The organism is Ruegeria sp. CK1 (genome assembly GCF_056536545.1).
Genome location: NZ_JBQFPX010000010.1, coordinates 54,399 through 108,000 on the forward strand (window position 1 = coordinate 54,399; position 53,602 = coordinate 108,000).

Consider the following 53,602-nt stretch of genomic DNA (forward strand, 5'->3'; position numbering starts at 1 on the left):
CGACAAACACCCAGACTGCGATTTCTTTTCAGGCGCAGACTGGGCGCTATAAAGGATTGTCTTTAGAAAGTATTAGGCTGCCAGCTTGGTGACAGCTTCGTGCGCGTTGCTGAGGGCCGCTTCTGCGTCCAATGCCATTTTATCGGCGGCTACGATTTCGACATCCGTGATGCCGATAAAGCCTAAGACATGGCGCACGTAGTCTGTTGCAAAATCGATCTCGGACCCTACTGCGGTGCCGCCAGACGCAATGGCCAGAACCACACGCTTGCCTTCCAGAAGCCCTTTGGGGCCGTTTTCGGTATACGAGAACGTCAAACCCGCGCGCGCGACCAGATCAATCCAAGCCTTGAATGCAGCCGGTACCGAGAAGTTGTAGATCGGCAAACCGATGACGATAGTGTCTGCGTCCTGCAATTCGCCAACCAGAGTATCCGACAGCGCCAGATGCTCGCGCTGCGCGTCGGTGCGTTGATCAACAGGAGTGAAGTTGGCATTGATCCAGTGTTCCGTCAGAAGGGGCAGGGGGGTCGCCAGATCGCGTCGTACAATGCGATCCGCACCCAAGTGCTGGACGATGCGGTTAGACAGGTCGCGGGTTGCCGATCCCTCGCGGCGGGCCGAGGCGTCGATATGCAGGATAGTTTTAGTCATTTCACTTGGTCCTTCTGATAGGATTTTGCGTCTGAAACGAATATGTACATTGCGCCTGCGAACAAAACTCGGATATATCAACAGTAACTGTTAAAAATTGCACAAAAGATGGTTGTTATGGACAATTGGGATGAAGTTAGAACCGCTTATCAGGTCGCCAGAATGGGTACAGTCAGTGGTGCGGCCGAAGTTCTGGGCGTGCATCACGCGACAGTGATCCGTCATATCGACGCGATCGAGGCGCGGTTGGGCGTCAAGTTGTTCCAACGCCACGCGCGCGGGTACACACCGACTGAGGCTGGCGATGACCTTTTGCGCGTAGCGCAGGCGACCGAGGATCAGTTCAACCAATTAGTCGGCCGTATGAAGGGCCGGGGCGATGACGTCGCTGGCGAATTGGTCGTCACATCGCTGGCCTCGCTGGCTCCGCTTGTCGTGCCTGTTCTTAGCGAATTTCAACAACTCCACCCCGGTGTGATTGTCCGCTATTTGACCGGGGACCGGCTTTTCCGCCTGGAATATGGCGAGGCGCATGTGGCCATTCGTGCCGGGTCGGTGCCGGATCAACCTGACAATGTGGTGCAACCATTCTGGACGCAGGAAATGGGTCTGTACGCAAGCCAGGACTACATCGCGCGGCGGGGTGAGCCAGCAGGGATCGAAGATTTTGCCAACCATTCCTTTGTAGGCAACGATGACGAAAACAACCGCGCCCCATTTTCTCGGTGGCTGCGGGAACATGCACCAGACGAGGCGATCACTTTCCGCTGTTCGAATAATTTCACTATGCGCCAAGCCGTTTTGGCCGGAGCTGGCATAGGTTTCATGTCGCGCTGGGAAGCCTCGCGAAACCCCGAATTGCAAGAGGTCATGTCACATTTGCCGGAATGGTCCGGCAAGCTGTGGCTGGTGACACATGTTGATCTGCACCGTACCACCAAAGTTCAGGCTTTCTTGACTTTCCTGAAGGGCCAAGCGAAAGAATGGATGGCGTGACACAGCAAGCTCAGGGCCATTTGGCCATGCTTGTTTTTTCGGCGCTTGTGGCGGGCAGCTTTTCGCTGGGTTCAATGATTGCAAACCAGATTGCGCCCGAAGCGATCACGGCGGCACGCTTTCTGATTGCCTCTGTGTTGATTGGGATCGTGGTCCTGCTGACTACCGAGTTACCGCGCAGCGCAACGCGGGCACCGTGGCGCTACCTTGTTCTAGGGGCGCTGTTTGCTGCCTATTTCGTCTTGATGTTCCACGGGTTGAAGACGGCGCCTCCGGTCAGCGCCGCGGCGGTGTTTACGTTGACTCCGGTGATGTCGGCATTGGCAGGATGGGTGTTACTGCGTCAGATCACGACACCAAGGATGGCTTTGGCGCTGTCAGTCGGGGCTGTTGGTGCCTTGTGGGTCATCTTCCGCGCGGATTGGCAGGCATTTAAAGCTTTTGAGATCGGCCGCGGCGAAATCATCTATTTCTTTGGCTGCGCGGCGCATGCGATCTATACGCCCATGGTGCGAAAGCTGAACAGGGGCGAACCGGCGGTGGTTTTTTCCTTTGGTACTTTGGTCGCGGGCTGCCTGTTGCTTACGCTCTATGGCTGGTCGGAAATTCGCGCGACTGATTGGGTTAACCTGCCGCTAATTGTTTGGATCGGACTGTTGTATGTGTCGATCTTTGCAACGGCGACCAGTTTTGTTCTGGTGCAGTTTTCTACCCTGCGACTGCCCTCAGCCAAGGTTATGGCCTACACCTATCTTATCCCCAGTTGGGTGATTTTATGGGAAGTTGCGCTGGGTCGGCAGCCGCCCACGTTATTTGTGTTCGTTGGGGCAATACTCACGGTCGCCGCACTCGTGCTTCTGTTGAAGTCCGAAGAGCAGATGGCCCCTTCTACGAACCCCGCGCGCAGATGAGGCTTGTTTTCGGACCGGATTATGCGAGCGTATGATGAATAGAACGCACGGATAGCAGATCATGAAACCAGCATTTTACCTGATAGTAGCGTCGGTCTTATCCGCATGCACGCAACCAGCAACTGGGGTCTCGGTATCTGAGCCTGACCTGCAAGGCAGTTGCGAGGCTTTAGTGTCAGCCGAAACCGGAGTGCGACCAGATGACGTAAGTGCCATTTCGACAAAGACCGAACCGACCGGATCTGTAACGACATTGACCGTGGTTGGCGCTCAAGCGCCGTGGCTCTGTCGCGCGGATCCGTTTGGGGTCATCTCAGGCGTCGAATACAGTCAGGAAGGGTAGGTTTTGCTGTCAAACCGATCGTTGAGGCAGATCAAAGTTAAGATATGCGGGTTTCGCTATGTTTTGGGTTGAGGAGGAATTGCCATGTATACTCACATCATGTTCCCGGTTGATCTGCACTTGCCACCCGAGGTCCGCAAGGCCGCCGATGTCGCGGCTGAGGTTGCCAAGTGGCAGGGCGCGAAGATTACGGTTGTCACTGTGACCGGTACCCAGCCCGGCGACCCGGTTCAGTCGGACGCCAAAGTAAACGAAGAACTGCGCTCTTTCGCCAATCAGATGGCGAGGAATAGCGAGACGGAAGTTGACTTTCGCAATATCCACTCCAACGATGTCGCAGTAGAGGTTGATAGCGATCTAAAAGGTGTCGCAGAAGATATTGAAGCTGATCTGATTATTGTCGGGACCCATGCGCCGCGGATAACCGATTACATCTTTTCCAGCCATGCGGGGTATCTGGCCAATCACGCCAAGGTGTCCGTTTTTGTGGTGCGGTAGCCGGGCTTAGGGGTCCTCGTTCGCCGGTAGCTCGACCTCGAGAAACCGCTCGAAAGCATCCAGGTTTACTGGTTCGAACTGACCGAACCCTTGCATCCAGACCGAGGCCGCGCGTAAGGCATCCGGCTCCAGCTTGCACCACTTTACTCGACCGCGTTTTTCCTGACTTATCAGCCCAGCCTTGGTCAGGATCACCAGATGTTTCGAGATTGCGGCCAGCGACATCTCGAACGGTTCCGCCACATCCGTGACGGCCATGTCGTCCTCCAGCAGCATCGCAAGGATGGTGCGCCGGGTCGGATCAGCAAGGGCGGCAAAAACTGTATCAAGGTCGTTCATCGCCAAGTCATAACCGCTTGGGGTGTGCGGGAAAAGGGCGTTAAATCATGGGATGACGGGTGCTGTCGGAAGGAAAGCGCAGGCGCATCCGTTCTAGCTCGGCTGCCGACAGGCCGATGTCGCGGGTCATTCGTTCGTTTGCCGGTAAGGACGTCTCCTTAGGTTGCCGCCTCAAATTTGATAAAGTTAAGCTTAGATAGCGCTTTAAAATCAGACGTAAGTTTAGTGCAAGACTTCGCTGAGAACTTTCCATAAAACCCTCAATTACTTATTTTTCATAATGTATTGTGGGCTCCCTTCCAGAATTATACAAAATCAATTACTTGACTATATATGTGCAAAAAAAGCACATATAGGAATGACGAGATCGCTTCCCCCACTGAATGCGCTGAAAGCGTTCGAAGCCGCCGGAAGGCACCAAAGTTTCAGTCGTGCAGCGGAAGAACTGAACGTGAGCCACTCTGCTGTAAGCCGTCATGTGCGTGGGCTAGAAGATCGACTTGGTGTTTCTTTGTTCAGTGACTTACCGCGTGGCGTGCAACTGACTGGGGAAGGTCGCGGTCTGCTGGCGCGGCTTACTGTGGCACTGGACGAGATTGCAGAGGCGTCCGAAATGGTGCGCCGTCAACCCAAGGGTACTATCACCGTTAGTTGCGAACCGCTTTTCGCTCAAAAATTCTTGATTCCCAGACTGTCTGATTTCTATGACGAATTCCCGGATCTCGAACTGAGGCTCGAATCCTCTCGTGCGCTGGCTGATATTGATCGCCATGACGCTGACTTGGCGATCCGCTTTGCGCATCGCGGTTGGCTGGATGTATCGTCTGATCTTATCAGTGACGCTCCGATCTATCCTTTTGCCGCGCCGAGCTTGCGGCCCGACGGATGGAGCGACCCAGGGCAGGTATTAGAACACCGCTTGTACCGTGATCGATCGGGAGAGATATGGCCGCGCTGGGCGGAACTGGCTGGGGTCGATATGCCTGAAAATCGTATCGGTGGATGGCGGCCCGAAACCGGCCTTGCGCTTGAAGCGACCCTACACGGACAAGGCGTCTTCCTTGGATCGGAAGATTGCGTGCTAACCGATCTTCAGGCGGGTCGCCTGATACGTTGTTTTCCTATTGGGTTTCGTCAGGGCTGTTTCCGTCTGGTTTTAGGCACCGGATCAGTGCGCCGGAAATCCGTGCAAGCGTTCCGTGGTTGGTTGTTGGATCAAACGGCCAACCTACGCGGCCAGCCGCTGAAATCGGACAATCAACCAAAAGGTTGAATATGTGTTTCCCAGTGAAATTCGCGACCCGAGGGTATTCGGGTCAATTCGGTGAAATCGTTGGGGTGGAATATATTGTTTAAAAACAAAGTTATAAGGTGCGTCAGTTTGGGCCTTCAATGCCGTTGACTCTGCGCCCTCAGCCCCTTAGCACCCTACTCAAGACTGTGCGAGGGAAATGCCCGTGACCGATGATGACCAAAAGCAGCGTATGGCGCAGCTTGAGGCCAAGATCGACGCGGCGAAAAAGGCGAAAGCGCCGAAGCCTCGTGCTGACGCTGACGTGTCCGGGGGCGAGCTTGCCTGGAGGATGGTCATCGAAATGGTATCCGGTCTGGGGATCGGATTTGGCATCGGATACGGGCTGGACAGCCTGCTCGGGACGATCCCGATCTTTCTGGTGCTGTTTACATTGCTGGGCCTTGTCGCGGGCGTGAAGGTTATGCTCCGCAGCGCGAAAGAGGTTCAAGAGAAACAAGCGGCGGCGACGGCTGCCGAGAAGGACGAGAGGGACTGAACGTGGCAACTGAGACCACCGCAGCAGAAGGCAGCAGCCTGGTTTTCCACCCAATGGACCAGTTCATCGTCAAGCCGTTGTTCGGCGACGGTGCGATTGCTTGGTACACACCTACCAACGTGACCCTGTGGCTGTTCCTTGCGATTGCGGCGATCTTTGGACTGTTGGTTCTCAGCACCTCGAAGCGCGCGATTGTTCCGACCCGGATGCAGTCGGTCGCTGAACTAGCCTATGGCTTTATCTACAAGATGCTGGAAGACATCTGCGGCAAGGAAGGCGTCAAGTACTTCCCCTATGTCATGACCCTGTTCATGTTCATTGTCTGCGCGAACTTCCTGGGCATGATCCCCATGTCCTTCACCACCACATCACATTTCGCCGTAACCATCCCATTGGCGCTGGCCGTGTTCCTGACCGTAACTGTTTTGGGTTTCGTCAAGAACGGCGCCGCGTTCCTGGGCCTGTTCTGGGTGTCCAGCGCGCCTTTGGCGTTGCGCCCGGTTTTGGCGATCATCGAGCTGATCTCGTACTTCGTACGCCCGGTCAGCCACTCTATTCGTCTTGCTGGTAACGTCATGGCCGGCCACGCCGTGATCAAAGTTTTCGCAGGCTTTGCTGCGATTGCAGTGATCTCGCCCGTGTCCGTTCTGGCAATCACCGCAATGTATGGCCTTGAGGTCCTCGTGTCCTTCATCCAGGCCTACGTATTCACCATTCTGACCTGTGTTTACCTGAAAGATGCGCTGCATCCTTCGCACTAAGGTCTGATACCCCAACATCGAAACTTCCAATTCGTAAGGAGATACATCATGGAAGGCGATCTCGCACACATCGGCGCAGGCCTGGCAGCAATCGGTTCCGGCGCAGCCGCAATCGGGGTGGGCAACGTTGCAGGCAACTTCCTGGCCGGCGCCCTGCGCAACCCTTCGGCGGCTGCTTCGCAGACCGCAACCCTGTTCATCGGTATCGCGTTCGCAGAAGCCCTGGGGATCTTCGCATTCCTGGTCTCGCTGCTGCTGATGTTCGCCGTATAATCTGCGGAACCTGATCCTTACGCGCAGGTGGGTCCAAGCCATAGCGGCCCACCTGTTGTAAAGACAAGTTTCCGACGGAGGATATCATGGCGACTGAACCCCTAACAGAAGAGGTAGCTGGCTCGTGCGTCGACTCCTATGGCTCTGCCATCGGGATGCCACAGCTCTGCTTCGATTGGTTCCCCAACCAGATTTTCTGGCTGGTCATTACGCTGGTCGTCATCTTTCTGGTCCTGTCCCGCGTGGCTCTGCCCCGCATCGCGGCAATCCTGGCTGAACGTCAGGGGACCATTACAAATGACCTGGCTGCGGCCGAAGATCTGAAGGCCAAAGCGGTCGAGGCTGAAGAGGCCTATAATAAGGCGCTGGCCGATGCCCGTTCTGAGGCACAGCGTATCGCAGCGGAAGCCCGCGCCGAAATCCAGTCTGGTCTGGATGACGCGATTGCCAAGGCGGATGCGGAAATCGCTGCAAAGGCGGCTGAATCGGAAAAGGCGATTGCCGAAATCCGTGCCGGTGCGCTGGAAAGCATTCAATTGGTTGCCAAGGATACGGCGGCTGAACTGGTCACAGCGCTGGGCGGCGAGGCAGATGCCAAAGCCATCAACAGTGCCGTAGACGCGCAGACGAAAGGATAAGTGACATGCGGAATACTCTTGCCCTTATCCTGACCGTTGGTGTCGCCAGCCCTGCGCTGGCTGCAAGCGGCCCGTTCTTCTCACTTGGCAACACAGACTTTGTCGTCCTTCTGGGCTTCATAGTCTTCATCGCAGTCCTGTTCTACTTCAAGGTCCCCGGCATGATCGGTGGCGCGCTGGACAACCGTGCCGAAGGCATCAAGGCTGAGCTGGACGAAGCTCGTGCTCTGCACGAAGAAGCCCGCAGCCTGCTGGCCTCGTACGAGCGTAAGCAGCGCGAAGTACAGACTCAGGCAGATGCCATCGTGGCCGCTGCAAAGGATGATGCCGCTCTGGCCGCCGAGCAAGCCAAAGCCGATCTGGAGAAATCCATCGCGCGCCGTCTGGCCGCTGCGCAGGATCAGATCGCGTCGGCTGAAGCTTCGGCTGTGAAAGAAGTCCGCGATCAGGCCATCACCGTCGCCGTTTCAGCGGCAAACGCGGTTCTGGCCAAGCAGATGACGGCCACTCAGGCGAACAAGCTGATCGACGCTGCAATTGCGGATGTCGATGAAAAGTTGCACTGACATACCGAGCATATGGTTTGAAAAAACCCGAGAGCCTCAGGTTCTCGGGTTTTTTCGTTATATCAGCTGGCTTTCGTGGATTTACGCCAGCTGATCAACCAAACGATAATGGCGACCAGCACGATCACAATCTCAACCTTGAAGGTCCAATGGTTGAGAAAGGATAGTATCCAGTGCGAATGCGTCGCCTGTACGATGACCAAAGGATAGGTTGCGTCAGAGAATGGCCACAGCCACGCCACTTGACCGGTAATCGAATCCAGCACCATGTGAACCAGTCCACCCGCCCCGAAGAAAGTCAGTGCTGTGCCGACACGTGGTCGCCAGAACCTTAGTAACGCACCGCAAAGTAAAAAACTGGCCCAAATGATCGGACGGTGGGTCAGATAGGTGTGATGGTGGTGCCCGCGATCATCAACGAGGTAGAACCACAGAATATCCACGTCTGGCGCTACCGCCCCCACCATAGCAGCGGTAAAGGCCAGCTTGCCGAGTTTCGGAGTTGCCGCCCGAAAGATCAGATAGGCACCGGGCAAATGACCGATGAACATCAGGCTGACCTGGTCTCATGCTGTAACCGCTGCTGCGCGATTTTCTCGTTGCGGGTGGCTTTCTCTTGATCGGCCATGCAGCGTTCGACAAAGTTCAGGTGCTGTTCAACGGCCAGTCGTGCGCCTTTCGGATCGCGGTCTTGCAAGGCGGTGTTGATGGCGCGGTGTTGGTCCAAAATGGCGCCGCGCGTTGTACGTTGTTGGAACATCATCTGGCGATTGTAAAACACACCTTGTTGCAGCAGATCGTACATGGACCGCATCATGTGCAGCATTATGACGTTATGGCTGGCTTCAATTATGGCCATATGGAATTGCGCGTCCAGATTGGCCTCGTCTTCCGAGGCATTTCGGGTATGAGCGGCTTCCATCTTTTCAAAGATTGCCTGCACGACCTTCAGATCACTCTCTGATCCCAGCCGGGCTGCGCGTTCCGCGGCCAATCCTTCCATGTCCCTGCGAAAGGACAGCAAGTCGAACACCGCCTCTTCGTGGCTGCTGAAAAGCTGTACCAATGCCGGAGAAAAAGCCGAACCCAGCACCTCAGCTACGTAGATGCCCGACCCGGCCTTAGCGGTTAGCAAACCCTGGTTCTGAAGCTCTGAGATCGCCTCGCGAAGAGAGGGACGGGACACACCCAGACGTTCGGAAAGTTCACGCTCTGCCGGAAGCCGTTCGCCCGGACGCAGGATGCCGCGCAGGATGAGTAATTCGATTTGCCTTACAACTGCGATGGATAGCTTTTCAGTTTGAATTTTTTGAAAGGGCATAAGGGATTTCCAAAATTGGTCAAATCATATGACCACGTATTTCTTGGGGGTTCAAGAATACGACACTCTCAGTTTTGCAACATTAGGTCATAACTATTGACATTAAAAGGGCTGTGCCTAGGCTTCCGAGCACGAGTGTGGAGGAGACTCATGTCGACAAAAGACCTGTTTGCTACGCGAGCGTCGCGGATGAAAGCGTCTGAGATACGCGAGCTGCTAAAGCTGCTGGATCAGCCGGGCATAATTTCCTTTGCAGGCGGCATTCCGGATCCAGCCCTTTTTCCAGCGGAAGGTTTTGCCACCGCGTTCCAATCTGCTTTGGCGTCGGACAGTGGGGCGCAGGCGCTGCAGTATTCAGTGAGCGAAGGTTATGTGCCCCTGCGTGAGTGGTTGGTTAATCACATGCGCCAGATCGGTATTGATTGTGCTTTGGATAACATCCTGATCACATCGGGTTCGCAACAGGCACTGGACTATCTGGGCAAGCTCTACCTATCGCCGGGTGACACCGCGTTGGTGGGTTGGCCGACCTACCTGGGGGCATTGGCGGCGTTCAACGCTTACGAACCACGTTTCGACCGTCTTAGTGTCCACGGCAATCGCAGGGCTGCAGAGTATGCTGATGCAGCAAGAGAAGGGGCCGTGAAATTCGCCTACCTCTCACCAGATTTCGCCAATCCGACCGGAGAAACCGTGGACCTACAAGGGCGGGAAGCATTGCTGGATCTGGCCGATGAATTGAACATCGCGGTGATCGAAGACGGGGCCTGTCAGGCGCTGCGTTATGATGGAGAGCCGATCCCGCCGGTTCTGGCGCTGGAACTTGCCCGAAAGGGATCGATCGAGCAGTGCCGGACGATCTATTGCGGAAGCTTCTCAAAGACCCTGTCTCCGGGGCTCCGAGTGGGTTGGGTCGTGGCCGCCAAGCCGGTGATCTCGCAGTTGGTGCTTATGAAGCAAGCGGCCGATCTGCACTCTGCGACGATTAATCAGATGGCCATCAACGAGGTGGCGCGGGCTTGCTTCGACACCCATATCCCCATGCTGCGTCGGGTCTATGGTGCCCGCCGCGATGCCATGCTGGAGGCGTTGCAGGAAAATATGCCAACTGGTGTGGATTGGACAAAGCCCGAGGGCGGCATGTTTGTCTGGGTGACTTTGCCAAAAGGCATGGATGGGGCGGACCTGTTGGCCCGCGCGCTGGAGACTGTCGAAGTCGCCTTTGTGCCCGGAGGCGCATTTTTCCCAGATGAAACCGGGACCAACACCATCAGGTTGAGTTTTTCCAATTCGGATGAGGCAACGATCCGCGAGGGTATTCGTAGATTAGGTGAGGTTCTACGCGCCTGAATTGAGGAAAGGTTCTGTTAACTATGTTACGACAAAACTGGCAGAATGATCCGGTATCTGGTTCTCTTCTTGGCGCTAGCTGCCTGTTCGGCTGGTACAACCTATTTTCGCGACTTGCCCGCGACCCGAGTGGCGGTTAACGGCAGCGTATTTGACGTGCGCGTGCGCGGAGAACTGGCTGAGGCTGTTCGCGTTAATATGCAATACGCGCCTCGACTTGGCCCAATCCGTGATCGCGCGGGTTTGGCCATGGCACAGGTTTCGGGCTGCCCCATTCTGGACGTGCTTGGGGATGCTGCGGTGACTGTCGGGGTGTTAGGCTGTGACCGCGACGCAGGGGAACGTTTGTTGCTGACTGCAATTTCAATCCCGAATTATGAATGCGTGGATTATGGAATCTACGAGGATGTAGGCGGTAGCTACGGTTATCAGGTGTTTGAATGTACGCCTTACTGATATACGCGTTTTCCTGCGCATTTCGGCAAGATATTGTGGATAAGTCGGGTTGATGTCCCATATCCTGCGCAACTCCGTTGACTCGACCCCAATCCGTTGCGCAGACTTCAACTAAGTAGGAATCATGGGACCCGTCGCTTTTGCGCTTCAGCAAACTCAAACTCACTGGCTTTAAAAGCTTTGTTGATCCAACCGATCTGATCATCGCGGATGGGTTGACCGGTGTGGTGGGGCCGAATGGCTGCGGTAAATCCAACCTTTTGGAAGCTTTGCGCTGGGTGATGGGGGAAAACCGCCCCAAATCCATGCGCGGCGGCGCGATGGAGGACGTGATTTTTGCAGGCGCAGCCACGCGCCCGGCGCGAAACTTTGCCGAAGTTGTTCTGACGATGGACAATTCGGAACGGCTGGCTCCTTCGAGTTTTAACGACAGCGATCAATTAGAGATCGTACGCCGCATCACCCGCGATGTCGGCAGCGCATACAAGACCAATGGTAAGGATGTGCGGGCGCGCGACGTGCAGATGTTGTTTGCGGATGCCTCTACGGGTGCGCACTCGCCTGCTCTGGTGGGGCAGAACCGAATTGCTGAGTTGATTAACGCCAAACCGCGTGCCCGTCGTCGTATTTTGGAAGAGGCCGCCGGAATCTCGGGTCTGTACCAACGTCGACATGAGGCTGAGCTGAAACTCAAAGGCACCGAAGCAAACCTGACGCGTGTAGATGACGTTTTGGAGCAATTGGGCACGCAATTGGCGCAACTCGCCCGTCAGGCCCGTCAGGCCGCACGCTATCGCGAGATTGGCGAACTGCTGCGGCAGGCCGAAGGAATGTTGCTGTATCGCCGTTGGAAAGAAGCCGACATGGCGCGCCAACTGGCGGAAGAAAAGCTACGTGATAGGATCACCGAAGCATCCCGTGCCGAGGCTGAGGCCCGCGCGGCGGCCGCCAAGCGCGCTGAGATTGAAGAGACACTGCCTCCGTTGCGCGAGGAGGAGGCTATTGCTGCCGCCGTGCTGCAGCGCCAGCAGGTGCAACGCGACCAGCTTTCGGATCAGGAAACCCGCGCCCGTCAAACCATAGAAACCCTGACCAATCGTATTCAGCAGTTGGGTAACGACATTGAACGCGAGGCCGGCCTGAACCGAGACGCAGGCCAGATGATCGAGCGGTTAGAATGGGAAGCGCGCGAGCTGACCAAAGCAGCTGAGGGGCATGACGATAAGGTGGCTGAAGCCGCTGAAGTTGCGCGTGAGGCGGCTTCGGTGCTGCAGGATCGTGAAGACCATCTATCGCAGGAAACTGAAGATATGGCGCGGTTGGTTGCCCGGCACCAGTCGGCGCAGCGATTGGTTGAGGACAGCCGCAAGACGCTGGCCCGGTCCGAAGGCGAAGAGGAAAAGGCGCGCGCGGCGGTTGAGGAAGCCAAGTCTGCCCTTTCCAGAGCCAGCGAGGCGTTTGAAACCGCGCAAGAAGGTGAGGAGGAAGCCCGCGAAGCAGCCGAAGCAGCCGAAGAAGCCTTGGCTGCCGCCGATGAGCTGCGCAATGAAACGCAAGCGCGCGAGGCCGAGGCCCGGGCACAACGGTCTGAGGCCGAGGGCGAGCTTGGGGCAATCCGGGCTGAAACCTCTGCACTGGCTAAGTTGGTTGAACGCGATACTGCCGAGGGTGGTCAGGTTCTTGATCTGCTCCGTGTTGCGCCGGGTTATGAAAAGGCATTGGGTGCCGCACTGGCAGATGATCTGCGCGCGCCTTTGGTCGAAGGCGATGGCCCTTCAGGCTGGGTGCAGGTTGTGGGCTACGATAGTGATCAGCCTTTGCCAGAAGAGGCAGAACCTTTGGCGCTGCATGTCTCCGGTCCGGACCGTCTGAGCCGCCGGATTGCGCAAATTGGATTGGTGGATGCCGATCAGGGAGCCCGGTTGCAGGCCTCGCTGAAACCGGGTCAACGGCTCGTGTCGCGTTCTGGTGATTTGTGGCGTTGGGACGGGTTCCGTGCTTGGGCCGAGGATGCGCCAAGTGCTGCGGCCCTGCGTCTGGAGCAGTTGAACAAACTGGAAGCCCTGAAACAGGAACTCACTCGGGCCGAGGCGCAGGCCGATGGCGCTCGTGCCGCGCATGAGGCGTTGTCGCAACAACTGGCTGACGTGACAGAAGCGGACCGCCGTGCGCGTGAAGCACGCCGGGCAGCAGACCAGCGTATGGCCGAAACAGCACGTCAACTTAGCCGGGCCGAGGCTGATCGTAATCTGGCACAGGGCAAGTTGGAAACCCTTACTCTGGCCGTAGATCGCCATAAAGAGGATGCCATGTCCGCCCGCGCGCAACTGCGTGAGGCCGAAGGTGCGCTAGCAAGTCTGGGTAACCTCGACAGCGCCCGAGCGCAGGTCGAGGACATTAAGCAAACCGTCGAGGCCGCACGGATCACCATGCTGACCCACCGCTCGACCCATGACGAGTTGCGGCGTGAAGGCGAGGCTCGGACACGTCGCTCGCAGGAAGTGACGAAAGACCTGAGCGGGTGGCGCCACCGTTTGGACAGCGCGGAAAAGCGGATTTCGGAACTGGCTGAGCGCAAGGAAAGCTCGGAAGAAGAGTTGTCGGAAGCCATGGCGGCCCCCGGTGAAATCGCCGAGGCACGTGAGGAACTGAACGAGCTGATCGAAGCTGCTGAGGCCCGCCGAGTCGAGGCGGCTGACAAGTTGGCTACGGCGGAAACGCAACAGCGCGAAGTGGTTCTGGCCGAACGTGATGCGGAACGCTTGGCCTCGGAAGCACGCGAAGGCCGCGCTGCGGCTGAGGCGCGATGTGACGCGGCAAAGGAAAGCGTGTCTGCTGCGGCGGAACGTATTGCAGAGGATCAGCAACTGACGCCGAACCAATTGCTGAACCAATTGGATGTGAACCCCGATCAAATGCCCGCCGCTGATACGTTGGAGGCCGAAGTCAACCGGCACAAGCGCCAGCGTGACGCGATGGGCGCGGTGAACCTTCGCGCCGAAGAGGACGCGAAGGAGGTTCAGGAAGAGTTCGATACGCTCAACAGTGAAAAGGCGGACTTGGAAGAGGCGATCAAAGCATTGCGCAGCGGCATCGCCAGCCTCAACCGTGAAGGTCGCGAGCGACTGTTGACTGCGTTCGAGCAAGTGAACTCGAACTTCGCCATGCTGTTCAAGCATCTGTTTGGCGGCGGTGAGGCCAATCTGGTCATGGTCGAAAGCGACGACCCGCTGGATGCAGGGTTGGAAATCATGTGCCAGCCACCGGGCAAGAAGCTCTCGACCCTCAGCCTGCTGTCCGGTGGAGAGCAGACCCTGACAGCCACAGCGCTGATTTTTGGCGTTTTCCTAGCCAACCCCGCGCCGATTTGTGTGCTGGACGAAGTCGACGCGCCCCTGGACGACGCCAACGTCACTCGGTTTTGCGACCTGCTGGACGAGATGTGTCGGCAGACAGACACACGCTTTCTAATCATCACTCACCATGCGGTGACCATGGCACGAATGGACCGTTTGTTTGGGGTCACGATGCAAGAACAGGGCGTCAGCCAGTTGGTTTCGGTCGATCTGAAAAAGGCCGAACAGATGGTCGCCTGACCCATCACCGTATCGTTATGAGCTATATGTAACACGGCGGCCTATGATAGCCGCATGAACCGGTTTCTGATCCTGACCTTGTTTGCAACCTGCCCGGCTTGGGCCGCAGAATGGCCCACGAAACCAGGCGACGTGCCCCTGACACCCACAGAATTAGAGGCGCTTGCTGGTCGGACGCTGACTTTCTATGACGATGGTCAGTCGAAGTTCTCGGCTGGTGGCGCCTATTCATACACATATGCAAGCGGAGATTCCGCATTCGGCACCTATTCGATTGCCGAAGACGGTAGTGTTTGCATCCAGTACAGAAATGGGTTCAGTCGTTGCGATTTGTATGTTCGAAGTGGCGAACGTTTGATCCTGATCGACGAAAAGGGCGACCGTTACCCGGTACGGCCGGATTAAGGCCTACACCAACGTCTCTAACGCTCAGAGTTTGAGATTGTTAGCTTTGCCGATAGTATTTTTGCAAAGCAAAACAGGAGCCGTTCTCTCGTGAGTAACGAAAAAGAAGAAAATCTGGCGCGCGCCAAGCAACGCAGCGCGCATGGACGCCAGCAAGAGGAAGGTCCGCTGGTCATTCGTACAATTGCCATGCCAGCAGATACCAACCCGTCGGGCGATATTTTCGGTGGCTGGCTTATGTCACAAATGGATTTGGCCGCAGGCAACATGGCAGCGCGAGTCTCTCAAGGGCGCGGTGCCACGGTAGCCGTCGAGGCCATGCAATTCCTACGTCCAGTCAAAGTTGGTGACGAAGTAACGCTATATGCGACTTTGCGCGAGGTAGGGCGCACATCAATGCGTATTCATGTCGATGCTTGGGCTCGCCCGAGGTATTCTGGTAACGGCCACAAGGTCACGGACGCGGATTTCATCTTTGTTGCGTTGAATGAAGATGGAGCACCGCGACCAGTTTTTGAAGACGCATAAGGCCTTCTGAATCGTTACAGGCGGTTCAGAAGCTCAGTCGTCGGCCATGCATCTGCAGGCAGTCCTAAACGACTTTGCTCGGCCTGAACTGCGGCCCGCGTTCCAGCCCCCAAGATCCCGTCGATTTTACCGACGTTATAGCCGCGCGCCTGAAGCTTGGTTTGCAGTTGCTTCATCTGGGCATCCGACAGACCGGGCGCGGGGTTGCCAGCATTGTAAATTTGCGCACCCTCCAGCCGTGTACCGAAATAGGCAGCAGTTAGAACATAGACAAAACTTTGGTTCCATTCGAAGTAAACGTCGAAATTCGGATAGGCCAAAAAGGCCGGTCCGTTGTGCCCTTGGGGCAGTATCAGCGAGGCAGGCAAGTCGGCCAAAGAGCCGTTGCGCGCCTGCACGCCCATCGCCTGCCAGTCGGCTACTGGACGCGGTTTTCCGGGGCCGGATAATGACCAATCCATTTGTGCGGGTACAGTCACCTCTTGCAACCACGGTTGGCCGGGTTGCCAACCCAGACTCGACAACATCTTTGCCCCTGACATCAGGGCATCCGGCGCCGAGGTTTTCAATGAAACTTTGCCGTCACCGTCCCCGTCGACCCCGTTTTCAAGTATGTCACGGGGCAGCATTTGTACCATGCCGATTTCTCCGGCCCAGGCCCCTGTGGTGCGCGCAGGATCAAAATTACCATGGCTGTACAATTCGATGGCTGCGAAGATTTGTGGGCGGAAGAGTTCGGGCCGACGGCAATCGTGCGCAAGTGTCACCAACGCGTTTCGGGTGTTGAAGTCACCTTGAAAGGCACCGTAATCGGTTTCGAATGCCCAGAAGGCCAGCAAAACTCCGCGCGAAACGCCATATTCCGCTTCGATCCGGTCAAACACTGCGTCGTATTTGCGCGACATGGCTTGCCCACGTTCGATCCGATTTTGCGAGATCAAGTGGCGAGAAAAGTCAATGAAGGGCTTTTGGAAAACACCCTGTGCGCGGTCGGCCCTTAGGACTGCACCATCTTGTTGGACGCCTTTGAAGAATGCGTTGACGGTTGCCTTGTCAAACCCTTGTTGCACGGCATCTGCTTTCAACCCTTTGACGAATGAGTTGAAGCCACCGCCACATTGGGCCAAAGCGGGCGAGGCGAAAAGGGCGGCGGCGACAAGGCCGGGAAGAAAACGCATGAGCGGGTCCATCAGATTATAAAGCTGATCCCAACCCACACTGACAGCAGGCCAAGTGCAAGCCCCCATACGGTCCACAGCATGCCGCATGCGCGGAAAACCTCCGGCGCGCCGATTTCGCGCGGCGCATCAACGTTCACCCAGGCCAGATCGCGGACTTGCCCGTCATAGCTGCGCGGTCCGGCCAGTGCCACGTTCAGCGCCCGAGCCATGGCAGCTTCGGGCCAACCGGCGTTGGGAGATATATGACGCCGCGCATCCGCGACCATCTCGGGCCAATGCGCCCATTGTCCGGACAAAACGACGATCATAACGCAGGTCAGGCGCGCGGGGATTAGGTTCATTACATCGTCCAGACGCGCGGCGGCCCAGCCAAACTCACGGTATTTTTCAGTGCGGTAACCGATCATGCTGTCCGCGGTGTTAATGGCCTTATAGACCAACAGCCCCGGCAGCCCGGCGATCAGAAACCAAAAAGCGGGCGCGATAACCCCGTCGCTCAGGTTCTCAGCGGCGCTTTCGATGGCAGATCGGGCGACCTGAGCTTGGGTCATATCGCGTGTGTCTCGTGAAACGATCATTGCCACCTTGGCGCGGCCCTCAGCAAGTGAGATGCGCAACCCGTCGCCCACGTCGCGCACATGCGACACCAGAGACTTCTGCGCAAGCAAAATGGCGCAGAGGATGATCTCGGCCACCGGACCCAGAATAGCCAGCAGACGTCCAAGGGTGAGCGCACCGATCACGAGCATCACCACAACCGCGACCCCTTTCAGCCGTCGCTGTGCCCCGTGGTTCAGGCGCTTGTCGAGCCAACCGATCACGTTACCAATTATCACAGCAGGGTGACGGATCCGCGACCACAGCCAGTCAGGCTCACCCAGCGCTGCATCCAGACACATGGCGCAGATCAGAAGAAAAGCGGTGCTCACAAAGCAGCCTCCAACCTGCTCCAGCCATCTTCAGGCGGCAGACCTAGACGCAAATAGGTGCGTGAATAGGGGAAAACCCGGCTCCAGATATGCGCACGGGCTAGGCGGTTTTGCCATACGGCGGCATCATCGACGTCATACAGCCGGAACAGAGATGTTCCGCCTACAAGGTTGGCACCTTTGGTGGTCAGAACGTTGTCTAATCGGTCTGCTTCCATGCTCAAGCGTCGGCGCGTATCGTTCGCCCAACCTGTATCTCGCAACGCTTTTTCGCCAACGCGCAGTGCCGGACCAGAAACTGCCCACGGCCCAGTCAGATCGTTGAGTCGGGCGATCAGCTCAGGGTCGCCGATTGCGAAACCCAGGCGCAGACCTGCCAGGCCCCAGAACTTACCAAAGCTCTTCAAAATGATGGTGCCCGTCCGGTTGGCCAAGTGGATCAATGATATATCCGGGCGAACATCGCAGAAACTCTCATCAATCACGTTCAACGTCGCGTTGGCATCACTTGCCTGCCAGACACGGCCGTCGGGATTGTTCGGATGTACTATGACGCGGGCTTCGGCTGGGCCATCGGGCTGAATAGACCAGCCCTGCGCCTTAAAGGCGGCAGCGTGTTCGTTATAGGTGGGTGTTGTGATTTGAACCCGACCTTTGGTAACCAGCCCCGGAATACGCGCTATCACCGCCGACGCTCCGGGTGCGGGCAAGATTGCAGCGCCTTTGGGCACCGACCAAAATTGTCGTGCCGCTTCGGTCAAGCGTTCGAACGCACCATGATCGGGCAGTTCTGTCCAGTCAGAAGGAAGCAATCCAGAAACCTCATAGGGGTGAGGGTTAATGCCGGTGGATAAATCAATCCAATCCCTTCGGCTCCCACCATAGGTGGCGATTGCACCGTCTAACCCACCGCCGTGATCGCGTGCGGCACGGGGATTTAGGTTCTCGTTGGGGCTTGCCATAGGAATCTCGTCGGAATTGCCTGTTTCGGCTTGTTTCAAGCGGATTTTTGCCATTTGCACAAGCGAATCCGCGTGATCCGAGCTGAGGCTTGGTCTTGTTAACACTTTGTTAAGGAATTGACGTGATCACAATCTGCGGGGGTCGGCACCACGCTTTCTATCAAGTGCCGAGGTTGTTGCAAATGAATGTTTTGATTGTTGAGAGTAACCCCGATCTGGGTCGGGTCTGGAAAAGGCATCTGGAACGGCACGGCGCTGAGGTGACGCTGGTCGCTGGGCAGGAGGCCGCAATTCTTGCGCTTTACAGCCAAGAGTTTGAGATCATCGTGTTGGATCTGGTGCTTGAGACCGGGAGTGCGCTGGCAGTGGCCGATTTCGCCAGCTATCGCCGACCAGAAGCGCGGGTGATCTTTGTAACCAACACCACTTTTTTCTCGGATGGGTCGATCTTTGCGCACAGCCCGAATGCCTGTGCTTTTGTGCAAAGCGAAACGCCGCCAGAGGATCTGGCGGCGATGGTGGAACATTACGCAGCGGTCCGTTGATCGCGGCCATGCGCTTCCATGTAGTTCAAGACGGGGTTCACCGGGATGATCCGGTTCGGATTAATGGTGTCGTGACTGTAGTGATAGTGACGCACGATGTGGTTCATGTTCACCGTCTGCGCAACACCGGGCCATTGATATAACTCGCGCGTGTAGGCCCAAAGGTTGGGGTAGTCTATCAATCTCTGTTTGTTGCATTTGAAGTGCAAGTGATAGACAGGGTCGAAGCGGATAAGAGTGGTGAACAACCGCCAATCGGCTTCAGTCGCGCGATCACCCATCAGATAGCGGTTCGACGCCAGACGATCCTCCAGCCAGTCCAGAGTATCAAACAGCGGCAGTACAGCAGCGTCATAGGCCTCTTGCGTGGTGGCAAATCCCGATTTGTAGACGCCGTTGTTGACGTCTGAATAAATGCGCGCATTAACCGCTTCGATCTGGTCACGCATCGCTTCGGGCCAGTAGTCATCGGTGTTGCCGGTGATCCCGTCGAACGCCGAATTGAACATGCGGATGATTTCCGAGCTTTCGTTCGAGACAATTGTTTCCAGCTTTTTGTCCCACAGGATCGGCACCGTTACTCTGCCGGAATAAGTCGGGTCAGCTTTGGTGTAAATCTGGTGGGCGTAGTCCAGCCCATAAAGATCATCCCCAGTGGCACCGTGATCATCCGTCTCAAACGTCCATCCCTTGTCCAACATGTCCGGGTGGACCACAGAGACCGAGACCAGTTCACTCAGCCCCTTCAATTCGCGAAAGATCAAAGTCCGGTGCGCCCATGGGCAGGCGTGGCTGACATACAGGTGATAACGGTCAGATTCGGCCTTGAAGCCACCCTTGCCAGTTGGGCCTGCGCTACCATCCGCAGTCAACCAATTGCGGAACTGCGCGGCGCTGCGCTTGAAAGCCCCGCCAGTGGATTTCGTGTCATACCAAGTGTCTTGCCAAGTGCCGTCGACCAACAGGCCCATTGCGTATCCTCCGCTTAGCGATTTCAGCAAACATAGGACCTTGCGCACCACCTTCACACACGGCTCACCGCGCATTGGCTCTGCGTCTGCGCACAGGAGGGGTTGAGATTTCCGTGCAACAGAAGGAAGGCACGCGGCTCTATGTGATCGTCTTCACTGGATTTTTACAGTCGGCGTCGCACAATAGAATCCGTTGCTTGGGGGTATTTGGTATGACGACCTATGTTTCAAAGGAAATAAGCGCTGAATTAGACGCTGCGCGAATCGCCGGATTGAAAAAGACAAGCCGCCTTCGTGTCGAAGTAGAGAACAATACCTTCAAAATTCTTAGATTGTGGAAAGACGGGTTCACTGTCGAAGCCGCATCGACACCTAAATTGCGCGGCCTCGTAGATATCTATGACGGTGCGCGCCACCTGTATCAATGCCTGATCATTGCTGATGACGAAGAAGCGGGTGAGATGCGTTATGAATTCAAGCGAAGCACCGCTGCAGCCGATAAGGCTCCGCTGGACTTCTACCGTGCCCCCGATGCGCCGATCGCTTTGCTAGGTCCCAAAGAATAGGGACGAGCATTTTAAGCCAATGGCACCCCTTTTTAGGGGCACCTGAATTTCACATTAGACGCCGAATTGTGACCGCCCGTCTGTTCACTTTCGGTGGTGTTGCTTACTGCAAATCGGCAAAGGCTTGTCTCAACCGAGCGCAGGCTGCTTCGATCCTTGCGCGTTGGGTGGCTAAGTTGAAGCGTTCAAATGTTTCACCGCCGGTGCCGAAACCGGGGCCCGAGGACGTCGCTATTTTGGCATCTTCACGCAGGCGTCGGACAAACTCGTCATGACCCATCCCAGTGCCCGAGAAATCCACCCAAGCCAGATAAGTCGCCTGTAAAGGCATCGACCAAAGGCCGGGAATTTCGGCGATCGTCGCATCGAACAGTTTGCGGTTGCCGTCCAAATGCGCCACTTGTGCGTCGACCCATTCTGCACCTTCGGGCGTATAGGCGGCGGTGATCATTGCCACACCCAACGCACTGGGGGCATAATCCAATGTTTTCAGTCGCTGCCTCATTTCAGAACGCAATTTGGGATCGGGGATGATCATGTTGCCTGTGCGTTGGCCCGCGATGTTGAACGTCTTAGACGCTGCGGTCAGAGTCACTGTCCAGGCACGCGCTTCGGGCGCTGCCTTATCCATCGGAACAAAAGTATGATTAGTGTAAACCAAGTCCTGATGAATTTCGTCTGACACGAGGATCAGGCCATTGCGCTCAGCAAAAGCAGCCACGGCTCTCAGTTCTTCAGGGCTCCAGACCCGGCCCGATGGGTTTTGCGGCGAACACCACATCAACAGCTTTTCCGACCCATCTAAACGCGACTGCGCATCTTCAAGGTCGATGCCATAACTGTCGCCCTGCCGCGCCAGGGGGCATTCCACCACACGCCGTCCGGCGGTATTAATCTTATGTGTGAACTCATGATAGACGGGCGTAAAGATAACAACTCCGTCGCCGGGCTGGGTCCAGACGTCCAGGCACAAAGCGATCGCGTTTCCTAATCCTTGGGAGGTCAGAACCCACTCGGTTTCAATTTTCCAGTCGTGGCGGTTCTGCATCCACCACTGAACCGCGGTCAGATACTCGGGATATTCCCATGAATACCCGAAAACCCCGTGATCGGCGGCTTTTCTAACCGCGTCGATCACGCACGGCGCAGTTGGGTAATCGGAATCCGCAGTCCACATTGCCAGCCCGTCCTGTGGAGAGACACCGTACAGTTGCTCCATCTTGTCCCATTTTGAACTGTTGGTTCCCCGGCGGTCGATCAGGTCGTTAAAGGTCATGTCTGCTCCATCTTTCCGAGGGAAAGCTAGCCACAATCGCGGCGGGCGCAAGGGGGGCGTTGCGGAGGGGCGCCTGATGGCCTAAATCAACCCCATGAAACGCAATATTCTGATCCATCCTGACCCCCGCCTCAAGAAGGTCTGCGCTCCGGTTGCTGACTTGTCGGACGAATTGCGCACGCTGGCTGACGACATGCTTGAGACGATGTATGACGCGCCGGGCATCGGTCTTGCTGCGCCACAGATCGGAGTGCTGGATCGGCTGATCGTGATGGATTGCATCAAGGAAGAAGGCGAAGCGCCTCGCCCCTTGATCATGTTCAACCCCGAGGTCATAGCGTCTTCTGACGAAACCAATGTCTATGAGGAAGGCTGCCTGTCGATCCCGGAACAGTTCGCCGAGGTGACGCGTCCCAAAGTGGTGGATGTGACGTGGATGGATCGGGACGGTAATCTGCAGCAGGAAACGTTCGATGGCCTTTGGGCGACCTGCGTACAGCACGAGATCGACCACTTGAACGGCAAGCTGTTCATCGATTACCTCAAACCTTTGAAGCGCCAGATGATTACGCGCAAAATGCAGAAGTTGAAACGCGAACAGGCTCGTGCATGACGGTCCGAACTTGCCTTCCATGGCCCGATAAGCATTTGCGGACAAAGGCCGAAGACGTTGCCGAAATCACGGATGAAATTCGCGGCATCTGGGATGACATGATCGACACGATGGAAGCGATGCCTGGCGTCGGTCTTGCAGCCCCTCAGATCGGCGTGATGTTACGACTTGCTGTTGTGGATGGCTCGACCGAACGGGGACGCGCGGTACGCTTGGCGAATCCTGAAATCCTTCACAGCTCAATCGAGCTGAGAGAGCATGAAGAAGCAAGTCCAAACCTGCCTGGTGTGTCGGCCAAAGTGAAACGTCCGCGGGCAGTAACGGTAAGGTTCTTGAACGAACAGGGCATGATCGACCGACGTGATTTCGTGGGAATCGAAGCCACGAGCGTGCAGCACCAGATCGATCATCTGAACGGCAAGATGTATTTCGACCGGCTCAGCAAAGTGAAGCGCGACATGCTGCTGCGCAAGGCCAAGAAACAGGGATAAAGATGCGCGTCGTTTTCATGGGTACGCCCGATTTCTCGGTTCCGGTGCTGGATGCGTTGGTCGAGGCCGGGCATGAAATTGTTGCCGTGTATTGCCAACCGCCGCGCCCTGCGGGTCGCGGTAAAAAGGATCGCCCGACGCCTGTGCATGCCCGGGCCGAGGCGTTGGGTCTGACCGTCTTCCATCCAGTTTCGCTGAAAGCGCCAGAAGAGCAGGAGGCTTTTGCCGCATTGAACGCGGATGTTGCCGTGGTCGTGGCCTATGGTTTGTTGCTACCCCAACCCGTACTGGATGCCCCTGCACACGGTTGTCTGAATATCCACGCCAGCCTGTTGCCCCGCTGGCGTGGCGCTGCACCGATCCACCGGGCAATCATGGCAGGCGACGCGAAGACTGGCATTTGTATCATGCAAATGGAGGCTGGTCTGGATACTGGCCCTGTCTTGTTGCGGCAGGAAACAGATATAGGGCCGCAGGAAACCACAGCGCAATTGCATGATCGCCTTGCGCCTATGGGCGCTGAGTTGATCGTCGAAGCACTGGCCCGTTTGCCTGAGCTCACGCCGCAGCCCCAGCCCGAGGTCGACGTAACCTATGCCTCGAAAATCGACAAGGTTGAGGCAAGGGTAGATTGGTCTCGTCCGGCCGCTGAGGTTGACCGCCAAATCCGGGGTCTGTCGCCGTTTCCTGGTGCTTGGACTCTTATCGGCGACGATCGGGTGAAACTGCTGGCCTCCAAACTGGCCGAAGGGCAGGGCGAACCCGGTGAAGTTTTGAATGAAACGCTTCGTGTTGCCTGTGGGGATGGCGCGGTTGATCTGCTACGCCTACAACGGGCAGGTAAAGGGGCGCAGGATACGGAAACCTTTCTGCGGGGCTGGTCGGTCACGGCTGGAACCCGCCTCAGTTCGGAGTAGCCTACATGTTCATGGTCTTGATGGGCACAGTCGTTATTGCCGGTATCGTGGGCTATCTGTCCGAGAAAACCGGGTTTACCCATAACGGATACCTGCCCTCGATCATCATTTGCGTGGGCGGCGCGTTCCTGTTCTACTTTGTCCGTATCATGTTCGGGATCAGTTTTGGTCCTCCGGGTCTGAATGCGGTTCTGTCATCCATCGGCGCGCTTATCATCGTGCCGACGCATTGGAGGAAGTAACGTGCCTGTCATTGCCCTGATCATAATCGGAGCAGCCGCTGGATTTCTGGCTACCCGATTGATGCGGATCGAGGCTGATATCCCCACGACGCTGCTGATCGGTATCGTGGGTGCGTTGGTTGGTGGGTTTCTGTTGCGCGCCTTGATCACCGTGGCGGGCTGGCTGTCCGGTTTTGTTGGAGCGGTGCTGGGGGCCTTTCTGGTGATCTGGATATGGAAAACCTACCTGCGCCGCTAAACACTTGACCTTGTGGCAGGAGAGCGGCCAGTTCGATTGACCGATTTATCCGAAAGCGACCCCATTGCCACATGATTTGCCCAAGTTTCAGTGCGAGATTGCTGTCGCGCTGACTTTAGCGGGCGTCGCAGGTTGTCGCTGTGCTCAAGCGCGGCGTCCGACCCGAGGTCATGTCGAAACGGTCCGCTTCGGCGGCGGTCATCCAATGCATGCTCTTGGCGGGGGCAGCATCAAGTGTGAACCAATAAAAGTCCTCATCCACGCCGATATCGTCAAAGTAACCCAGGTATCGATCATGTTCCGGATCATCGCGGGGAAGGCCGGTGCCTTGGATGTTCCAACCGCTCCAGCTGTGGACGCCAACACACGCCCCTGGTTCCAGAGTGCGCCGATCACCCGCGAGAAACAGATCAGTTCCGCCCGAAGCGACCAATCCGTTCGAGGGTACGACGGTATCGAACCCCTGATCATGAACGACGCGGGAAAAGACAACATTGGCGTCGTCGTCTACCGATCCATCGATGTATTGCAGGACCAATGTCTTCGCTTCCGGGTTTTGCTCGGTGATGTCCCGAAAGGCGTCCAAAGTGGTGTGGTCGATCGTGCCAATAGCGACGATCTGGTCACCCTGAGCCATGAATTGGACCGGAGTGTATCGCCCGGTGCAGGCAGCTAGCGCGGCGACGCAGGCTAGAAGTATCCATGGCTTCATCTCAACTCCCTCCTATTGCCGAGGTGGGCGACTTTTGTAGACCGGAAGTTTCCAGCCGAAAAGCAGTGATCCTGCCCGCAGCGCCCAGCAGATCAGGGCACAAGCGGCCAAAGCGAAAAGCTCTTCGAACCCGAGGCGGTGCGCAATTACAGCGGTCACAGCACCTGCAAAGGCGCAAGACACATAAAGCTCGCCTTGTTTTAGTACCAGAGGAACCTCGTTGCAGACTACATCTCGCATAAGACCGCCCAGACAGCCGGTACAAATTCCCATCAAGACCACGATGGTGCCTGATTGCCCCAGCGCGAGTGCAGCGCCAGTTCCAGCCGCAACCGCGATGGATAAAGCGAAGCTGTCTAACCAGATCAGCAAGTTATACCGGCTTTCAACCAGATGGGCAGTAAAGAACACCAACACTGCAGCCGCGGTTCCGATCAAGATATAGGCAGGTTGGCCGACCCAGAAAATTGGATGTCGGTCCAACAACAAGTCACGCACCGTGCCACCACCCACCGCCGTAAGGCAGGCGATGAAGGCGAAACCCACCAGATCTAGCTGCGCTCTGCTTGCCACCAACGCTCCGGTCAGGGCAAAGACCAGAACCGAAGCGTAATCCAGCAGGGCCAGCCCGTTCATGCCTGCGTCTTTTTCGGTTTGAACGGTGCCATTCCGGCACGCGCCAATTCGTCGGCCTTTTCGTTTTCGGGGTGGCCGGCATGACCTTTAACCCATTCCCAAGTCACATCGTGCCGGGTCTGGGCCTCATCCAGCCGCTGCCAAAGGTCGACATTCTTAACCGGCTTCTTGTTCGAGGTTTTCCAGCCGTTCCGCTTCCAGCCGAAAATCCACCCGGTCACACCGTTCTTTACATAGGCGCTATCGGTGACAACGGTGATTTTCGAGGCTCGCTCCAGCGTCTCGAGCGCACTGATGGCCGCCAGCAGTTCCATACGGTTGTTGGTGGTCTCGGCTTCACCGCCGTTCAATTCCCGCTCTTTCAGGACAGTGTCACCCTCCATCGCCCGCAGCAGTACGCCCCAGCCACCGGGGCCGGGATTACCTGAGCAGGCTCCGTCCGTATAGGCGAATAGTTCAGGCATGGGCCAATACCAAAATGAAGCCGTCATAAGACCCGGCCAAACCGGCGCCCATGCCAGTTGTTATTCGATCGATCGTAAACCCGGCCTGCTCCAGTGCATTTTCAATCTCGGTTTGCGAAAAATAAGTGTAATAGCGATCCAGGTCGTCGCGGTGTTCACCTGTGCCCAATTTCAGGCCGAGGAAAAAGATACCTTTAGGTTTCAGCGCCCGGTGAATAGATGCCAAATGGCGCGGAAAATCCTCGCGCGGCGCATGTAACAAAGAAAAGCTGGCGTAGATACCGTCGTATTCTGCCACTTCTGTCACATCGTCGAACGTGCCCAAATGGGCATCCACGCCGTTTTTTCGGGCGTGTTCGACAAAAGCTGGTGTTGCGTCGAGTGCCCGAACCGACAGCCCCTCGCGCATGAAAAACGCGCTGTCCGATCCGGGGCCAGAACCCAAATCCAGAATATGTCCGGTGCCAACCGCCTCGGCAAAGGCCATTCGGGCTTCGATCTGCTCGGGCGGCAGCGGGATTTTCAGATAGTCCGCTACACGAGCCGCATAGGCGTTGATCGTTCTTTCGTCAGTCACAGGTACACTCCTACAGCAAGGCAGGCCAGTACAATGGCGGTTAGCGTCACACGCAATCGCAACCACCATACTGGTGTCAGCCGCCAGTAAGCGAAGATAGCATCCAACACCAATAGCCCGGCGAAGCCGTACATCAGGTTGATCCCGGCGCTGGTTGGTCCGCCTCCGGTTTTGAAGAATGCCCATAGCGCAGGAAGTACAGACAGCGCGTAGCAAGTCGCCGCCTTGGTTCCCGAGGTTTTCGTGGCAAATCCCCAAAGCACACCGGACATAAAGCTGAGGATCACCGAGCCGTAGAACAGTTGAATATAGGGACCGACAAAGCGCGACCCAAACGTTTGCGTTCCCCAAGTATGCAGATCGTCGTTAAGGTAAGTCAGTGCGCCCCAGATAAACGGTATCAATCCTGCCAAACCAAGGATTAGCGGAGCCCTTGGAACCCCGTTCATGCGGGTTCCCTCAGAACGCGCGGAACCTTGAATTCGACATTCTCAACCGCAGTCTCAACCAGTTCGACTGTGACGTCATAGTGGTCGCGGAAGGCATCGATCACCTCGTTGACCAGAACCTCCGGGGCTGAGGCCCCGGCCGTGATCGCAACAGTTGAGATACCTTCAAGTGCCCGCCAGTCAATCTCGGTCGCGCGCTGGACCAGTTGTGCGTAATCACAACCCGCCCGCGAGGCAACTTCGACCAGACGGCGCGAGTTTGAGGAGTTCGGTGCGCCTACGACCAGCAACGCATCCGATTTCGGGGCGACGGCTTTGACAGCCTCCTGCCGGTTTGTTGTGGCATAGCAGATATCTTCTTTGTGCGGGCCAACAATGGACGGAAACCGTGCCTCAAGCGCAGAAATGATGTCCTTCGTGTCGTCAACAGAAAGCGTCGTCTGAGTGACGAAGGCCAATTTGTCTGCATCGCGCACCTGCACGGTGGCGACATCTTCGACAGTTTCAACCAAAAGAACCTCGCCTTCAGGCAATTGTCCCATGGTTCCGATGGTTTCGGGGTGGCCCTTGTGGCCGATCATGATCATTTGAAGGCCGGCGTCAGCATGACGTTGCGCCTCGACATGGACCTTGGAGACAAGCGGGCAGGTGGCGTCAACATAGATCATCTCGCGCTTAGTAGCTGTCGCGGGTACGGATTTTGGTACGCCATGCGCGGAAAAGATTACCGGTCGATCATCGGGGCATTCGTCCAGTTCCTCGACGAAGACCGCTCCTTTTGCGCGCAGACCGTCGACGACGAATTTATTGTGCACGATTTCATGGCGCACAAAAACGGGCGCACCCCATTTCTGTAGGGCCATTTCGACGATCTTAATTGCACGGTCAACACCGGCGCAAAACCCGCGCGGGGCAGCAAGGTAAAGGGTCAAAGGCGGTTTGGTCATGTCGCGGTCTCCATAGGCCACAGGTAAGTCTTTTCCTAGCCTTGGTCCAGACGCGACCTTGTCATTTAGCTGACACGAATCGGTGCTAGCCAATAGATGTTTAAGCACCTGTTTATAGTTAAAATGGCGCGGTCAGGAACATGTGTCCTGACCGCGCCGATTTCTTCGCCCGGCTTTGGTGAGCGCCGGGTCTTACTGTCCGCTGGCAGCCGCGACACTACGCGGTTCCATCGGCATTTCACGCGGAGGCCGTCCGATCACATCGCGCAGGTCTTCAAGTTCGATGAAATTGTCGGCCTGACGGCGCAATTCGTCTGAGATCATTGGCGGCTGGCTGCGGATCGTCGAAACGACCGATACGCGCACGCCTTGACGTTGCAGGCTGGCTATCAGCGGGCGGAAATCCCCATCGCCCGAGAAAAGCACGATATGATCGACGCGCGGCGCCAATTCCATGGCATCAACCGTCAGTTCGATGTCCATGTTTCCTTTGACTTTCCGACGCCCCATGCTGTCGGTGTACTCTTTGGCCGGTTTCGTGACCATGGTGAAGCCGTTGTAATGCAGCCAGTCAACCAATGGACGGATCGGCGAGTACTCGTCGTTTTCAAGTAGCGCTGTGTAGTAAAAAGCCCGAAGCATCTTTCCGCGGCGCATGAATTCTTGACGCAGCAGTTTGTAGTCGATGTCAAACCCCAGTGCTTTTGCGGCTGCATAAAGATTCGAGCCGTCGATGAACAGCGCTAGCCGTTCGTCTTTATAAAACATAAATAGTTCCTTCCGGTACAAACCAGCAGCGTCGGGTGTTAGGTGAGTGAGCTAGAAAATAAGCGACGCGCTGATACCTCTATAATTAGGGCTTTTAGTGTCTATCGCAAGCATGCAATTCACCGAATGTGGGGGGGTAAATGGGCAAAACTTCAATAAAAGCGGTGATTGCGCTGGGCGCAAATATCAGTTTGAGAGAGTCAGGGCCCAAGGTGACACTTCAAAGGGGTATTGACGCGATTTCGCGTCATGGTGCGGTGATTCGCGCTGTAAGCCGCTTTTTTGAGACACCCTGTTTCCCACCCGGTGCCGGGCCAGATTACGTGAATGCGGCAGCGTTGATTGAAACCGACAAAAGCCCACACGAGTTGTTAAGTCTGCTGCATGAGGTCGAACACCAATTTGGCCGCGAGCGGGTTCAACGTTGGGGGATGCGAACGCTGGATTTGGATCTGGTCTGTTACGACGATCTCGTTCTGCCCGACACAGCAGAATATCACCGGTGGCTGACACTGGCACCAGAAGAGCAAAAACAACAGGCGCCAGAGCAGTTGATTCTACCGCATCCACGCCTTCAAGATAGGGCGTTTGTATTGGTTCCGATGGCAGACGTGGCCCCAGAATGGCGACATCCTGTCCTAGGTCAGACCGTTGCAGAGATGCTCATGAACCTGCCTGTCGAAGATATTGACGCCGTCACCCCTCTTTGATCTGTGCGGTTGCAGTATTTCTGCTTGTCAAGGCGGGGATTCGCGCATAGATAAACGTCTTCCTGACATGGATTCAGTAACGGAGAGCGCCCCATGGCCCGCGTGACGGTTGAAGATTGCGTAGACAAGGTTCCAAACCGGTTCGAACTGGTGATGCTTGCCGCCCATCGAGCGCGTGAGATTTCTGCCGGTGCGTCGATCACCGTGGATCGTGATAATGACAAAAACCCTGTCGTTTCGCTACGCGAGATCGCGGATGAGACCCAGAGCGCCGATGAACTGCGGGAGCGCCTGATCGAAGCGAACCAGACTCAGATCGAGGTGGATGAGCCAGAAGAAGATCAGATGGCTCTGCTGATGGGTGCGGAATCGGATAAGCCTGTCGATGACGACATGTCAGAAGAGAAGCTGCTGCGCGCTCTGATGGAGGCTCAAGGCCAGGGGTAACCCAAGCTACACAAGGTGCGGACCGGATGATTTCTGCTGACGACCTGATTGCGCTGGTCCGCAACTACAACCCCAAAACAAATGCAGACCGCATCGCCCGAGCATATGAATTCGGGATTCAAATGCATGAAGGTCAGTTCCGCCATTCTGGCGAACCTTATTTTACCCATCCTGTTGCCGTCGCAGCCATCCTGACCGAACAGCGTCTGGATGACGCAACCATTATAACGGCCCTGCTGCACGACACGATCGAAGACACCAAAGCCAGCTATGGCAAGGTTTCAGAGTTGTTCGGGGAAGAAGTCGCCAAGCTTGTCGATGGCGTCACCAAACTGACCAACCTGCAGCTTTCCAGTCGCGAAACCAAACAGGCCGAGAATTTCCGCAAGCTTTTCATGGCAATGTCCAAAGACCTGCGGGTCATACTGGTCAAGCTCGCCGACCGGTTGCACAACATGCGCACAATCAAGGCAATGCGTCCTGAAAAGCAGGTCGTTAAAGCGCGTGAGACCATGGATATCTACGCGCCGCTTGCAGGGCGGATGGGTATGCAATGGATGCGCGAAGAGTTGGAAGACCTTGCATTCCGCGTACTGAATCCTGAAGGCCGCCAGTCGATCATCCGACGCTTTATCACTCTGCAACGCGAAACGGGCGACGTGATCCACCGGATCACCGGGGACATGCGGCACGAGTTGGAAAAGGGCGGGATTGAAGCCGAAGTTTTTGGTCGCGCGAAAAAACCTTATTCAATTTGGCGAAAGATGCAGGAGAAGGACCAGGGGTTTTCACGACTGTCCGATATCTATGGTTTCCGTATCATCACCCAGACCGAAGAAGACTGCTACCGGACTTTGGGTGCGATCCACCAGCGTTGGCGGGCTGTTCCGGGGCGTTTCAAGGATTACATCAGTCAGCCAAAGTCGAACGGCTATCGCTCGATCCACACCACAGTTTCGGGGCGTGACGGCAAACGCGTTGAAGTACAGATACGCACCCGACAGATGCACGATGTTGCCGAAACGGGTGTGGCAGCACACTGGTCCTATCGCGACGGTGTCCGATCCGAGAACCCATTTGCCGTAGACCCTGCCAAATGGATTGCGAACCTCACCGAACAGTTCGACAGCGAAGATGACCACGAAGACTTTCTCGAGGCAGTCAAGCTTGAGATGTATTCGGACCAAGTCTTCTGTTTCACCCCCAAAGGCGATGTGGTGAAACTGCCGCGCGGTGCAACGCCGATTGATTTTGCATATGCCATCCACACGCGGATTGGACATGCTTGCGTTGGTGCCAAGGTGGACGGCATTCGCGTGCCGCTTTGGACTCGGATCAAAAATGGACAGTCTGTCGATATTATCACCGCCGACGGGCAGACGCCGCAGGTCACTTGGCTTGAGATCGCAGTAACGGGCAAAGCCCGTACGGCCATCCGCCGCGCCCTTCGTGAAGTCGACCGTGAACGTTTCATCAAGCTGGGTAAGGAACTGGCCCGCTCGGGTTTTGAGCACGTGGGCCGCAAGGCGACTGATAAGGCTCTGGACACTGCGGCGAAACACCTTCGTTTGAAGGACCGGCACGAGCTGTTGGCCCGTCTTGGTAGTGCCGAACTAACAGCGCATGATGTGGTCAGCGCGGTCTATCCCGAACTGACCCAGGACGAAGGTGACGCTATTTCCCCGCGTCGCGCGGTGATCGGTCTGGAGCCAGGACAGAAATTCGACCGTGCGCCCTGCTGTCAACCGTTGCCCGGCGAGCGCATCGTTGGCATCACGTTTCGCGGTAAAGGCGTGGTTGTGCATGCCATCGACTGCGACCGGCTCTCTGAATACGAAAGCGAGCCAGACCGCTGGGTCGACTTGCATTGGCATTCCGGCACACACCCGGCCGCTTATGGGGTCACGCTGGATTTGACCATCGGTAATGACGCGGGGGTCCTGGGGCGTATTTGCACATTGATCGGCGAGAAAAAGGCCAATATCTCGAACCTGGAATTCGTTGACCGCAAACCGGATTTTTACCGTCTGTTGATCAGTGTCGAACTGCGTGATCTGGAACAGTTGCACTCGCTGATGCTGATGCTTGAGGCCGAAAGCGACGTCGCTGCGGTCGAACGTTACAGAGATAGGGAAAAAACCGCGGTAGCGGCTGGCTGAGAAGGGGTGATCAGGAGTGGTTTTCAAGCGCCGAGATCGACGCTCGCCCATTCAGATAGCTTCGGATTTCATCTATCCGCGCGGTGGCTGGACCCGTGCGTTTCACTACGTCAAACACCGCATAAGACGACTGCCGGATACGCCTGAACGTATCGCGCGTGGCGTCGGGGTAGGTGTGTTCACGGCATTCACACCTTTTTATGGGCTACACTTCGTCGTTGCCGCCATACTCAGCCGGATCTTCAACGCCAACTTGCTGGCGTCGCTCAGCGCAACCTTCTTTGGCAACCCTTTGACTTATGTGCCCATAGGTGTCGTCTGTCTGCAGATAGGTCATTTCCTGCTGGGAGATGACTTTGAGGAGGAAGAGACCCACGGCCTGATGAACAGTTTCGCCCAAGCGATAGGGGACTTGAAAAATAACTTCCTGGCTTTGTTCACGGATCGTGTGGCCGATTGGCAGGGGCTTGGCATTTTCTATGATGAGGTGTTTTTCCCTTGGCTGATTGGCGGTATTCCACCGGGATTGGTGGCGGGCGTGGTTTGCTACTATCTCAGCTTGCCGGTGGTCAGGACCTATCAGCAGCGCCGCCGCGCTCGGATCAAGGCAAAATTCGACGAAATCAAACGTTTGGCCGAAACCAAGGCTGCCGTTCCGGTAACAAACCCACTAGGTTCGACCCGGAATACGGGAAAGGAATCAAGCGATGTCTGACAATCACCTGCGTCTGGGCGTGAATATTGACCACGTTGCCACCGTACGGAACGCGCGTGGCGGTGCTTATCCTGATCCTCTGCGGGCCGCTAAATTGGCGGAAGAAGCTGGCGCTGACGGGATCACTGCGCACCTGCGCGAAGATCGCCGTCATATCTCGGACGCCGATATCGACGGGCTTATGGAGGTTCTCTCGGTTCCGCTGAACTTCGAAATGGCCGCCACGCCTGAGATGCAGCGGATCGCCCTGCGCCACAAACCTCATGCTGTGTGTATCGTCCCCGAAAAGCGCGAAGAACGCACTACGGAAGGTGGGCTTGAGGTCGCTCGTGAGGAAAATAAGCTGGCCCACTATATTGCACCGCTGCGCGAAGCAGGTTGTCGGGTGTCCATCTTCATCGCTGCCGATCAGCGCCAGATCGAAGCTGCCCACCGTATCGGGGCCGAGGTGATTGAGCTGCATACTGGCGCCTATTGTGACGCTCATGCTGAAGGTCGCATGGACGTGGCCGCGCAGGAGCTTGAATCCCTGCGCGAGATGTCCTCGTTCGCGCATTCCCTAGGGCTTGAGGTTCACGCCGGTCATGGTCTGACATATGAAACGGTGAAACCCATCGCCGCCTTCCCCGAAGTGCGCGAACTGAATATCGGTCACTTTCTGATAGGTGAATCCATTTTCCGAGGCCTTACTCCGGCAATCGCCGAGATGCGCCGTCTGATGGATGAGGCGCGGGCCCGATAGCGAAGAAGAACCAAGGTCGGATGACGAGGTAGCACCGTGAAAGCAATCACTTATCAAGATTTTGGTCCAGCGGAAGACGTGCTTGAACTGATTGATATGCCTGACCCAGAAGCCGGGCCGGGTGAAGTAGTAGTTCAGGTTAAAGCCACGGGTATCAATCCATCTGATGTTAAGCTGCGTGGTGGCGCACGGCCCGGGGCGGTCATGCAGTACCCCCGTGTCATTCCACACTCGGATGGTGCCGGGGTGATTGTGGCCGTTGGCCCTGATGTCGATCCGTCTCGGGTTGGCGAACGGGTTTGGATATGGAACGGTCAGTGGCAACGCGCGTTCGGAACCGGTGCCGAATATATTGCGCTACCTTCTGAGCAGGCTGTGACGCTTCCTGACACTACCAGTTTTGCCGAAGGCGCTTGCTTTGGGATCCCGGCGATGACCGCCTGGTATGCCTTGTACTCAGATGGACCGATCGCTGGAAAGACGATCCTGGTAACCGGCGGAGCAGGAACCGTAGGGCGTTACGCATGTCAGATGGCCGCACTTGGCGGTGCTCGGGTCATCACAACGGTTAGTTCAGAAGAAAAAGCTGCTCACTCTGGTGCGAAAGAGTTCGTAAACTACCGCACCCAAAACGTTGCCGAAACTGTGCTGGATATGACCAATGGTGCAGGCGTTGATCGCATTGTCGAAGTGGATTTTGCGGCCAATCAGGATGCGTCGCTGGCATTGATCCGACCGGGTGGAATTATCGCAAGCTATTCGTCTGTGTCGCAAATGCGCCCAGAGCTGGATTTCTACAGCTTCATGTTTAAGAACATCCGCTTGCATATGTTGATTGTCTACCAACTGGATGCAGCCGCCCGGCGAAGGGGCGAAGCACAGTTGAGTGATTGGTTGGAGAAAGGCGCGTTGGACCATGCTGTTGTGCATGGCGGGCAATTGGCTGACGCTGCCGCAGCCCACAAGATGGTTGAAGCAGGTGAAAAGATGGGCACCGTGGTTCTGGAGGTATAACGTGATCCTGGGAATTGGCACAGACCTCGCGAATATAGACCGAATTCAAGGCACGCTTGATCGGTTCGGAGACCGTTTCCGCAATCGCGTTTTCACCGAAACCGAACAGAGTAAAGCGGAGCGTCGGCATGACACTGCGGGCACCTATGCCAAACGCTGGGCCGCGAAGGAGGCGTGTTCCAAGGCACTTGGCACCGGTCTGCGCATGGGTATTGCGTGGAAAGACATGGCGGTTACAAATCTGCGCACCGGACAGCCCGTGATGCACGTTACTGGCTGGGCCGCCGAACGCTTGAATGAGTTGACGCCCGAAGGGCACGAGGCGATCATCCATGTTACTTTGACCGACGACCATCCCTGGGCGCAGGCCTTTGTGGTCATCGAGGCGCGCCCGCTTCAAGATCAGGCCACGTAGCCTTGACTTGCCCCCCTTGGCCCCGCATGTAGCACCCCAACAACCCAAGGACCGGAGAGCAGTATGGCCGAGGACGTCAAAACCGGAAATCCCGTGTGGGAGACGATCAAAACCATCGTATACGCCCTGCTGATTGCAGGCGTTTTCCGTACACTGTTTTTTCAGCCTTTCTGGATTCCGTCGGGCTCGATGAAACAGACGCTGCTGATTGGCGATTTCTTGTTCGTCAACAAGATGGCCTATGGCTATTCCTACGCGTCCTGTCCCAGCCTGATCATTCCCAGCGTCGGCCTCAACATCGACGCGGAAGATATCTGTGGATGGATGCAGGGCGACAATACCCGGATCTGGGGTGGTGAACCTGATCGCGGCGACGTCATCGTATTTCGGCACCCGGTTACTGGGCGCGACTATATCAAACGCCTGATCGGTTTACCGGGCGACCGCATTCAGATTCGTGATAGCCAAATCATTTTGAACGGCACCCCTGTTCCACAGCAACCCGATGGTGTCTTTACCGAGATTGCTGAACCGCAGGGCCCGCAACGTTTGCGTCCGCGTTGTGAAAATGGGCCTGTGGGATTTGGCGGTGAATGTGAAAAGTCCCGCTTCATCGAAACATTGCCCAATGGTGTCTCGTATGATGTTCTGAACATCGGTGACCAAGGTTCGGATAACACCGGCATATATACCGTGCCCGAAGGCCACTATTTCTTTATGGGTGATAATCGCGACAATTCCAGCGACAGTCGTCTGCCGCAGTCTGCAGGAGGCGTCGGATATGTGCCGTATGAAAACCTGATCGGTCGCGCCGATCGGATCATGTTCTCATCCGCTGGCCGGTCGATGTTGTTCTTTTGGACATGGCGTGGTGATCGCTTCTTCAAGGCAATCAATTGAAGCTTTCGACCGAGATAAAGGCGTTCCAGAAACGTTTGGGGTATGAGTTCGCGAACCCCGAGCTTTTGGTGCGCGCGCTGACTCACGGGTCGGTATCTTCAGCCACCAGGCCTGACAACCAGCGGCTCGAATTCCTAGGGGATCGCGTGCTGGGTCTTGTGATGGCGACGGCGCTGCTTGAGGCCGACAAGAAAGCCTCCGAAGGTCAGCTGGCCCCTCGTTTCAATGCGCTGGTCCGCAAAGAGGCTTGTGCCGATGTCGCCCGTCAAATCGACCTTGGCGCAGTACTGAAATTGGGTCGGTCCGAGATGCTGTCTGGTGGTCGTCGCAAGCAGGCGCTGCTGGGTGACGCGATGGAAGCCGTGATTGCAGCGATCTACCGCGATGCAGGGTTCGAGGCGGCCCGCGACGTCATCCTCGCCCTCTGGGGCGACCGTATTCATACGGTTGAAGCAGACGCCCGGGATGCTAAAACCTCGTTGCAGGAATGGGCGCAAGCCCGCGGCCAGAAACCGCCCAGCTATGTCGAGGTCAAACGCACCGGTCCCGACCACGCACCAGTCTTTACCATCGCCGCCCGCCTGCAAGACGGGACCGAAGCGCAGGCAACGGCCGGGTCAAAGCGACAAGCTGAACAGACGGCTGCTAAAGCTCTGTTGGAGCAGTTGAGTTGAGTCGTTTCGCTGAACTCTGGACATGAAAATCAGACCTGCACGGAAGGCAGATGCTGCCAGTCTTGCGGCATTGTCGATTGAGGTCTGGGTAGGCACTTACCTGCGACAGGGCGTGAATTCTTTTTTTGCGGAGTTCGTGCTGTCCGAGTTCACGACTACGCGGTTCGAGGCCCTTATTGATAACGGCGATGACCTTCTCATGGTTTCGGAGAACAGCGAAGGAATCGACGGCTATATTCGGCTGGCTGAGAAGCGCATTGCGCCTGTTGACGGGCTTTCCGACCTTGAGATCGTGACGTTTTATGTCCAGCCTCGTCATCACGGAAAAGGCATCGGTTCAGCGCTGTTGGATGTAGCGATCGATTTTTCCCGAGATAAAGGTCGTGACTCGATCTGGTTGATGACCAATTCTGAGAACCAACCAGCTATAGATTTTTATTTGTCCAAGGGATTCCAGAAAGTTGGCATCACGAACTTCCGGATCGGGGACCAAACCTATCCGAACCATGTTCTGACGTTGAACACGTCAAAGCATTCGTTAGGTCACACAACCCGGATAAACCCGGTTAATCCTGTCTTCTGATGCTCGATCACATGGCAATGAAATGCCCAATCGCCTGGATTGTCGGCGACCAAAGCGATTTCCACCACTTCGTCTTTCAACAGCAATATCGTATCCGTCATCAGTGGTGGCAGCGCGCGTAGGTTTGACTTTATCGGCGTAAAGGCTAGGCCGTGAAGATGAATTGGGTGCAAATTCGGAGATTCATTCCGTAGGCGCAGAACATAGCTTTTTCCCATTTCCAGCGTGGCTAGAGGCCCCACATCCTGCGCCGCATCACCCGGCCACGGTGTGCGATTGATCGACCAGAAATTATAACCCAATGACCCACAGAATCCGTTGTTTGGTTCCCCACCTTCCGGTGTCCAACCAAAAACGAACTCATGAACTTCGGCGTTTGTCAGATCAGGCTTGGCAGTGGGGTTTGCCTGCAATGGGCGAAGATCGCGCAGGTCGCGTGCAACCGAGGTGCCTAATGCTCGCAGACGGGTCATAGACCGAAGCTTTTGGCCAGGGAACTTGGCCATCAGTTCAACCGTTTGGCCCTCTTCGTCTGGCATCCTAACCGCAAAGTCGACCCGCTGGCCGGGGCCGATCAGCAAAGATTCATCCGCGCTAGGCATAGGAACGTCTATTTCGACAGGGTGGCCGTCCCAAGCGATTATCCGAGCTTCTGCACCATCCAAATGCACCTTGTAGATACGCGTTGTGTCGGTGTTAACGACGCGCAGTCGGACTATGCTGCCCGAAATGTGATCGTAAATTGGATTGTTCAGCCAATTCGCCGTTTGCACATTGCCGAAGGTACCAGATCGCGCAGCCCCGCGTGCAGTATAAGCTGGTAGAAATTGATCTGCCTCATCCAGCCGAAAATCGCGTAAATTGACGACCTGCTCACTGTCAAATCCGGGGTCCTCTGCCTCGGCGATCACCAGAACACCGGTCAGGCCATGGGCCATTTGTTCCATCGTCATGCAGTGGGGATGATACCAATAGGTCCCAGCATCCGGAGGCGTGAACTCATAGTCAAACACCTCATTCGGCCCAATCGGCATCTGGGTCAGGTAGGGCACCCCGTCCATTTCATTGGGGATACGTAACCCATGCCAATGCATCGCTGTGTAGTCGGGCAGCGTGTTGCGGACGGGCAAGCGCATGACCTCGCCCTGCCTGCCATACAAGACCGGAGGTGGCGCGTTAGGCGATAGACTGACCATACCCGCCGTCGACTGTTCACGTAACGCGAAATTGGCAGGCTGGACAACCAGCTCAGAGGTTCCATTAGCCAATCCTAAACCGCCCAGACCCAGCGCTCCGACTGTGGCGCCGCTGCCCAGCAGAAACTCACGTCGTTTCATGTCGACCTCACGATTAGATTATTCGCCTGGCTGGGATTGGCGTGGCGCCCGGCGGTGCTGCCATCTTTTGGGCATAGCCACAATGCGACAAATGCCTCTGGCCCGCTGTGGCTTTCTGCTATAGGGATGCGCACTTGCAAACAGGATCGCAGGACACATGACCACACGCGCCGGATTTATCGCCCTGATCGGAGAGCCAAACGCAGGCAAATCCACCCTTCTGAATCGCATGGTCGGGGCCAAGGTCTCAATCGTGACGCACAAAGTGCAGACCACCCGCGCCCGCATTCGCGGTGTAGCGATGGAGGGGGACGCGCAGTTGGTCTTTGTCGACACGCCCGGCCTGTTCAAGCCTCGCCGTCGTTTGGACCGTGCCATGGTCGCCGCCGCGTGGGGCGGGGCTGCGGATGCTGATATCGTCGTGCTGATGGTCGAAGCGCACCGTGGCATCACCGAAGGTGTGGAACGCATCCTCGAAGGGCTGGAAGAGATCGGGCAGGGCCGCACCGTTGCGCTGGCCATCAACAAGATCGACAAAGTCCCGAGTGAGAAGTTGCTGGCCCTTACCAGTGATCTGAATGCGCGTTACGCTTTTGCAGAAACCTTTATGATTTCGGCCGAAAAGGGCCACGGCGTCGAAGATCTGCGCAAATGGTTAGCAACCGAATTGCCCGAAAGCCCGTGGCTCTACCCCGAAGATCAGATCGCCGATCTGCCCCTGCGCATGATTGCCGCCGAAATGACGCGGGAAAAACTCACATTGCGTCTGCATCAGGAACTGCCCTACCAGCTGACGGTCGAGACCGAGAACTGGGAAGAGCGTAAGGATGGATCGGCCAAGATTGATCAGATGATTTATGTCATGCGTGACGGTCACAAGGGGATCGTGCTGGGCAAGCGCGGCGAGACCATCAAAGCAGTCAGTCAGGCAGCACGGGCCGAGCTGGAAGAATTCCTCGACCGTAAGGTTCACCTGTTCCTCCAAGTGAAAGTCCGGCCCAATTGGCTTGAAGAATCCGAGCGCTATTCGGAAATGGGTCTGGATTTCAAAGACGGCAACGCATGACACGCCTAACGGCTGAATTCTGGGTCCACGCCTATCTGGCGCGGCTAAGGTTTCAGGAAATCCCTGCTTTTGTTGTAACGCATGGCGACGACACGGCCGGTGCGGTGCTAATCAAATTGAACACACTGGACGGTGAAGCCGTTGCGTTCCAGCGCAGCTTTGATCTGATGAGCGGCGAAAGAAAATGGGTGGAACTGTCCTCCGGCCCCGAGGCGGATGTGGACGACGCCATTCAGCGCCAACGCAGCTTTGACCCAGACCTGTGGGTGATTGAGGTTGAAGATAGACAGGGAAGGCATCTGCTGGGCGAGGAGGGGCTGGAATAAACGCTGTTTGGCCTGGCGGACACAGTTTGGAATTCTATTTTCAACCTACGTTCTAGTCCGCGTGCTGAAATGCTATCAGCGTTTGTGCCTCACCCCTAAAAGGTTGAAATTTATGAAAACCTTACCTCTGTTCTGCTGCTTAACATTCTCGCTTTTAGTTTCAATGATGCTTCCCGCAGATGCGCAACAGAGGTTGGGATGGGTGTACCAGCTTGAGGGGCTTGCCGTTTATCAAGGCGATGCGGACTTGAGCGAGGGTGGAGAGTTCTCGGCTAGCCGAGCGTTTTTGCGTGCCACCGCTCTGAATAATCTGGAAGGTGGCAACTCTTTCGGGCTGTCCGCCAGTTTAGGCAGGTTCGACTACAGCTTCAGCGAGGCGAATAACCAACCTTGGGAAGATATCCGGGACATTCGCGTTTCGGTACCAATGCGGTTTCGCGTTGGGGATACAGCAACCGCTTTTATATCTCCGCAAGTCAGGTGGGATTATCAACGCGGGGCGTCTGCCTCGGACGGACGGACCTATGGCGTTTTCGCGGGTATCGCATGGCAGTTGAATGAGCGTCTGACCATCGGCCCAGCGTTCGGCGCGTTTTCGCAGCTCGAAGATGACAGTACAGATTTTTTTCCGGCTTTGTTGGTGGATTGGGATATCAACGACCGTTGGAACCTAAACACCGGCTCAGGGATTGGTGCAACTCAAGGGCCAGGTTTGACGTTAAGCTACGCGCTGACCGAAGACATGAACCTGTCCCTTTCCGCCCGGTCCGAGAGGATAAGGTTCCGTTTGGATGATAACGGTTTGGCTGCGGGTGGTATCGGAGAAGACAAAAGTATTCCGATTGTCTTGGCTTTCGGCTACGCCCCCAATCCAGGCGTGTCACTGAATGTCTTTGCCGGTGCCGAATTGGACGGTCGCCTGACATTGGATGATGAGAATGGAAATGAGACTAGCCGCCAGGACTATGACACCGCTCCTATAGTCGGCTTCGCTTTCAGGCTGAGGTTCTGAAGGCACGTTAAAGCTAACCTGTGCCTCTTGCTTCGTCTTTCGTCATGGGTTCTTGTGCTGTGTTGAACGCACCCTCAGCCAAAAGGACGATTTGTGGACTGGCGCGATCACGGCATACTCCTGACCTCTCGCCGTCACGGCGAGACAGCAGCGATCATTGAGGTTTTTACCGAGGGTCACGGTCGTCACGCTGGTGTTGTGCGCGGGGGGACCAGCCGTAAGATTTCACCCATTCTGCAACCGGGTGCGCAGTTGGATGTTCTTTGGCGGGCGCGGCTAGAAGAACACATAGGCACATTTCAAGTCGAACCCTTGCGGTCTCGCGCTGCAGCGGCGTTTTCCGGGCGCTTAGCGTTGGCAGGCCTGAATGCGGTCGTGGCCCTGTTGTCATTCAGCTTGCCGGAAAGAGAGCCGCATCCGGGCATCTATACACAGACCGAACAGCTAATGGATTTGCTAGGTCAGGATGAGATTTGGTCATTGGCCTATCTGCGTTGGGAATTGGCCTTGTTGGAAGAACTGGGTTTTGGCCTCGATCTGACGACATGCGCAGCGACGGGGTCGAGTATCAATCTGGTATACGTCTCGCCCAAAACAGGTCGCGCTGTCAGCGCCGAGGGGGCCGGGGAATGGGCAGACAGGCTGTTGCCGCTACCACCATGCCTGCGTGGTGAAGGGGCAGCACCTGACACCGAGATTGCTCAAGGTCTGCAAACGACCGGATATTTCCTGGAACACAGACTGGCCCCGTCATTGGGCCACAACCCACTGCCCGAAGCGCGGGCGCGGTTCGTGGATCAGTTTACTCGACGGCTGTGAACACCATTTCATGCCCGTCTTCATTTCGCAGGATCAGTATGTCACCCGACACTTCCGACTGCGTCATCGCCATGAGGGCGGCAAAGTAAAACCCCTCGGCCTCAAGCCCGGCACAGGCGGCGCGGGTGGCCGAAAGGTCGGTGATTTCAAACCAAGGGTAAGGCGCGTTCAGGGTGCCGCGATAACTGTTGCAGGGGGCGTTGCCTTCGATTTTGCCCTGCTCTGGAAAACGAAGCAGTGCGCTAGCTTCAAACGACTGTCCGTCGATTTCCTGCAGCGCCCAGGTTTGATCCGCAGCACCATAGGCGGCGACGGTTTCGTCCTTTTCGCATTGGAACAGAGCCAACAAGGGCAGGGTCAGGATCAAACGTGTCATATCACGGTCCTAGCGTATTAAAACGGCAGCTGGAATGGACGAGTTAGTAAGGTATCTTGCCGCTTATCAATTCGTCACGAACTTCCAGGCGGGGGCGCCAATTGTACTTGGTATCTTCCTGCACGGGGGCCCAAGTCAGCGCACCGCTTGACCGCCACGGGTCAAGGATGATCCCGTCATACATCGAATCTCCTTTGGCACTGATCAGGGCCGAGTGGTGGATGATCCGGAATTGTGTCGGCGGCGACGTGGCCCAATGTAGGTCCAGCGTGCGGAAGTTTTCACGCTTCAGCCGCGTGGTCATCGCTTGGGCCCAGTCGTTGCAAAGGCCAAACTCGCGAAATCCGTTGATGACTTTGGCATTGTGGACGATGGCCGAGTCAGTAACGTTCCATTCCTGCTTTAACTGTTGGGAATAGGAATAGGCGATGGTCGCGGCCCGGTCCGCTTCAGCCGGGTCAACCCCTGGCCCCAACGCGCGGATGGCCTGCGCCAGATCGTCAACATCGTTCTGAGTGGCCGTTGGCTTGGTCACAGCGCAGCCGCCAAGAACGAGCAAGGCAAGGGTCGCCCAAAGTGCAAAGAGTCGTCTGGTCATTCCAAGCGCCATTGTTTTCCTAAAGTCCAATAGCTGCCCTAACGGGATTTATGTCAGATTTCAAAGGGCATGCGTTTGCGTCGGCGGAAATGCCCGGCCTTCGTGTGATTTAGGCTTTAAACAGAAAAAGACCCGGCACACAGCCGGGTCAGTTGGGGAAACAGGAGTGCCGAAATTGGTCAGCCCAGCAAACGCCGTGCAATAACCTGTGCCTGAATTTCAGCAGCCCCTTCGAATATGTTCAAAATACGTGCATCGCACAGGACGCGGCTGATTTTGTATTCCAGCGCAAATCCATTCCCGCCGTGGATCTGCAGGCCGTTGTCGGCAGCAGCCCACGCCACGCGGGCACCTAAAAGTTTGGCCATACCGGCCTCAAGGTCGCACCGCTGACCATGGTCTTTTTCCCAAGCCGAGAAATAGGTCAGTTGCCGCGCTATCATGATTTCAACTGCCATCATCGCCAGCTTACCGGAAACACGCGGGAAGTTGATCAGCGACTTGCCGAATTGCTTGCGGTCCTGCGCATATTGCATGGCGATATCCAGCGCGCTTTGCGCCACGCCAATAGCACGGGCGGCGGTTTGAATCCGCGCGGATTCGAAAGTCTCCATCAGCTGTTTGAAGCCTTTGCCTTCTTCGCCACCCAGAAGATTCTCGCCCTTCACGTGGAATCCATCAAAACCCAGTTCGTATTCCTTCATGCCGCGATAACCCAGAACCTCAATCTCACCACCGGTCATTCCAGGGGTGGGAAAGGGGTTTTCGTCAGTACCCGGGGTCTTTTCCGCTAGGAACATGGAAAGGCCGCGGTGGTCCGTACTGTCGGGGTTTGTCCGAGCGAGCAATGTCATTACATGGGTACGTGCGGCGTGGGTGATCCAGGTCTTGTTGCCGGTGATCTTGTAATCACCGTTCTCATCCTTGACGGCACGTGTGCGCAGACTGCCAAGGTCAGACCCAGTGTTTGGTTCGGTGAAAACAGCGGTTGGCAGGATTTCAGCGCTGGCCAGTTTCGGCAACCAGTTGGCTTTCTGTTCATCGGTCCCGCCAGCGATAATCAACTCAGCCGCAATCTCAGAGCGGGTGCCAAGTGAGCCGACGCCGATATAGCCACGCGACAATTCTTCGGACACTACGCACATTGAAGCTTTGGACAGGCCGAATCCGCCAAATTCTTCGGGGATCGTCAGACCGAAAACGCCCATCTCGGCTAGTTCTTCGATGATCTCGATCGGGATCAGCTCATCCTTGAGGTGCCAGTCATGAGCATTGGGCTCGACCTTTTCCTGTGCATAGCGGCGGAATTGGTCGCGGATCATCTCAAGTTCTTCATCCAGACCTGAGGCGCCGAACATTGTCGCGCCTGCCTGATCCTCCATCAGAGCCACCAATCGCGTGCGGGCGGCCTGAGAGTTGGCCTGTGCCATCAGTGTTTGCACTTCTGTACAGTGGAAACCTGACAAGGCATCCCAGCCCAGTCCCATATCTTGCAGACGGACGACTTCGCCTTGGTTCATGGGAATGCCACCTGCTACCTGATGCAGGTACTCTCCGAAGGCGATTTGATGCAGCAATTGCTCCATTTCGCCGAACTTGCCATCTGCGTCCAGCGCGTCTGCCCAACGTTGCATCTGTTGCAGCGACTGGTTGTAGGTTGCGAGCCAGGCCAGACCATGGGCCGCTGTTTGGTGGGCTTCAATCAATGGACCGGAAATACGTCCATCCTCGGCCACCAAGCCCCGGACCGACTCACGAGCGCGTTCGAACACCGATTCAACAGCAGGCAAAGCAGCACGCGTCAGCGTCAGAAGGTCGGGCAAAACTGCGGATGTTTTCATCTGGTTCATATCCTGTCCGTCATGGGCCATGAATCGCGTCCTTCTTACATGTCGTCTGGTCATATCATGCTGCACGTGCAGCGCAACAAAAATACGAATTATGCCGCGAAATAGTTCGAAAATTTCTTTGACGATTTTGCAGTGCAGCGCTCGACAGGAGTGATATGAGGGGCCCATGACGTTGTTTTCTTTGCTTAGTCCTCAAGAACTAATGATGGCCGCTGTCGTCGCTTTTGTAGCGGGGTGGGTCAAAGGTATGGTTGGATTTGCTATGCCCATGGTGATTGTGTCGGGGCTGAGTATGTTCCTGCCGCCCAATTTGGCGATTGCGGGGTTGATTCTGCCGACGCTGGTGACCAATGGCGTTCAGGCCCTGCGCGAGGGCGTTCCGGCGACAGTGTCCGCTGTTAAACAATTCCGCGTCTTCCTGATTGTCGGATTGGTTTTTTTGTTGTTGGGGGCTCAGTTGGTCAGCGCGGTGCCGACTCAGACCTTTTTGTTGATGATCGGCATACCGGTTACGTTCTTTGCACTCATACAGGTGTTGGGTGTTCGGTTAAGCATCAGCAATCCTTCAGCACGAATCGAAGCGACGATTGGCGCTATCGCGGGATTTGTGGGGGGGATGTCCGGTATTTGGGGGCCGCCGACCGTTGCATATCTGACGGCGCTGAACACACCCAAAGCGATGCAGATGCGCGTGCAGGGTGTAATCTACGGGTTAGGTGCGGTTGCGCTGATGCTGGCGCATTTCGGATCTGGCATTTTTAGGGCCGAAACAGCTCCGTTCTCAGCAATCCTAATCGCGCCGGCCATGGCCGGGATGTCGATTGGGTTGTGGTTGCAATCGCGGATTGATCAAGCAGTGTTCCGCAAAGTGACGTTGCTGGTTTTGCTTGTCGCGGGCACAAATTTGTTACGCCGGGGGCTTTTGGGCTAAGTCCGCCTGTCCGCGAGGCGGAAAGTGAAATACAGCCCAAGCATCAAAAAAAACAGGCCTGAGATATCTCCGATCAAATAGGCGACGTATTCCACACGTGCGCTGCCAAAGGCCAAATTGGTCAGGCCGGAAACCAAGAACGACGTAATGATGCCAACGCCCATTACGCAGGACCAGCACGGTTTGCGATCTGATCGTGGAAATAAGTCCCAACCAGCCCATTTGCACAGGTAGAACACCGCTGGCACTGTTGTGACGGCTATAACCATGGCGATCAACCGACTTGGCAGGAACACGTCGTTGCCGCCCAAAAAGGCAAAGACCAGAAATACGCCAGGAAATAATGCGAGTATCGCTCGCCAGCCTAACAGCCAAGCCGAAAGTACCCGCACTCCGTGGGGTAGGAACAGCAAGCTCGCTCGGCTGGGATATTCAGGAAAAAACACGTTCTGAAGCGGCATCAAAACCTCAAACGTAAGGTAAGATGCCACGACATAAGCCAAAGAGGCATAGAGCGTGTCAGTAGCCCACCTGCGCACGAGTATCAGCCACCACTACGCAGGATTAAGGCGTTACTTTGGGGCATGAACTATATACCGGCCCCGGTTGGCAGTGCCGCTTTGCGACAGATATCCTTTTCGAACCAGCGATTTTAGTGCGCGGAAGAATGTCGGTCGTGAGACGCTTTGAACCAGCGTGTGCTCGATCAGTCCGAATGTGCGCACTTCTTCGTCGGCTTTCGACAGTTCTTCGGCGGCATAGTAAATGTCACGCTCAACCGGAGACAGCTGTTCCAGGCCCAAGGTCCGTTCCATGCTTTGCATCAGCTTGCGCAGTTCGGTTAGTTTTGAGATTTCGGTCATATATTACCTGTGTTTAGACGTGCCAATCGTCACTGCCAGTGACAAGCGCTAAAACTGTTCCGTTACCGGAAACAGCTTACTCTCATATTGACACTCATCCCCTTTATCTTACACTAGTTCTGTTATTAGGTTGCTCATCGTGCTGATGTGAGAGTTCGCCAGAGCTGCCCATAAGTCTTTTTAGTTCACGCCCGGTGCGAAAGCGCCGGGCATATTTATTTTAATGGTGCCAAGAAATACTCTAACCCAGCATGTCGGGCAACGCATTTGTAAACGCATACCGCATTATACAACTGCAAGATGTAAACGGATCGTTGAGTTGCAAATTTGGTTAGGGGGCGAAACGCCCCCTAGTTTTCCGTTTAACCGATTGCAACGGCTTTGATGTCCTCGTCGATGAACGGCAGGTACTGTTCAAAATTTTCTGCGAACATCTGGACTAGTTTCTCGGCCTGTTTGTCGAACGCGGCTTGATCGTCCCAGGTGCGGCGCGGGTCCAGCAAAACCTCGGGTACGCCTGGAACGGCAACAGGAACGTCAAAGCCGAAATTGGCGTCCTTGCGGAATTCTGCATCACGCAGCGAGCCGTCCAGTGCGGCGGTCAACAGGGCACGGGTTGCCTTGATCGGCATCCGCGAACCAACGCCATAAGCGCCGCCTGTCCAACCGGTGTTGACCAACCAGCAGGTCGCGCCATGCTGAGCAATCTTGTCGCGCAGCAGGTTGCCGTAGGCTTCCGGCCGGCGCGGCATGAAAGGGGCGCCGAAGCAGGTTGAGAAGGTCGGCTGCGGTTCGGTGACGCCACGCTCGGTACCCGCAACCTTCGAGGTGAAGCCCGACAAGAAGTGGTACATCGCCTGCGCCGGAGTTAGCCGCGCGATCGGAGGCAGAACGCCGAACGCGTCGCAGGTTAGCATGATGATGTTCTTTGGGTGACCGCCCAGAGCGCTGCTAGAGGCGTTCGAGATGTACTCGAGCGGATAGGCACAGCGCATGTTCGCAGTTAGCGAGTCGTCGTCAAAGTCCAGTTCCTTAGTCTCGGGATCGAAGACCATATTCTCGATCACGGTACCGAACTTGCTGGTTGTCGCGTAGATTTCCGGCTCGGCCTCGGCGTTCAGGTTGATCGTCTTGGCATAGCAGCCGCCTTCGAAATTGAAGGTGCCGCGATCTGACCAGCCATGCTCGTCATCGCCTATAAGTGTGCGCGCAGGATCCGCCGAAAGGGTGGTTTTGCCAGTTCCCGACAAGCCAAAAAACACGGCGGTGTCTACGGGGTTGCCTACAGCGTGGTTGGCCGAGCAGTGCATAGGCATGACGCCTTTTTCCGGCAGCATGTAATTCAGCAAAGTGAAGACCGACTTTTTGTTCTCACCCGCGTATTCGGTGCCGCCGATCAGGATCATTTTGCGGTCAAAGTTCAACGCAATCACCGTCTCGCTGCGGCAACCATGCTTGGCAGGATCGGCCTGGAAGCTGGGGCAGTTGATGATGGTGAAGTCAGCGACAAACTCGTTCAGATCCTCACGATCCGGACGGCGCAGCAGGTGTCGGATGAACAGGTTGTGCCAAGCCAGTTCGGTGACCATACGAACGTTGATCGAATAGGCCGGATCCGCGCCGCCAACCAAATCCTGCACGAAATAATCGCGCCCTTTCATATGAGCCAGCATGTCAGCATGCAGAGCATCAAAGCCTTCGGGACTCATTTCGGCATTGTTTTCCCACCAAATGGTGTCGGCAACGCTGTCGGTTTTTACGACATGTTTGTCCTTGGGTGAACGGCCAGTGAACTTGCCGGTGGTGACCAGAAAGGCTCCGCCATTACCTAGCTTTCCTTCGCCCCGCTTCAGAGCTTCTTCGATCAGCGCCGGTTCCATGAAGTTGTAATAGACATTTCCCAGACCCTCGATGCCCTGATCTTCGAGGCGGAATTGCGGGTTAACCCGTCCAGATGTCATGTGTGTCTTCTCCTGTGGCGGCGCGTCGGCGACTTTGCCGAATGCGCTCTTGGGGCATTTTACCGGATCGTTCCGGCGGACAGGCGGGTCTTATCACGGTCGTTTGGGGCATGAACAGGAGGGTTTGACGCAGTTAGCGCAACCAAGGCCAAGTTTAGCGCCACCAACAATTTCCTGTCGGAAAACAAGGCGCTTATCTGCGCGTATTAACGGCTTTTTTGCCGCAGCTGTGTGACAACAATCGCACGATTCGCAGATACGGATTGATTCGCGGTCATAAAAACGCCAACAATACCCTACTAATAAGCGAAATATTGCATGAACGAGCAGGAATAGGGGTAATCCCGATGTCAAAGATTGCATTGGTGGACGACGACAGAAACATTCTGACGTCAGTTTCCATGACGCTGGAAGCCGAAGGTTTCGAGGTGGAAACCTATAACGACGGGCAAGCGGCACTGGACGCATTCAACAAGAAGTTGCCGGATATGGCCGTTCTGGATATCAAGATGCCACGAATGGACGGCATGGATCTGTTGCAGCGGCTGAGACAAAAGACCCAGATGCCGGTGATCTTTCTGACTTCGAAAGACGATGAGATCGACGAGGTCCTGGGCCTGCGGATGGGCGCGGATGACTATGTGAAAAAGCCTTTCTCACAGCGCTTGCTTGTTGAACGCATCCGAGCGTTGCTGCGTCGGCAAGAGGCGACAACGGGCGATGTCAGCAGCGCCAACACCGGCGACACCAAGGTGATGGAGCGCGGCGAATTGCGGATGGACCCGCTGCGCCACGCGGTTAGCTGGAAAGGTACGGATGTATCACTGACAGTAACCGAATTCTTGCTGCTTCAGGCGCTTGCGCAGCGTCCGGGTTTCGTCAAAAGCCGGGATCAGTTGATGGACGTCGCCTATGACGATCAGGTCTATGTTGATGACCGTACCATCGACAGTCATATCAAACGTTTGCGCAAAAAGATGCGCGCCGCAGATCCCGAGTTTTCGGCCATCGAAACGTTGTACGGTATCGGATACCGGTACAACGAAGAATAAGCGTGGCCGTCTAGAAGGGGTGACCGGGTCTCGTGCGTGATACGGAACAAGTTGGCGAATTGCGGGACGGTGATATCGTTCTTGGGGATGATTGGGTTATCCCTCAGGATACCGATTCCGCCGAGTTGCGCGCGACGCGTCGTCGCCGCAATCTTTTCGCGCTTCGTGGTTCGCCACTGGCGCGCAAGATCATCACCTTCAATCTAATTGCGCTGGTTACACTCGTAACCGGGCTTCTTTATCTTGACGATTCCCGAGGCGAGCAGGTCCAGCAGACAGCGCGCAATCTGATCGGAGACGCGCGACTGGTCACGAACGTGTTTGAAGCTCAACTACGCCAAAAACAGGCCACGGTAGCGCAGGATGCGTCTGCACTTGACGTGAAAGACACGCTCGCAGGTCTCAGCCTTCCAGATGGCGGTGAAGTCTTTGTCTATGATGCCAGCGGTACGCTGATTGGGTGGACGCGCGGTGCAAACGCATCCTCTCAAATGCCGGTATTACTGCGGTCTGAAGCCGAGGCTCCGACAGGCAGTACTTTGATCAGTGACGCGTTGAACGCAGTCTGGACAGGTTTGTCCCGGATTTTCACCGGATCGAACCGCGGCGATGCGCCAACACTTGCCCAACGTGTGCAAGAGATCGTTCCGCTGGCGCTGGACGGTAAAATGCAGGTGCGGGCCGTACAGGATGAATTGGGCCAGACTGTCATCGTTGCCGCAGCGCCCGTTCTGCTGGATGGAGTACCGGTCGGTGCCGTGGCTATGGCCGGTCCGGCGGGCGAAATCGATGCCATTGCCCGGCGCGAGCAAGAGCGCATCCTGCAGATGTTTGTTGTGGCTCTTTTGGTTTCAATTGGCTTGAGTCTGGTGCTGGCTTCAACAATCGCCAATCCTTTGGCTGATCTGGCATCAGCGGCGGAAACGGGAAAGGATCGGGGCGCGGGCGTCAATCCGGGTCGCATTCGTATCCCTGACCTTAGCGCAAGACCGGATGAAATCGGTCGTCTGAGCCGCGCGCTTAGGGGCATGGTGACAGCGCTTTACAATCGCATCGACGCCAACGAACAATTTGCCGCCGATGTGGCGCATGAGATCAAGAACCCGCTGGCCAGCCTGCAATCGGCAGTTGGAACCTTGCGTATGGTCAAGCGCGACGATCAACGCGAAAAACTTCTAAGTGTGATTGAGCATGACGTGAAACGGCTGGACCGTTTGGTTAGCGATATCTCAAACGCGTCGCGCTTGGACGCCGAGCTGGTCAAAGAAGAAGAACAGCCATTCGATCTACTGAAACTGCTTGAAAACATCGGGCAATACTTGGGCGAAGACGCGCGTTCCAAAGGGATCGAATACATAACCGACTTGCCAAACGGTCCTGTTATCGTGAACGGGCTTGAGGCGCGCCTGGCACAGGTTTTTGTCAATCTCATCACCAACGCAATTTCCTTTTGCGAGGAAGGTGACGCCATTCGTGTCTGGGCGCGGCGGCGTGAAGATCGAGTATTGGTTGTAGTTGAAGACACTGGTCCCGGCATCCCAGAGCAGGCGTTGACCAAGGTGTTCAAACGCTTTTATTCGCAACGTCCTGCCGAACATTTCGGTAACAATTCGGGTTTGGGGCTGGCGATATCGAAACAGATTGTCGAGGCCCACGGCGGCGTGATCTGGGCCGAGAATATCCGTCCGACAGACGCAGATATCACGTCCGACCCGCAAGGTGCACGCTTTGTCGTGGGGCTGCCCGTTTAAACGCATGAGTGGCCAGACGCTCTCGGATATCCAAAAGCTTGATAGTGCCATTCTCCACGCCACTTGCGTAGCCGTGGAAGGCAAGGCCGTGCTGATTATTGGGCGTTCTGGCTCTGGTAAATCTGGGCTGGCGCTTCGAATGATGGCCTTGGGCGCACAGTTGGTTGCTGACGATCGGGTGGCCCTACGGGTAGCGCAGGGCAGGGTCATGGCGGACGCAGCTCCGAATATCCGAGGTCTGATCGAGGCGCGCGGTGTTGGCATGCTTCGTGCGGAACCTGCTGGCGAAACCGCGGTCAGCTATGTTGTGGACCTTGATCGATCCGAGCCGAAACGTTTGCCAGAGCCGAATGTTGTTGAGGTGTTGATGCAAAATATCCCCTTGCTACGGACGGCTGGCGTACCCAACTTAGCAGAATCACTCATGCAGTTATTAAAGATGGGACGCGTGGATCCGGAATGGCCCAGCACATGACACCGCAACGGCGCATTGTTCTGGTCACTGGCCCCTCGGGTGCCGGCCGTTCAACGGCCATCCGTGTTTTGGAAGATTTGGGATTTGAAGCCATCGACAACTTGCCCATGGGTTTGTTGATGCGTCTGCTGGATGGTCCGCAAAGTGATCGCCCGATGGCATTGGGCATAGACGCGCGTAATAGGGATTTCTCGACTACAGGGTTTATTGAGTTGGCTGTCCGCTTGCGGAGGATGGAGCAAGTTGATCTGACTACCCTCTATCTGGACTGCAGTAACGAAGTGCTACTTCAACGTTTTTCGGAAACTCGGCGGCGACACCCGGTGGCTACCGACGCCAGCCCGGAAACCGGTGTTTTGCAGGAAAAGGAACTTCTGGCCCCTATCCGAGAGATTGCAGATACCCTGATCGACACCAGCCCATTGAACGTTCATCAGTTGCGCGAAGAGGTCGAGCGCTGGTTTGCGCCACAAGGTGGGCGGCATTTGGCAGTCTCTATCGAGTCCTTTTCGTATAAACGTGGATTGCCACGCGGACTTGACATGGTGTTTGATTGTCGGTTTTTGGCCAACCCTTATTGGCGTCCGGAATTACGAGCGGAAGATGGTCGAAACCCGAACGTCGCGCGCTATGTACAATCGGACACGAATTATGCGCCGTTTTTCGACCGGGTGGTTGATCTGCTGACGCTGTTGTTGCCGACCTTTCGGGCCGAAGGCAAAGCACACTTGTCTGTGGCATTTGGCTGTACGGGCGGACAACACAGATCGGTGGCTATGGCCGAGGCGGTTGCAAAGGCTCTTGCGGAAGGGGGGCAGCAAGTGGCAATTAGGCACCGCGAAATAGAGCGTCGATCGTTGAATGTGAGGCCGGAGTGATCGGGATCGTACTTGTAGCGCATGGTGGTCTGGCCAAGGAATACCTGGCTGCCGTGCAGCACGTAGTCGGAAAACAAACAGGTTTGGCCGCGATCTCGATCGAAGCCGACCATGACCGTGAGGCCAAGCAGTCAGAAATCTGTGCAGCAGCCGACAGTGTAGACACCGGGGATGGCGTTGTGGTTGTCACTGATCTGTTTGGCGGCAGCCCCTCGAATCTGAGTCTTCGCGCTTGCCAACCTCAGGATCGCCGTATCCTTTACGGTGCAAATCTGCCTATGCTTATTAAACTGGCTAAATCTCGCCACCTGCCGATCGCGGATGCAGTGCGGCAAGCCATGGAAGCTGGACGCAAGTATATCAATGCGCAAAATGTGACATTAGAAGAAGACCGGACAGATTAAGAATGACCAACCGCAGCTTGAAAATCATTAATGAAAAAGGCCTTCATGCCCGCGCCTCGGCGAAACTGGTTGAGGTGGTCGAAGGCTTTGACGCGCAGGCCGAAGTGTCCAAAGACGGCTTTTCTGCATCTGGGGACAGCATAATGGGTCTTTTGATGTTGGCAGCCTCGCGCGGAACGACTATTGACGTCGAGACGTCCGGACCGGATGCTGAGGCGTTGGCTGATGCGTTGGAAACTCTGGTGAACGACAAGTTCGGGGAAGGGTACTGACCCCATCGGTCGCGCGACGAAGAACGGGAAGACCAGGAATTGGCGGAAACAACGCACGAGACCAAGACAGGCCCGATGGTGGATGGGACCGAGGACCAGGGCGAAATCTACGATCGTAGAACCCTGACCTACGCGAACTCGTTCGACGATGCCTGGACTTCGACAGCCATCCGCGCCATCGAGTGGTGTACAGGCAAGCTGACCATTCTGCGCATGGTCAACAAGTTCGAAAAGAAGAACGAGTTTTATCGTGGACAGCGGTTTTGGGGCGGTGCTCTGAAAACGATGGGTATCGACCTGACCACGCCGGAAGATCAGATCGCGCGCATACCTAAAACTGGCCCTGTTGTCGTTGTTGCAAAC

At 56.1% G+C, this 53,602-nt stretch carries 67 protein-coding genes (1 of these 67 running past the window's edge); 44 read left to right on the top strand and 23 right to left on the bottom strand.

The features are described 5' to 3' along the window. Nucleotides 1-72 precede the first annotated feature (72 nt). Nucleotides 73-654: an FMN-dependent NADH-azoreductase gene (locus tag ACR0L3_RS18275; RefSeq protein WP_480747204.1), complete on the bottom strand. Its 582-nt coding sequence runs from the start codon at nucleotides 652-654 to the stop codon at nucleotides 73-75. Between the two features lie 117 nt (nucleotides 655-771). Between ACR0L3_RS18275 and ACR0L3_RS18280 the strand changes: the two genes are divergently transcribed. The 4 genes from ACR0L3_RS18280 (at nucleotide 772) to ACR0L3_RS18295 (ending at nucleotide 3,402) form a co-directional block, all read left to right on the top strand. Further along, on the top strand, nucleotides 772-1,650 hold the full coding sequence (locus tag ACR0L3_RS18280) for a LysR family transcriptional regulator (RefSeq protein ID WP_480747205.1): 879 nt from the start codon (nucleotides 772-774) through the stop codon (nucleotides 1,648-1,650). After that, nucleotides 1,647-2,561 (top strand): DMT family transporter, encoded by a 915-nt coding sequence (locus ACR0L3_RS18285; protein WP_480747206.1) that lies wholly within the window; start codon nucleotides 1,647-1,649, stop codon nucleotides 2,559-2,561. The genes ACR0L3_RS18280 and ACR0L3_RS18285 overlap by 4 nt, the downstream gene beginning before the upstream one ends. Nucleotides 2,562-2,622: 61 nt before the next feature. After that, entirely contained in the window at nucleotides 2,623-2,904 is a 282-nt protein-coding gene (locus tag ACR0L3_RS18290; protein ID WP_480747207.1) for a hypothetical protein, read from the top strand. Nucleotides 2,905-2,988: 84 nt separating this feature from the next. Then, entirely contained in the window at nucleotides 2,989-3,402 is a 414-nt protein-coding gene (locus ACR0L3_RS18295; RefSeq protein ID WP_480747208.1) for a universal stress protein, read from the top strand. A 6-nt stretch (nucleotides 3,403-3,408) separates the two neighbouring features. Here the strand turns inward: ACR0L3_RS18295 and ACR0L3_RS18300 are convergent, their stop codons facing one another. Then, on the bottom strand, nucleotides 3,409-3,741 hold the full coding sequence (locus ACR0L3_RS18300; RefSeq protein WP_480747209.1) for an ArsR/SmtB family transcription factor: 333 nt from the start codon (nucleotides 3,739-3,741) through the stop codon (nucleotides 3,409-3,411). Nucleotides 3,742-4,099: 358 nt separating this feature from the next. Here ACR0L3_RS18300 and ACR0L3_RS18305 point away from each other — a divergent pair, with 358 nt between their 5' ends. The 6 genes from ACR0L3_RS18305 (at nucleotide 4,100) to ACR0L3_RS18330 (ending at nucleotide 7,769) form a co-directional block, all read left to right on the top strand. Beyond that, entirely contained in the window at nucleotides 4,100-5,014 is a 915-nt protein-coding gene (locus ACR0L3_RS18305) for a LysR substrate-binding domain-containing protein (protein WP_480747210.1), read from the top strand. 184 nt (nucleotides 5,015-5,198) lie between these two features. After that, nucleotides 5,199-5,531: an AtpZ/AtpI family protein gene (locus tag ACR0L3_RS18310; RefSeq protein WP_170561238.1), complete on the top strand. Its 333-nt coding sequence runs from the start codon at nucleotides 5,199-5,201 to the stop codon at nucleotides 5,529-5,531. A 2-nt stretch (nucleotides 5,532-5,533) separates the two neighbouring features. Then, nucleotides 5,534-6,292 carry a F0F1 ATP synthase subunit A gene (locus ACR0L3_RS18315; RefSeq protein ID WP_480747211.1) on the top strand — a complete coding sequence of 253 codons (759 nt, stop codon included), beginning with the start codon at nucleotides 5,534-5,536 and terminating at the stop codon, nucleotides 6,290-6,292. A 48-nt stretch (nucleotides 6,293-6,340) separates the two neighbouring features. Continuing rightward, entirely contained in the window at nucleotides 6,341-6,565 is a 225-nt protein-coding gene (locus ACR0L3_RS18320; protein ID WP_005981269.1) for a F0F1 ATP synthase subunit C, read from the top strand. An 86-nt stretch (nucleotides 6,566-6,651) separates the two neighbouring features. Further along, nucleotides 6,652-7,203: a F0F1 ATP synthase subunit B' gene (locus ACR0L3_RS18325; RefSeq protein WP_480747213.1), complete on the top strand. Its 552-nt coding sequence runs from the start codon at nucleotides 6,652-6,654 to the stop codon at nucleotides 7,201-7,203. Between the two features lie 5 nt (nucleotides 7,204-7,208). Then, a complete protein-coding gene (locus tag ACR0L3_RS18330) occupies nucleotides 7,209-7,769 on the top strand; it encodes a F0F1 ATP synthase subunit B (protein ID WP_480747214.1) in 561 nt (186 codons plus the stop codon). A gap of 62 nt (nucleotides 7,770-7,831) precedes the next feature. Here the strand turns inward: ACR0L3_RS18330 and ACR0L3_RS18335 are convergent, their stop codons facing one another. Both ACR0L3_RS18335 and ACR0L3_RS18340 read right to left on the bottom strand, forming a co-directional pair. Continuing rightward, the gene (locus tag ACR0L3_RS18335) at nucleotides 7,832-8,320 is read right to left on the bottom strand and encodes a metal-dependent hydrolase (protein ID WP_480747215.1); all 489 of its coding nucleotides are present in this window, start codon (nucleotides 8,318-8,320) and stop codon (nucleotides 7,832-7,834) included. Continuing rightward, nucleotides 8,320-9,090, bottom strand: coding sequence for an FCD domain-containing protein (locus ACR0L3_RS18340; protein WP_480747216.1), 771 nt, complete (start codon nucleotides 9,088-9,090; stop codon nucleotides 8,320-8,322). Before ACR0L3_RS18340 ends, ACR0L3_RS18335 begins: the two co-directional genes overlap by 1 nt. A 150-nt stretch (nucleotides 9,091-9,240) precedes the next feature. On the opposite strand from ACR0L3_RS18340, the gene ACR0L3_RS18345 reads away from it, so the two are divergent. The 5 genes from ACR0L3_RS18345 to ACR0L3_RS18365 all read left to right on the top strand — a co-directional run bounded on the left by ACR0L3_RS18345 (nucleotide 9,241) and on the right by ACR0L3_RS18365 (nucleotide 15,425). Beyond that, complete coding sequence (locus ACR0L3_RS18345) at nucleotides 9,241-10,440, top strand: aminotransferase-like domain-containing protein (RefSeq protein ID WP_480747217.1); 1,200 nt, start codon at nucleotides 9,241-9,243, stop codon at nucleotides 10,438-10,440. Nucleotides 10,441-10,485: 45 nt separating this feature from the next. Beyond that, nucleotides 10,486-10,896 carry a hypothetical protein gene (locus ACR0L3_RS18350; RefSeq protein WP_480747218.1) on the top strand — a complete coding sequence of 137 codons (411 nt, stop codon included), beginning with the start codon at nucleotides 10,486-10,488 and terminating at the stop codon, nucleotides 10,894-10,896. Between the two features lie 140 nt (nucleotides 10,897-11,036). Beyond that, nucleotides 11,037-14,492, top strand: a complete 3,456-nt coding sequence (locus ACR0L3_RS18355; RefSeq protein ID WP_480747219.1) for a chromosome segregation SMC family protein — start codon at nucleotides 11,037-11,039, stop codon at nucleotides 14,490-14,492. 54 nt (nucleotides 14,493-14,546) lie between these two features. Then, a complete protein-coding gene (locus tag ACR0L3_RS18360; RefSeq protein WP_480747220.1) occupies nucleotides 14,547-14,897 on the top strand; it encodes a hypothetical protein in 351 nt (116 codons plus the stop codon). A gap of 189 nt (nucleotides 14,898-15,086) precedes the next feature. Next, on the top strand, nucleotides 15,087-15,425 hold the full coding sequence (locus ACR0L3_RS18365) for an acyl-CoA thioesterase (protein ID WP_480747277.1): 339 nt from the start codon (nucleotides 15,087-15,089) through the stop codon (nucleotides 15,423-15,425). Between the two features lie 14 nt (nucleotides 15,426-15,439). Here the strand turns inward: ACR0L3_RS18365 and ACR0L3_RS18370 are convergent, their stop codons facing one another. The 3 genes from ACR0L3_RS18370 to ACR0L3_RS18380 are packed head-to-tail and all read right to left on the bottom strand — an operon-like array spanning nucleotide 15,440 to nucleotide 18,497. Then, nucleotides 15,440-16,603 carry a lytic murein transglycosylase gene (locus ACR0L3_RS18370; RefSeq protein WP_480747221.1) on the bottom strand — a complete coding sequence of 388 codons (1,164 nt, stop codon included), beginning with the start codon at nucleotides 16,601-16,603 and terminating at the stop codon, nucleotides 15,440-15,442. An 11-nt stretch (nucleotides 16,604-16,614) separates the two neighbouring features. Further along, nucleotides 16,615-17,535, bottom strand: coding sequence for an adenosylcobinamide-phosphate synthase CbiB (gene cbiB / locus ACR0L3_RS18375; protein WP_480747223.1), 921 nt, complete (start codon nucleotides 17,533-17,535; stop codon nucleotides 16,615-16,617). Then, entirely contained in the window at nucleotides 17,532-18,497 is a 966-nt protein-coding gene (locus ACR0L3_RS18380) for a threonine-phosphate decarboxylase (RefSeq protein WP_480747278.1), read from the bottom strand. The genes cbiB and ACR0L3_RS18380 overlap by 4 nt, the downstream gene beginning before the upstream one ends. Nucleotides 18,498-18,679: 182 nt before the next feature. On the opposite strand from ACR0L3_RS18380, the gene ACR0L3_RS18385 reads away from it, so the two are divergent. Then, the gene (locus ACR0L3_RS18385) at nucleotides 18,680-19,042 is read left to right on the top strand and encodes a response regulator transcription factor (protein WP_480747224.1); all 363 of its coding nucleotides are present in this window, start codon (nucleotides 18,680-18,682) and stop codon (nucleotides 19,040-19,042) included. On the opposite strand, the gene ACR0L3_RS18390 is transcribed toward ACR0L3_RS18385, so the two are convergent. Beyond that, nucleotides 19,024-20,013, bottom strand: coding sequence for a glutathione S-transferase family protein (locus ACR0L3_RS18390; protein WP_480747225.1), 990 nt, complete (start codon nucleotides 20,011-20,013; stop codon nucleotides 19,024-19,026). The genes ACR0L3_RS18385 and ACR0L3_RS18390 overlap by 19 nt on opposite strands. Before the next feature lie 212 nt (nucleotides 20,014-20,225). Here ACR0L3_RS18390 and ACR0L3_RS18395 point away from each other — a divergent pair, with 212 nt between their 5' ends. After that, nucleotides 20,226-20,579 (top strand): hypothetical protein, encoded by a 354-nt coding sequence (locus ACR0L3_RS18395; protein ID WP_480747226.1) that lies wholly within the window; start codon nucleotides 20,226-20,228, stop codon nucleotides 20,577-20,579. Nucleotides 20,580-20,682: 103 nt separating this feature from the next. Here the strand turns inward: ACR0L3_RS18395 and ACR0L3_RS18400 are convergent, their stop codons facing one another. Next, nucleotides 20,683-21,855: a MalY/PatB family protein gene (locus tag ACR0L3_RS18400; RefSeq protein ID WP_480747227.1), complete on the bottom strand. Its 1,173-nt coding sequence runs from the start codon at nucleotides 21,853-21,855 to the stop codon at nucleotides 20,683-20,685. A gap of 94 nt (nucleotides 21,856-21,949) precedes the next feature. Here ACR0L3_RS18400 and def (ACR0L3_RS18405) point away from each other — a divergent pair, with 94 nt between their 5' ends. From def (ACR0L3_RS18405) to ACR0L3_RS18425, 5 genes are read left to right on the top strand one after another with little or no spacing between them, the layout of a single operon-like run. After that, a complete protein-coding gene (def, locus tag ACR0L3_RS18405; RefSeq protein WP_480747228.1) occupies nucleotides 21,950-22,468 on the top strand; it encodes a peptide deformylase in 519 nt (172 codons plus the stop codon). After that, a complete protein-coding gene (def, locus tag ACR0L3_RS18410; RefSeq protein WP_480747229.1) occupies nucleotides 22,465-22,959 on the top strand; it encodes a peptide deformylase in 495 nt (164 codons plus the stop codon). Before def (ACR0L3_RS18405) ends, def (ACR0L3_RS18410) begins: the two co-directional genes overlap by 4 nt. A 2-nt stretch (nucleotides 22,960-22,961) precedes the next feature. Further along, nucleotides 22,962-23,876: a methionyl-tRNA formyltransferase gene (gene fmt / locus ACR0L3_RS18415; RefSeq protein ID WP_480747230.1), complete on the top strand. Its 915-nt coding sequence runs from the start codon at nucleotides 22,962-22,964 to the stop codon at nucleotides 23,874-23,876. A 5-nt stretch (nucleotides 23,877-23,881) separates the two neighbouring features. Continuing rightward, nucleotides 23,882-24,118 carry a hypothetical protein gene (locus tag ACR0L3_RS18420; protein WP_170387214.1) on the top strand — a complete coding sequence of 79 codons (237 nt, stop codon included), beginning with the start codon at nucleotides 23,882-23,884 and terminating at the stop codon, nucleotides 24,116-24,118. Between the two features lies 1 nt (nucleotide 24,119). Beyond that, nucleotides 24,120-24,356, top strand: coding sequence for a GlsB/YeaQ/YmgE family stress response membrane protein (locus ACR0L3_RS18425; protein ID WP_480747231.1), 237 nt, complete (start codon nucleotides 24,120-24,122; stop codon nucleotides 24,354-24,356). Nucleotides 24,357-24,471: 115 nt separating this feature from the next. On the opposite strand, the gene ACR0L3_RS18430 is transcribed toward ACR0L3_RS18425, so the two are convergent. From ACR0L3_RS18430 to ACR0L3_RS18460, 7 genes are all read right to left on the bottom strand, one after another. Further along, nucleotides 24,472-25,068 (bottom strand): COG3904 family protein, encoded by a 597-nt coding sequence (locus ACR0L3_RS18430; RefSeq protein WP_480747232.1) that lies wholly within the window; start codon nucleotides 25,066-25,068, stop codon nucleotides 24,472-24,474. Between the two features lie 12 nt (nucleotides 25,069-25,080). After that, nucleotides 25,081-25,704 carry a trimeric intracellular cation channel family protein gene (locus ACR0L3_RS18435; protein ID WP_480747233.1) on the bottom strand — a complete coding sequence of 208 codons (624 nt, stop codon included), beginning with the start codon at nucleotides 25,702-25,704 and terminating at the stop codon, nucleotides 25,081-25,083. Continuing rightward, nucleotides 25,701-26,168 carry a ribonuclease HI gene (rnhA, locus tag ACR0L3_RS18440; RefSeq protein WP_480747234.1) on the bottom strand — a complete coding sequence of 156 codons (468 nt, stop codon included), beginning with the start codon at nucleotides 26,166-26,168 and terminating at the stop codon, nucleotides 25,701-25,703. Before rnhA ends, ACR0L3_RS18435 begins: the two co-directional genes overlap by 4 nt. Beyond that, complete coding sequence (locus tag ACR0L3_RS18445; RefSeq protein ID WP_480747235.1) at nucleotides 26,161-26,745, bottom strand: class I SAM-dependent DNA methyltransferase; 585 nt, start codon at nucleotides 26,743-26,745, stop codon at nucleotides 26,161-26,163. Before ACR0L3_RS18445 ends, rnhA begins: the two co-directional genes overlap by 8 nt. Continuing rightward, entirely contained in the window at nucleotides 26,742-27,194 is a 453-nt protein-coding gene (locus ACR0L3_RS18450; protein WP_480747236.1) for a DUF3429 domain-containing protein, read from the bottom strand. The genes ACR0L3_RS18445 and ACR0L3_RS18450 overlap by 4 nt, the downstream gene beginning before the upstream one ends. Further along, on the bottom strand, nucleotides 27,191-28,141 hold the full coding sequence (gene ispH / locus ACR0L3_RS18455) for a 4-hydroxy-3-methylbut-2-enyl diphosphate reductase (protein WP_480747237.1): 951 nt from the start codon (nucleotides 28,139-28,141) through the stop codon (nucleotides 27,191-27,193). Before ispH ends, ACR0L3_RS18450 begins: the two co-directional genes overlap by 4 nt. 192 nt (nucleotides 28,142-28,333) lie before the next feature. Continuing rightward, the gene (locus tag ACR0L3_RS18460) at nucleotides 28,334-28,909 is read right to left on the bottom strand and encodes a LabA-like NYN domain-containing protein (RefSeq protein WP_037311150.1); all 576 of its coding nucleotides are present in this window, start codon (nucleotides 28,907-28,909) and stop codon (nucleotides 28,334-28,336) included. A gap of 140 nt (nucleotides 28,910-29,049) precedes the next feature. On the opposite strand from ACR0L3_RS18460, the gene folK reads away from it, so the two are divergent. The 10 genes from folK (at nucleotide 29,050) to ACR0L3_RS18510 (ending at nucleotide 37,268) form a co-directional block, all read left to right on the top strand. Further along, nucleotides 29,050-29,619 (top strand): 2-amino-4-hydroxy-6-hydroxymethyldihydropteridine diphosphokinase, encoded by a 570-nt coding sequence (folK, locus tag ACR0L3_RS18465; protein ID WP_480747238.1) that lies wholly within the window; start codon nucleotides 29,050-29,052, stop codon nucleotides 29,617-29,619. Nucleotides 29,620-29,712: 93 nt separating this feature from the next. Beyond that, entirely contained in the window at nucleotides 29,713-30,066 is a 354-nt protein-coding gene (gene rpoZ, locus ACR0L3_RS18470; protein WP_170476872.1) for a DNA-directed RNA polymerase subunit omega, read from the top strand. Between the two features lie 26 nt (nucleotides 30,067-30,092). Continuing rightward, complete coding sequence (locus ACR0L3_RS18475) at nucleotides 30,093-32,225, top strand: RelA/SpoT family protein (RefSeq protein ID WP_480747239.1); 2,133 nt, start codon at nucleotides 30,093-30,095, stop codon at nucleotides 32,223-32,225. Nucleotides 32,226-32,241: 16 nt separating this feature from the next. Continuing rightward, complete coding sequence (locus ACR0L3_RS18480; protein ID WP_480747241.1) at nucleotides 32,242-32,940, top strand: DUF2062 domain-containing protein; 699 nt, start codon at nucleotides 32,242-32,244, stop codon at nucleotides 32,938-32,940. Continuing rightward, nucleotides 32,933-33,682, top strand: a complete 750-nt coding sequence (locus tag ACR0L3_RS18485) for a pyridoxine 5'-phosphate synthase (protein ID WP_480747242.1) — start codon at nucleotides 32,933-32,935, stop codon at nucleotides 33,680-33,682. Before ACR0L3_RS18480 ends, ACR0L3_RS18485 begins: the two co-directional genes overlap by 8 nt. 36 nt (nucleotides 33,683-33,718) lie before the next feature. Beyond that, nucleotides 33,719-34,696: an NADPH:quinone reductase gene (locus ACR0L3_RS18490; protein WP_480747243.1), complete on the top strand. Its 978-nt coding sequence runs from the start codon at nucleotides 33,719-33,721 to the stop codon at nucleotides 34,694-34,696. 1 nt (nucleotide 34,697) lies between these two features. Beyond that, complete coding sequence (gene acpS / locus ACR0L3_RS18495; protein WP_480747244.1) at nucleotides 34,698-35,111, top strand: holo-ACP synthase; 414 nt, start codon at nucleotides 34,698-34,700, stop codon at nucleotides 35,109-35,111. A gap of 63 nt (nucleotides 35,112-35,174) precedes the next feature. After that, the gene (lepB, locus tag ACR0L3_RS18500; RefSeq protein ID WP_480747245.1) at nucleotides 35,175-36,011 is read left to right on the top strand and encodes a signal peptidase I; all 837 of its coding nucleotides are present in this window, start codon (nucleotides 35,175-35,177) and stop codon (nucleotides 36,009-36,011) included. Continuing rightward, nucleotides 36,008-36,685: a ribonuclease III gene (gene rnc / locus ACR0L3_RS18505; RefSeq protein ID WP_480747246.1), complete on the top strand. Its 678-nt coding sequence runs from the start codon at nucleotides 36,008-36,010 to the stop codon at nucleotides 36,683-36,685. The genes lepB and rnc overlap by 4 nt, the downstream gene beginning before the upstream one ends. Before the next feature lie 22 nt (nucleotides 36,686-36,707). After that, nucleotides 36,708-37,268 carry a GNAT family N-acetyltransferase gene (locus tag ACR0L3_RS18510; RefSeq protein ID WP_480747247.1) on the top strand — a complete coding sequence of 187 codons (561 nt, stop codon included), beginning with the start codon at nucleotides 36,708-36,710 and terminating at the stop codon, nucleotides 37,266-37,268. Here the strand turns inward: ACR0L3_RS18510 and ACR0L3_RS18515 are convergent. Continuing rightward, nucleotides 37,229-38,605 (bottom strand): multicopper oxidase family protein, encoded by a 1,377-nt coding sequence (locus ACR0L3_RS18515; RefSeq protein ID WP_480747248.1) that lies wholly within the window; start codon nucleotides 38,603-38,605, stop codon nucleotides 37,229-37,231. The genes ACR0L3_RS18510 and ACR0L3_RS18515 overlap by 40 nt on opposite strands. A 157-nt stretch (nucleotides 38,606-38,762) precedes the next feature. Between ACR0L3_RS18515 and era the strand changes: the two genes are divergently transcribed. From era to recO, 4 genes are all read left to right on the top strand, one after another. After that, complete coding sequence (gene era / locus ACR0L3_RS18520) at nucleotides 38,763-39,671, top strand: GTPase Era (RefSeq protein WP_480747249.1); 909 nt, start codon at nucleotides 38,763-38,765, stop codon at nucleotides 39,669-39,671. After that, complete coding sequence (locus ACR0L3_RS18525) at nucleotides 39,668-39,997, top strand: DUF1491 family protein (RefSeq protein WP_480747251.1); 330 nt, start codon at nucleotides 39,668-39,670, stop codon at nucleotides 39,995-39,997. Before era ends, ACR0L3_RS18525 begins: the two co-directional genes overlap by 4 nt. A gap of 112 nt (nucleotides 39,998-40,109) precedes the next feature. Continuing rightward, on the top strand, nucleotides 40,110-41,009 hold the full coding sequence (locus tag ACR0L3_RS18530) for a hypothetical protein (RefSeq protein ID WP_480747252.1): 900 nt from the start codon (nucleotides 40,110-40,112) through the stop codon (nucleotides 41,007-41,009). Nucleotides 41,010-41,102: 93 nt separating this feature from the next. Continuing rightward, nucleotides 41,103-41,828 carry a DNA repair protein RecO gene (gene recO, locus ACR0L3_RS18535; RefSeq protein WP_480747254.1) on the top strand — a complete coding sequence of 242 codons (726 nt, stop codon included), beginning with the start codon at nucleotides 41,103-41,105 and terminating at the stop codon, nucleotides 41,826-41,828. Here the strand turns inward: recO and ACR0L3_RS18540 are convergent. From ACR0L3_RS18540 to ACR0L3_RS18550, 3 genes are all read right to left on the bottom strand, one after another. Continuing rightward, nucleotides 41,812-42,204, bottom strand: coding sequence for an META domain-containing protein (locus tag ACR0L3_RS18540; RefSeq protein ID WP_480747255.1), 393 nt, complete (start codon nucleotides 42,202-42,204; stop codon nucleotides 41,812-41,814). The two genes, recO and ACR0L3_RS18540, sit on opposite strands and share 17 nt — an antisense overlap. A 43-nt stretch (nucleotides 42,205-42,247) precedes the next feature. Beyond that, nucleotides 42,248-42,802: a hypothetical protein gene (locus ACR0L3_RS18545; protein ID WP_480747256.1), complete on the bottom strand. Its 555-nt coding sequence runs from the start codon at nucleotides 42,800-42,802 to the stop codon at nucleotides 42,248-42,250. 179 nt (nucleotides 42,803-42,981) lie between these two features. Beyond that, on the bottom strand, nucleotides 42,982-44,673 hold the full coding sequence (locus tag ACR0L3_RS18550; protein ID WP_480747257.1) for an acyl-CoA dehydrogenase family protein: 1,692 nt from the start codon (nucleotides 44,671-44,673) through the stop codon (nucleotides 42,982-42,984). Between the two features lie 145 nt (nucleotides 44,674-44,818). On the opposite strand from ACR0L3_RS18550, the gene ACR0L3_RS18555 reads away from it, so the two are divergent. After that, entirely contained in the window at nucleotides 44,819-45,583 is a 765-nt protein-coding gene (locus ACR0L3_RS18555; RefSeq protein ID WP_480747258.1) for a sulfite exporter TauE/SafE family protein, read from the top strand. Here ACR0L3_RS18555 and ACR0L3_RS18560 read toward each other — a convergent pair. The 3 genes from ACR0L3_RS18560 to ACR0L3_RS18570 all read right to left on the bottom strand — a co-directional run bounded on the left by ACR0L3_RS18560 (nucleotide 45,580) and on the right by ACR0L3_RS18570 (nucleotide 48,407). After that, nucleotides 45,580-46,122 (bottom strand): hypothetical protein, encoded by a 543-nt coding sequence (locus ACR0L3_RS18560; RefSeq protein WP_480747259.1) that lies wholly within the window; start codon nucleotides 46,120-46,122, stop codon nucleotides 45,580-45,582. The two genes, ACR0L3_RS18555 and ACR0L3_RS18560, sit on opposite strands and share 4 nt — an antisense overlap. A 33-nt stretch (nucleotides 46,123-46,155) precedes the next feature. Further along, a complete protein-coding gene (locus ACR0L3_RS18565) occupies nucleotides 46,156-46,446 on the bottom strand; it encodes a hypothetical protein (RefSeq protein WP_480747260.1) in 291 nt (96 codons plus the stop codon). Nucleotides 46,447-46,808: 362 nt separating this feature from the next. Continuing rightward, the gene (locus ACR0L3_RS18570; protein ID WP_480747261.1) at nucleotides 46,809-48,407 is read right to left on the bottom strand and encodes a phosphoenolpyruvate carboxykinase; all 1,599 of its coding nucleotides are present in this window, start codon (nucleotides 48,405-48,407) and stop codon (nucleotides 46,809-46,811) included. A 347-nt stretch (nucleotides 48,408-48,754) separates the two neighbouring features. On the opposite strand from ACR0L3_RS18570, the gene ACR0L3_RS18575 reads away from it, so the two are divergent. The 7 genes in view from ACR0L3_RS18575 to ACR0L3_RS18605 are tightly spaced (at most 39 nt apart) and all read left to right on the top strand, a layout consistent with a single transcriptional unit that may run on beyond the window. Then, a complete protein-coding gene (locus tag ACR0L3_RS18575; protein ID WP_480747262.1) occupies nucleotides 48,755-49,459 on the top strand; it encodes a response regulator transcription factor in 705 nt (234 codons plus the stop codon). 32 nt (nucleotides 49,460-49,491) lie between these two features. Next, nucleotides 49,492-51,210 (top strand): sensor histidine kinase, encoded by a 1,719-nt coding sequence (locus ACR0L3_RS18580; RefSeq protein ID WP_480747263.1) that lies wholly within the window; start codon nucleotides 49,492-49,494, stop codon nucleotides 51,208-51,210. Between the two features lie 4 nt (nucleotides 51,211-51,214). Beyond that, complete coding sequence (locus ACR0L3_RS18585; RefSeq protein WP_480747264.1) at nucleotides 51,215-51,685, top strand: HPr kinase/phosphorylase; 471 nt, start codon at nucleotides 51,215-51,217, stop codon at nucleotides 51,683-51,685. Continuing rightward, nucleotides 51,670-52,563 carry an RNase adapter RapZ gene (gene rapZ, locus ACR0L3_RS18590; RefSeq protein WP_480747265.1) on the top strand — a complete coding sequence of 298 codons (894 nt, stop codon included), beginning with the start codon at nucleotides 51,670-51,672 and terminating at the stop codon, nucleotides 52,561-52,563. Before ACR0L3_RS18585 ends, rapZ begins: the two co-directional genes overlap by 16 nt. Beyond that, nucleotides 52,560-52,967, top strand: a complete 408-nt coding sequence (locus ACR0L3_RS18595) for a PTS sugar transporter subunit IIA (protein ID WP_480747266.1) — start codon at nucleotides 52,560-52,562, stop codon at nucleotides 52,965-52,967. The genes rapZ and ACR0L3_RS18595 overlap by 4 nt, the downstream gene beginning before the upstream one ends. A gap of 2 nt (nucleotides 52,968-52,969) precedes the next feature. Further along, the gene (locus ACR0L3_RS18600; RefSeq protein WP_170387270.1) at nucleotides 52,970-53,239 is read left to right on the top strand and encodes an HPr family phosphocarrier protein; all 270 of its coding nucleotides are present in this window, start codon (nucleotides 52,970-52,972) and stop codon (nucleotides 53,237-53,239) included. A gap of 39 nt (nucleotides 53,240-53,278) precedes the next feature. Then, nucleotides 53,279-53,602 carry the 5' portion of a lysophospholipid acyltransferase family protein gene (locus ACR0L3_RS18605; RefSeq protein ID WP_480747267.1) on the top strand. 576 nt of this gene lie beyond the right edge of the window, so only the first 324 of its 900 coding nucleotides appear in the window; its start codon is at nucleotides 53,279-53,281; its stop codon lies off the right edge, out of view.

Coding starts and splice junctions, on each gene's coding strand:
- ACR0L3_RS18275 (WP_480747204.1), bottom strand. CDS start 654: ATGACTAAAACTATCCTGCATATCGACGCCTCGGCCCGCCGCGAGGGA.
- ACR0L3_RS18280 (WP_480747205.1), top strand. CDS start 772: ATGGACAATTGGGATGAAGTTAGAACCGCTTATCAGGTCGCCAGAATG.
- ACR0L3_RS18290 (WP_480747207.1), top strand. CDS start 2,623: ATGAAACCAGCATTTTACCTGATAGTAGCGTCGGTCTTATCCGCATGC.
- ACR0L3_RS18295 (WP_480747208.1), top strand. CDS start 2,989: ATGTATACTCACATCATGTTCCCGGTTGATCTGCACTTGCCACCCGAG.
- ACR0L3_RS18300 (WP_480747209.1), bottom strand. CDS start 3,741: ATGAACGACCTTGATACAGTTTTTGCCGCCCTTGCTGATCCGACCCGG.
- ACR0L3_RS18305 (WP_480747210.1), top strand. CDS start 4,100: ATGACGAGATCGCTTCCCCCACTGAATGCGCTGAAAGCGTTCGAAGCC.
- ACR0L3_RS18320 (WP_005981269.1), top strand. CDS start 6,341: ATGGAAGGCGATCTCGCACACATCGGCGCAGGCCTGGCAGCAATCGGT.
- ACR0L3_RS18325 (WP_480747213.1), top strand. CDS start 6,652: ATGGCGACTGAACCCCTAACAGAAGAGGTAGCTGGCTCGTGCGTCGAC.
- ACR0L3_RS18330 (WP_480747214.1), top strand. CDS start 7,209: ATGCGGAATACTCTTGCCCTTATCCTGACCGTTGGTGTCGCCAGCCCT.
- ACR0L3_RS18335 (WP_480747215.1), bottom strand. CDS start 8,320: ATGTTCATCGGTCATTTGCCCGGTGCCTATCTGATCTTTCGGGCGGCA.
- ACR0L3_RS18340 (WP_480747216.1), bottom strand. CDS start 9,090: ATGCCCTTTCAAAAAATTCAAACTGAAAAGCTATCCATCGCAGTTGTA.
- ACR0L3_RS18345 (WP_480747217.1), top strand. CDS start 9,241: ATGTCGACAAAAGACCTGTTTGCTACGCGAGCGTCGCGGATGAAAGCG.
- ACR0L3_RS18350 (WP_480747218.1), top strand. CDS start 10,486: ATGATCCGGTATCTGGTTCTCTTCTTGGCGCTAGCTGCCTGTTCGGCT.
- ACR0L3_RS18360 (WP_480747220.1), top strand. CDS start 14,547: ATGAACCGGTTTCTGATCCTGACCTTGTTTGCAACCTGCCCGGCTTGG.
- ACR0L3_RS18365 (WP_480747277.1), top strand. CDS start 15,087: ATGCCAGCAGATACCAACCCGTCGGGCGATATTTTCGGTGGCTGGCTT.
- ACR0L3_RS18370 (WP_480747221.1), bottom strand. CDS start 16,603: ATGCGTTTTCTTCCCGGCCTTGTCGCCGCCGCCCTTTTCGCCTCGCCC.
- ACR0L3_RS18380 (WP_480747278.1), bottom strand. CDS start 18,497: ATGGCAAGCCCCAACGAGAACCTAAATCCCCGTGCCGCACGCGATCAC.
- ACR0L3_RS18385 (WP_480747224.1), top strand. CDS start 18,680: ATGAATGTTTTGATTGTTGAGAGTAACCCCGATCTGGGTCGGGTCTGG.
- ACR0L3_RS18390 (WP_480747225.1), bottom strand. CDS start 20,013: ATGGGCCTGTTGGTCGACGGCACTTGGCAAGACACTTGGTATGACACG.
- ACR0L3_RS18395 (WP_480747226.1), top strand. CDS start 20,226: ATGACGACCTATGTTTCAAAGGAAATAAGCGCTGAATTAGACGCTGCG.
- ACR0L3_RS18400 (WP_480747227.1), bottom strand. CDS start 21,855: ATGACCTTTAACGACCTGATCGACCGCCGGGGAACCAACAGTTCAAAA.
- def (WP_480747228.1), top strand. CDS start 21,950: ATGAAACGCAATATTCTGATCCATCCTGACCCCCGCCTCAAGAAGGTC.
- def (WP_480747229.1), top strand. CDS start 22,465: ATGACGGTCCGAACTTGCCTTCCATGGCCCGATAAGCATTTGCGGACA.
- fmt (WP_480747230.1), top strand. CDS start 22,962: ATGCGCGTCGTTTTCATGGGTACGCCCGATTTCTCGGTTCCGGTGCTG.
- ACR0L3_RS18420 (WP_170387214.1), top strand. CDS start 23,882: ATGTTCATGGTCTTGATGGGCACAGTCGTTATTGCCGGTATCGTGGGC.
- ACR0L3_RS18430 (WP_480747232.1), bottom strand. CDS start 25,068: ATGAAGCCATGGATACTTCTAGCCTGCGTCGCCGCGCTAGCTGCCTGC.
- ACR0L3_RS18435 (WP_480747233.1), bottom strand. CDS start 25,704: ATGAACGGGCTGGCCCTGCTGGATTACGCTTCGGTTCTGGTCTTTGCC.
- rnhA (WP_480747234.1), bottom strand. CDS start 26,168: ATGCCTGAACTATTCGCCTATACGGACGGAGCCTGCTCAGGTAATCCC.
- ACR0L3_RS18450 (WP_480747236.1), bottom strand. CDS start 27,194: ATGAACGGGGTTCCAAGGGCTCCGCTAATCCTTGGTTTGGCAGGATTG.
- ispH (WP_480747237.1), bottom strand. CDS start 28,141: ATGACCAAACCGCCTTTGACCCTTTACCTTGCTGCCCCGCGCGGGTTT.
- ACR0L3_RS18460 (WP_037311150.1), bottom strand. CDS start 28,909: ATGTTTTATAAAGACGAACGGCTAGCGCTGTTCATCGACGGCTCGAAT.
- folK (WP_480747238.1), top strand. CDS start 29,050: ATGGGCAAAACTTCAATAAAAGCGGTGATTGCGCTGGGCGCAAATATC.
- rpoZ (WP_170476872.1), top strand. CDS start 29,713: ATGGCCCGCGTGACGGTTGAAGATTGCGTAGACAAGGTTCCAAACCGG.
- ACR0L3_RS18475 (WP_480747239.1), top strand. CDS start 30,093: ATGATTTCTGCTGACGACCTGATTGCGCTGGTCCGCAACTACAACCCC.
- ACR0L3_RS18485 (WP_480747242.1), top strand. CDS start 32,933: ATGTCTGACAATCACCTGCGTCTGGGCGTGAATATTGACCACGTTGCC.
- lepB (WP_480747245.1), top strand. CDS start 35,175: ATGGCCGAGGACGTCAAAACCGGAAATCCCGTGTGGGAGACGATCAAA.
- ACR0L3_RS18510 (WP_480747247.1), top strand. CDS start 36,708: ATGAAAATCAGACCTGCACGGAAGGCAGATGCTGCCAGTCTTGCGGCA.
- ACR0L3_RS18515 (WP_480747248.1), bottom strand. CDS start 38,605: ATGAAACGACGTGAGTTTCTGCTGGGCAGCGGCGCCACAGTCGGAGCG.
- era (WP_480747249.1), top strand. CDS start 38,763: ATGACCACACGCGCCGGATTTATCGCCCTGATCGGAGAGCCAAACGCA.
- ACR0L3_RS18525 (WP_480747251.1), top strand. CDS start 39,668: ATGACACGCCTAACGGCTGAATTCTGGGTCCACGCCTATCTGGCGCGG.
- ACR0L3_RS18530 (WP_480747252.1), top strand. CDS start 40,110: ATGAAAACCTTACCTCTGTTCTGCTGCTTAACATTCTCGCTTTTAGTT.
- ACR0L3_RS18540 (WP_480747255.1), bottom strand. CDS start 42,204: ATGACACGTTTGATCCTGACCCTGCCCTTGTTGGCTCTGTTCCAATGC.
- ACR0L3_RS18545 (WP_480747256.1), bottom strand. CDS start 42,802: ATGACCAGACGACTCTTTGCACTTTGGGCGACCCTTGCCTTGCTCGTT.
- ACR0L3_RS18550 (WP_480747257.1), bottom strand. CDS start 44,673: ATGGCCCATGACGGACAGGATATGAACCAGATGAAAACATCCGCAGTT.
- ACR0L3_RS18555 (WP_480747258.1), top strand. CDS start 44,819: ATGACGTTGTTTTCTTTGCTTAGTCCTCAAGAACTAATGATGGCCGCT.
- ACR0L3_RS18565 (WP_480747260.1), bottom strand. CDS start 46,446: ATGACCGAAATCTCAAAACTAACCGAACTGCGCAAGCTGATGCAAAGC.
- ACR0L3_RS18570 (WP_480747261.1), bottom strand. CDS start 48,407: ATGACATCTGGACGGGTTAACCCGCAATTCCGCCTCGAAGATCAGGGC.
- ACR0L3_RS18575 (WP_480747262.1), top strand. CDS start 48,755: ATGTCAAAGATTGCATTGGTGGACGACGACAGAAACATTCTGACGTCA.
- ACR0L3_RS18585 (WP_480747264.1), top strand. CDS start 51,215: ATGAGTGGCCAGACGCTCTCGGATATCCAAAAGCTTGATAGTGCCATT.
- rapZ (WP_480747265.1), top strand. CDS start 51,670: ATGGCCCAGCACATGACACCGCAACGGCGCATTGTTCTGGTCACTGGC.
- ACR0L3_RS18600 (WP_170387270.1), top strand. CDS start 52,970: ATGACCAACCGCAGCTTGAAAATCATTAATGAAAAAGGCCTTCATGCC.